This is a genomic window from Frondihabitans sp. VKM Ac-2883 (assembly GCF_015350875.1).
Lineage (GTDB): Bacteria > Actinomycetota > Actinomycetes > Actinomycetales > Microbacteriaceae > Frondihabitans.
Map to the genome: position 1 here is coordinate 447,167 of NZ_JADKSF010000002.1, position 55,613 is coordinate 502,779.

Genomic DNA, 55,613 nt, shown 5'->3' on the forward strand with positions numbered 1-55,613 from the left:
GCGTGATGTGCGCGATGTCTTGGCAGACCCCGGCCTTCGCCTCCCAGGCCTCGGCCGCGGTCGACTTCACGTTCGTGACGCCCCGCAGATACGACACTCGATCACCGATCTCCTCGCAGATGCGAAGGGCGGCGTCACAGGGGGCGTTCGTCGCCGCGACGGCGTCGGCGGCGAGCGCCGCCACCTCGACCGGCGGCTCGGTGAGCGGTGTCTGCTCGAGCTGCTCGACGAACTCGGCCGATCGCGCGGCCGCCGTCTCGAGGTCGGCCCACGACAGGTCGTGCGGCAGGTGCGGCGTGCCACGCACCTCGATGAGCGAGGTCGCCGACAGCGAGAGCTCGGTGTGCGGCTGCAGCACCTCGAACGACGAGACACGCGTGCCCCAGTAGTCGAGGTACTCGTGCGCGCCCGAGTTCGGCTCGATGCGCAGGTGCGACGAGAGCACGAACTGTGTCTCGGTCGACGCCGGCAGCATGCGGGCCTCGTTATAGCTGGCCTTCGCCTCACCGAGGTACTGGAACCCGGTGACGTGGCGGATCCGAAGCCGGCTCACGAGCGCTCTCCCACCCAGGTCGGGGCGGCGGAGGTCGGGAAGTAGCGCTGGCGGATCGCCTCCGACGCGGCGGAGGTGGCGGCCTGGACGGCATCCATGTGCTTCGGCAGATCATCGAGGATCTCGGCGATCGGCCTGTATTCGAGCTCGGACCGCATCTGTCCCAGGATCCTGACCCCGGTATCTGACGACGAGGTGCGCGCGGTGCCGGGCTCGACCTCGCGCAGGCAGTTCTCGGCGCGCGAGATGGCGAACAGCACCGACCGCGGGAAGAGGCGGTCGAGCAGCAGGAACTCGGCGGCGTTGCGCGCACTCGGCACCCCGCGGTAGGTGCGGAGGTACGCCTCGTAGGCGCCGACCGACCGGAGGATCGTCGTCCACGACGGGCCCGACGCCTCGGTCAGGGTGCGCGTGGCGAGCAGGCGGGCGGTCATGTCGGCACGCTCGATCGAGCGCCCCAGCGTGAAGAACTGCCAGACCTCGTCGCGGCTCGTCGCCGATTCGATGATGCCGACGGCGAGTGCCGACCGTTCGCGCACCCAGGCGAAGAAATCGCTGACCTTCTCGCTCGACACCTTGCGCGGCATCCGGGCCCGGGTCGTGTTGAGGCACTCCCACAGCTCGGTCGAGACGATCTCGCGGGCACGCCGGGCGTTCTCGCGAGCGGCGCCGAGCGAGAACGCGATCGAGGCCGGGTTGTGCCGGTCGACGGCGAGCATCGTCAGCACGTCGGCCCGGGTGAGCGCGGTGTCGTCGGGGGCGTCCGATCCCATCACCGAGAGGAGCGACCGGCACGCGGCGTCCTCTTCGATCCATGGGTCTTCGAGCAGCAACTGCAGGTGGACGTCGAGGATCCGGGCGGTCCCGTCTGCCCGCTCGATGTACCTTCCGATCCAGAACAGGCTCTCGGCGATGCGGCTCAGCATGATGTCTCTTCCGTGTCAGACAGCTGACGTTGCTGTTGTTGGTGTTCCTGCTGCTGCTGCGACTGCTGGTCGCGTTTCGGGTCGTCGGCAGGCGACTGATCGGGAACGTGTTCGGCGGCGACGATCGGGATCGACGAGGTCTGCGTGGCCTGCTCGCTGACGAGCTCGCCGACGTTGTGACCACCGGTCCAGGTGTCGGCGTCGAGGCCGACCACCCAGGTGTCTTTCGAGCCGCCGCCCTGGCTGGAGTTGACGACGAGCTGCCCCTCCGGCAGCGCGACACGGGTGAGACCGCCGGGGAGCACCCAGATGTCGTCGCCGTCGTTGACCGCGAACGGGCGAAGGTCCGCGTGCCGCGGGCGGAGCCCCTCGTCGACGAGCGTGGGAATCGTCGACAGCTGCACCACCGGCTGCGCGATCCACCCGCGAGGGTCTTTGAGCAGGCGACCGCGAAGGTCGTCGAGTTCGGCCCTCGACGCGGCGGGCCCGACGACGAGCCCCTTTCCGCCCGAGCCGTCGACCGGCTTGACCACGAGCTCGTCGAGCCGGTCGAGCACCTCTTCGAGGGCTCCCGGGTCTTCGAGTCGCCAGGTGTCGACATTCGGCAGGATCGCGTCTTCGCCGAGGTAGTAACGGATCAGGTCGGGCAGGTAAGTGTAAACGAGCTTGTCGTCGGCGACCCCGTTGCCCACCGCGTTGGCGATGGTCACAGTGCCGAGGCGCGCCGCCATGAGCAGGCCGGGCGAACCCAGCACCGAGTCGGCGCGGAACTGCAGCGGGTCGAGAAATTCGTCGTCGACGCGGCGATAGATCACGTCGACGCGTTGCGGCCCCGCGGTCGTCCGCATCCACACGCGCCCGCCGGAGCAGTAGAGGTCGCGGCCCTCGACGAGTTCGACCCCCATCAGGCGAGCGAGAAGGGTGTGCTCGTAGTACGCCGAATTGAAGACTCCGGGGGTGAGAACGACGACGGTAGGATCCTCGACTCCCGTCGGCGCGCTCTTCCGCAGCGCATGCAGCAGTCGGTTCGGGTAATCGCCCACCGGGCGGACCCGCATGGAGACGAAGAGCTCGGGAAGCGTCTGGGCCATCACCCGCCGGTTCGATATGACGTAGCTGACACCGCTCGGCACCCGCACGTTGTCTTCGAGCACGCGCCACGCACCCGCCTCGTCGCGGATGAGATCGATGCCGGAGACCTGGATCCTCACGCCGTTCGCCGGGTCGATACCCGCGGCCTGCCGGTGGAAGTGGCTCGACGAGGTGATGAGCGACGCCGGGATCACGCCGTCGGCAACGCAGCGCTGGTCTCCGTAGACGTCGGCGAGAAACGCCTCGAGCGCGCGCACCCGCTGCTTGATGCCGCGCTCGACGGTGAGCCACTCGGCCTGCTCGATTACTCGCGGAACCGCGTCGAGCGGGAACGGCCGCTCCTCGCCGGCGAAGTCGAAGGTCACGCCCTGGGCGAGGTACGAGTCGGCGAGGGCGGCTGTCCGGCCACGGAGTTCATCCTGCGTCATGCTCTCGAGAGCCGCATGGATCTCGCGGTACATGCTGCGCGGATGCCCGGCCCCCTGGAACATCTCGTCCCATGCCGGTGATGAGCGGCGGCGGGTGTCTCGGCGTGCGACACCGGCGTAACCGTCGAAGAGGTCTCCCATGTGTCGAACCTAGGGGCCCGCTGTTGCGGGAGTGTTTCGAACAGTGGGCGGGGGCGTGACGCCGCGCTCGACCCAGACCGACCTTGTACCCCGAAAAACTGACACCTGAGAACCTGCAAATGCGCTGTGGACTAGCGTTTCCTCAGTATTCGGGCGACCTCGAATGCACGAGGCCCTCCGGCTTCGTCAGTCCATCTGGGAGGACACATAATGCGACCGAAATTCGTAGTAATCATCATCATCGCTTTCTTTGCCTACCTGCTGGGCGCAAAAGCCGGTACGTCTCGTTACAGAGAGATCACCAGCGCCTTCACCGGCGTCTGGAACGACCCCAAGGTCAAGAAGGCCCGCAAGCAGGCGAAGAAAGACGTCGCCAGGGGCCGCAAGATCGCCGCGAAGAAAGCCAAAAAGCGCTTCGCGTAATTCCTCACCTACCGGTGACAGCAACCCCACTTAGAAAGAGAGCACCATCGTGAGCTTCCTCGCATTCATTCTTCTCGGCCTCATCTGCGGCGCCATCGCCAAGGCGATCCTTCCCGGCCGTCAGGGCGGCGGCTGGATCGCCACCCTCGTGCTCGGCGTGATCGGCGCCCTCCTCGGCGGATGGCTCGGCGGCCTGATCTTCAACGTCGACTACAACGGATTCTTCTCGATTCAGAGCTGGATCATCGCCATCGTCGGCTCGCTCATCGTGCTCGTCATCTGGGGCGCGATCACCGGCCGCAAGGGCAGCCGCGCGTAGTTCGCACCGCTTGCTGAAGGGCGCCGTCACCTCTCGAGGTGGCGGCGCCCTTCGCCGTTTCGGAGGGCGAAGTGACGCAGATCGGCCAATCCGACGCGGCGAGCCGGGTCGATAAGGCCGAAACGCGTCATAAAGCCGGCCTGCGCTCGGCCCCTCGCCGTCAGCCCACGAGGCCGAGCGACACCTCCCACAGGCGTTCGGCCGAGGCCGAATCGAGTGCATACGACTTCACTCCGACGCCGGGCTTCGCCTCGTCGAACGGCACCGCCTCGTTGGCGTCTTCGAAGTAGCGGCCGCTGACTCCCGCGACGAGCGGCGACGCGGCGACCAGCACCGACGTCGACGCGCCCTGCTCGGTCGACTTGAACGCCGGGTTCGGCTTGCCGTCGGCGTCGATCCAGCCACGACGAGTGAACTCCGCAGGATCCATGTGCCGCTGCAGGTTCGTCATGATGCCACCCGGGTGCACGGCGTTGGCCGTGATCCCGTCGTCGGCCCATCGGCTGCCGGCACCGACCGCGAACAACACATTCGCCGTCTTCGACTGCCCGTAGCCGAGCCACGGGTCGTACTCGCGCGCCTCGAAGGCGAGGTCGTCGAACACGACGTCGGAGTAGTGGTGCCCGGTCGACGACAGCGAGACGATGCGCGCTCCGTCGGAGGCCGCGGCGAGTGAGTCGTGCAGGGCGAGGGCCAGCGCGAAGTGCCCCAGGTGGTTGTTGGCGAACTGCAGCTCCCAGCCCTCGGGCGTGCGAGTCAGGGGCGTCGCCATGATGCCGGCGTTGTTCACGAGGATGTCGAGCGGAGCTTCGTAGGCGTCGGCGAAGGCGCGCAGGGTGTCGCGCTTCTGCAGGTCGAGGTAGGCGGCGTGAACCTTGTCGGAGCCGGTGGTGCCGCGGATGTCGGCGACCGCGTCGGATCCTGCGCTCTCGTTGCGGACGGCGAGCGTCACGTCGGCCCCGGCACCCGCGAGGGCCCGAGCCGTTTCGAGCCCGATGCCCGAGGCGCCGCCGGTGACGACGGCACGCTTGCCGGTGAGGTCGACCCGGTCGGTGATGCTGCCGTCGAGGATCTCGGCGGCCGTGGTCTTTGCCCCGAAGGGCGTGGTGAGACGTGTCATGCCCACAACGCTACGCCCGCCCATCAGGCACCTGCAGACGCCCTGAGACGCAGCGCCGCTCGCGGGCACAGCCCCACCGCCCGCTTTGCGGGGCCGACGAGCTCATTTGGCACAGTCACGTCCGATCCCGTTGCGGCGAGCGGGTAGCCCCACTCGTCGCGGGTCAGCAGCTCCGGCAGCAGTTCGGTGCAGAGCCCCCGCCCGTCGCAGAGGGTCCAGTCGATGTGGAGCGACGCGTCGCTCCTTGAGGAGGCATCCCGGCTCATCGCCGCACCTCGCAGCGCCCTTGCAGGTGCGCCTGCACGTCGTCCGCGAACACGGTGAGCGTGCTCAGCACGAGCCGCGCGGTGCCGTCGGGATGGTGGCAGGATCCGCGACCGGCCACCACCCGTGCCAGGCGTTCGATCTCGGCGGGCAGCCACTCGGCCCGGTCGCGCCGCGCCAGTCGTCGCAGCACGTCGGCGAGACGCGGCAAGCCGTTGGCGCAGGGCCCGCACTGTTTGGCCGACTGCCCGGCGAGGTACTCCACGATCTCGGCGGAGGCGTCGAGGCCGCAGCGGTGCGGGCCGAGGACCATCAGGATCCCGGCGCCCGGTGCCGCTCCGAACGGCCGCAGGCCGGAGGGTGAGAGCGGTGTCGCCACCGCGGTACCGGGCACCCAGGCGCCGTGGTAGCCGCCGACCAACACCGCGCCGATCCCCGGAGGCCGGGCGCCGGCAGACACCAGCGGATCGAGGAGCGGCATTCCGGCAGCCACCTCGTAGACACGGGGGCTTGGCACATCGCCGCTGACCGAAACAAGGCGGGTGCCCGGATCCTCGTCGGTGCCGCGGGAGCGGAACCATGTCGCGCCGAAACGGGCCAGCAGGGCCAGGTGGGCGAGGGTCTCGACGTTCTGCACCAGGGTCGGCGCACCGCCGAGGCCACTTTCGCTGAGGCGCGCGATGCGGTCACGGGGGATGGCCCGGCCCCCGCCGACCGCGCTCACGACGGCGGAAGCCTCGCCCGAGAGGAAGGTCTCGGGGGCCGTCACGAGTCGGATGCGCTCGGCGTCGGTGCGCTCGGCGATGGCACGGGAGACGTGCTCGAGGCTGCGCGTCGGGGCATACAGGACGACGTCCGATGCGCGGACCGACGTCGCGGCGAGCAGGAGGCCGTCGATCACGAGATGCGGGGCACCGGCGAGAAGGGTCTCGTCTTTGCGGCTGAGCGGCTCGCCCTCGGCGCCGTTCGCGATGACGACGGGGCCGCCTCGCGTCGCGGAGCCGCGGCGGCCGGTGCCGGCGCCACTGCCAGCCCTGCCGGCGCGGGTGCCTCCGGACGACGCATCGCGCACGGCGACCAGCTTGCGCCAGGTCGGAAAGGCGGCGCCGCCGCGGCCGGCCAGACCCGATGCTTCGAGCTCGGCCAGCAGATGGCCCTCGTCGACGGCGCCCGGCATCGGGCCGAACACGGCACGGTGCGAGCGGAAGTCGCTGGCCCCGGCGGCGAAGAGGCGACTGACGCCGGTTGGGCCGGCGATGCTGGTGGTGATGGGCTGGGTCAAGGTCATGAGATCCCTCCGGATCGGACGGGCGAGGCGACGCGGACGCCGCGGAACTCGATGAAGCGGGTGGTGAGACGCCAGGCGACGGCGGTGGCGACCAGGGCGACGGAGACTCCGGCGAGCGCCAGGAACCAACCATCGGTGCCGTTCGTGCCGTTGCCGATGGCGTGCGCGAGGGCGACGGGCCAGAGCGCGTAGGTCGACCAGTGCACGGCCCGGAACACCCGGTTGCCGATGCGGTGGCGGAGCAGGCCGGTGGCGACGATCACGAGCACCAAGTCGAACGCGAGCGTGCCGAGGCCCTGCCACACGGGGCGGTACTCGCCGAAGAACGGAACGATCGTGTCGAGCAGGGTGAGCTGCGCATACGGGTCGAACAGCAGGCTGACGATGTGCACAACGAGAAGGAGAGTCGCAGCCATCGACACGTTGCGGTGCACCAGGGTGACGGCGAAGCGCGGCAGACCGGGCAGAGGCCGGCCCGAGCGGGTCACGACACCGAGCAGCACCGAGACGGTGAACAGCACGAGCGAGGCGACTCCAGTACCTCGGCCGAGAGCCCAGAGAGCGTCTTCCATGTCAGCCCGCCCGACGGAACAGGGCGGGCGCGGGCTCGCGCTCGTCGTCGGGCCAGCCGTTGAGATGCACCACGTTGCCACGGGCGTCGACCAGTCGGGCCGGCGTCTGCTCGTCGCGGAGGAACTCCACGGCCCGGCGACCGCGGACGATCGCCGCGGTCGACAGGGTGTTCGCCCGCAGGCAGTCGTGCGCCGCGACGGTCACGCTTCGCCAGACGGCCGGGGCGGGAAGACCGAGCCGAGGGTCGAGGATGTGGTGCACCTGACGGCCGTCGTGCACCCACCGTCGCTTCTGTGTGCTCGACGTCGCGACCGCGAAGCCGTCGGCCAGGGTGACGCGAGTCTCGGGGTCGCGGTCGAGATCGCGGACCGTGATCTGCCAGCCGTCGTCGCGCGAGCGCCCAGCAGTCGCGAGGTCGCCGCCGAGGCTGACCAGCACGCCGCAATGCAGCTCGTCGGCGATGGCCGTGGCGCACAGGTCGGCCGCAATCGCCTTCGCTGTGGCCCCGAGGTCGAGCCTCAGGTCGTCGGGGACGGTCAGCACCCGGTCGACCAGTCGGATCCTGCGCCAGCCCGGTTCGCGCGGCGTCGCGACCGACATTGAGAACGAGGCCTCGTCACCGTGCTGCGCATGCGGCAGCAGACGCACGTCGCGGTCGTAGCCGAGTCCGTCGAGCACACCGCCGAGAGTTGGATCGACGTCGCCGAAGGTCGAGCGCGCGGCGAGCAAAGCCCGGTCGACGAGGGCGGCGAGCATGTCGCTGACCTCGACGCCCTCGGATGCCCGTCCGCCGATCAGCCGCAGCTCGGAGTCGTCACGGAACCGGCTGCACGCCATCTCGACATCGACGAGGATCCGATCGGCGATCCGTCGAGCCCGGTTCAGCGCCGTCGCGTCGGTCACGACGATGCGGGCCGTCGTGCTCCAGATGGGCCAGTCCACGGTCGCGTTGAGGGCGGTGGCGCGGGTGGGGGTGAGCTGCTCGTTCATGCGGGAGTCCTTCCATCGCGGACTTCCACTCTCACCGGCCGGCCTATGCGCTCTCAGTCCAGTTCCGATGCCGTGGCCATGAGGTTTCTGGACGCTTGCTGATGGGCGAGAAGTCAGGATCCGGTGGACGTCGCGTCGGACGACCCGGTCGACGTTCCTCCAGTGATCGGCGTCGTGGTCGTCGAGCTGCTGTCGGTGGAGTCGCTGCTGCTCGTGCCGCTGCTGCTGTCGCTGCTGCTCGTGCCGCTGCTGCTGCTGGACGTGTCAGTCGGCTCGGTCGTCGCGGTGCTGCCACTCGTATCGGTCGACTCGGTCGTGCTCGTCGCCGCCGCGTCCGCCTTCTCGTCGTTGCTCTGGTTCCAGACCGCGATGCCGGTGACGGCCGCGATCGCGATCCCGATGCCGCCGACGGCCGCGGTGACGGCCCGGGCTCCGCGGAGCCCCTTCTGCCTGATGTTCATGAGTGCACCCTTCGTTGAATTGTCAACGATCAGCGCCTGACCTCTGCCCCCGCTTGGCATCCCCTTGGGGTCGCCCATGAGGCGTGGTGTCGGCTCAGACCCGGGCGGGCTCTCGCTGCCACAGCGTCACCAGGCCGCGGGCGTTCCGCGCCATGGCCAGATAGTGCCCGACGACTCCAAGCACGAACGACGCGAACCCGACCTCGACGAGCACGTCGTGCGCCCCGCTCACGGCCTCGCCGAACAGCAGCAGAAACAGCCCGGTGAACAGGAGCGCCGTCCGCACCTTGCCGACTTTCGACACACGAACGTCGGGCGCTCCGCCGAACGCGACGACGGCCCACGCCCCCGACAGCAGGTCGGGAATGAGCAGGATCAGCACCAGCTGCCACGGCACGATGTTCGACGCCGCGAATGCGGCGACCACGAAGACGACGGTCAGACGGTCGGCCACCGGGTCGAGCCAGGCTCCGAGATTCGACATCTGGTTGAAGCGGCGCGCGATGAACCCGTCGACGAAGTCGGTGAGGAACACGACGAGCAGCGTGACGATCGCGGTCCAGAACTGGTGGGCGACGAGCAGCACCCCGAAGAGCGGCAACAAGAAGATCCGCACGGCCGAAATCACATTGGGCAGCGTGCGCCAGTTGTCCTCGTGGAACAGCCGCTGCAGCAGGCTTGATCCGCCCTCGGCGTTCGGGCTCGCCCCGGCGAACGACGAGTCGCCGAGCACGCGGCGGATGTCGCCGGCGGGAAGCCGCACGATCATCGTTCGCAGCACCAGATACACGATGCCGACAGCGACGAGCACGGCCATGACGAACCACGCGCCGACGCCGAGGTACGGCCGCACGATCGGGAACGACGCGCGCGCGAGCACTCCCACGCCGACGTAGAGGAGTGACCAGGCGACCGAGGCCACGACGCTCGCCCGGACGAACCGCGCCGGCGCGATGCCCGAGGCGCCGGCGACCGCAGGGGCGAGCGCCCGCGGCACGGGTACTAGCCGCGACAGCTGCACAGCGAGCGGGCCGTGGCGCTTCAGCGACGAGACGGCGACATCCCAGTGCCGCGCGCCGAGGCGGGCGACGACCGCGGAGTCGCGGGCGCCCGCGGCACCACGGGTGCGCCCGAACCGGAAGCCGACGATATCGCCGACGACCCGGGCGACGGCAACCGCGACGACGAGCCCGAGGATCCCAGGGACGGTCGCCGTGCCGCTCGCCGCAACGATCACTATCGGCCCGGCCGGAACGAACAGGAGGAGCCCCACCCCCGACTCCAGGAACGCCGCGACGACGGCGACAGCGAGGGCGATGCCGAAGGGCAGCACCGCGCGGGAGTCTCCCAGCCAGTCGACGACATTCACGTCGACCATTCTCTCTTCCCCGGGCGGTGGCCGCCGACAACCGAGGTGCGGCCTGTTTCAGGTCGCCAGGCGAAGTGGCATTTGCGGTTGAATCTGCGAGCCAAAGCTAAGAACCAACCCCACCAACGTCGAACCGTCGGGAACGCTGTCCTCGAGGAGGTCGAGCAGCCCAGCGTGCGTTCCCGCATGCTGCCCAATCCTTGAGTATCGATTGCTTCGGTCCATGCAGATGGCGTAGCCGTCCATGTCAACTTTCTATGCGGTTATCAACCAAGCGGTTGATTTACCATTCCTCGGTTCAAGTTCGGCGCCGAGTCTCGATGGCTGTCTCGTCCGGTGTGGTCTACTCCGCAGCCAACTCTGCCCGGCTGAGGACATGTGCTGGTGGGGCCTGATGATCGCTCGATGCTCTTCACACGAGTCCGATACGCTCGTTCCGCCTTCCTCACCTGTTGGATGGCGTAGTGGTAGCGGGGGTCGGTAGGCATGCATGAGCGGCAGGACACAGTGGTGCGTCAGAAAAGGACCATGTCAGTGTCGCCTTCAGCAGCGTTTCCTCATCAGCTTCGACGCCCCATCGCTGTCGGTGTGGCACTCGCGTTGTCGGTAACAGCTTTAGTTGGCACCGGTGCACTCACAGGGTCAGCGGACGCCCGAGCGCTGAGCACTTCTGGCACGAAGGCCGCCGTCGTCGAATCCAAAGCTTCGCCGATAACCGTCACCAAGGTCACCGCGACCGGCGCCGCCACCTCCGCCGGCACAGCCGTGCACACCACCCTCAAGGTCCGGAACGCCGCCTCGACACGCAAGCCAGCACTCCATGCCTGGCTCTATCTCGCGGCCGGACACAAGAGGTACGCGCTGGGCCAGGTGACCGTGAAGGCACTCGCCTCGGGTGCCAGCACAACGATCCGCACGACCCACACTGCGCCCCTCCGCTCGACAGCTGGAAAGTATTCGGTCCTCGCCTGTGCTGGGGCCTACTCCGAGGAGAACTGCCGCGCATCGAAGGCGACCGTCACCACGATCAAGCCCGCCGCCGGTGCACGCCCGGCAACGGGGGTGATGCTCGACGTCGCTCGCGCCTACTACCCGGTGGCGCTGATCGAGAAGTACATCGACCTCCTCGCCAAGAATGGCGGCCGCTTTCTGCATCTGCATCTCACCGATGATCGGAACGTCGGAATCGAGAGCAGAGTCCTCGGCCAAACCCCCGCAAATGCCGAACTCAAGAACGGTGTCTACACGAGCCGAGTAACGGGTCGTCCATTTCTGAGCGCCTCGCAGGCACGCGAGATCTCGGCCTATTCGGCGAAGCGAGGCATCGCCATCGTTCCCGAGATCGACACCCCCGGCCACATGGCTGCCGCATTCGCACTCCTCGAAGCGAGGCACGGCACGAAGTGGGTTGACCGTATTCGTTCGGGTGAAAACGAGCTCAAGACGTCGGCACCTGGCAGCCTTTCACTGGCAACGGAGCTGTATAGGGAGGTGGCGCGGACCTTCCCATCTAGCCACGCTGTACACATCGGCGGCGACGAATGGGGAGGTGGCGTCACCGCGGTTCGGCGCGTTACGTGGCTCAATGAGATCGCGGCCGCGCTCGGTAGCCGTGCTGTCTGGGCCTGGAACGACGGGATAGATCGAGCGGCAGCGAGACAACTGGATCCGCGCATCCATGTCACGTACTGGAGCTTCGACGGCGACACGGAAGACAGGGCGGAACGCCTCGAACGTCGACAGCGACGGGCGAGTGCTAACGACCTCTACAACGCGGGCATCGAGCTGCTCAACTACAACTCCTACTACCTCTATGAGGTGCCGACCGACCTGAACGAAGCTGATAGCAAATACACCGTTGCTGACCTTCGTCACAACTGGTCACTGCGGGCATGGGACGGCGACTCAGGCTCGCTGCTCTCCGGCCCGATGGCGGGTGCCGCCGTTGCTATCTGGGGAGAGGACCTCGAAAAGCCACCGTCCACCGATCTTCTTCGCTGGAGCACACCCCACGTGATTGCGATGCTCGAGACCGCGAAATCATGATCTTCGTATTCGACGACGAGATCGACCGGGGCCGCATCGAGCTCAAAAGTGCACCGCTGCCTGGTCTCGAGTGATGAAATGGCGCCATGGACACTGAGGAAGGCACAGAGGACGCTCCGAAAGCAGACCCATTTGATCTGGCTCGATTTGTCTCGGCCCAAGACGACCGTCAGACGTACACGACCGCCCTTCGTGAGATCGGGCGCGGTCGGAAGTCGTCTCACTGGATGTGGTTCGTCTTCCCTCAGGTGGCAGGCCTCGGACGAAGCGCGACCGCGCAGCAGTTCGCAATCAGCTCGCTCAACGAAGCACGAGCGTTCCTTGACCACCCCGTGCTCGGACCACGATTGAGAGAAAGCGCCCGGGCCATCGCAACAGCCCCAGGGCAGTCAGCAGACGCTGTTCTTGGAAGTATCGATGCGCAGAAACTGAAGTCGTCGATGACTTTGTTCCTGCGCGCCGCCCCTGACGACCCGGACTTCGTGGAAGTGCTGGACCGGTGGTTTTGCGGAGACGTCGACGATGCTACCGACTGGCAACTACACAACCGGTGAGCGGTGTCACGGATTCGAGGCGAACCGGCGCGCTGCGGCCATGATCGTTGTGGCTACGGTTTGCACGGGCTCGTTTCGGTACAACGCAGACGAGAGCTCCCGTTGAAGCTCTGCGTTCTGCTCGGCGCTCAGGCCGGTGGCCGAGATCGAGTCGGTTTCGGTGTCGTAACTGATTTTCATGTGCGTTCTCCATTCGCTCGACTGTCGTCGATATCGGTGAAATGCCCCCGACCGCTCCGGTGGTCCCGCCGGAAGTCCTGTCGAAGGGCGTCTAGTTCCACGACGGCTAATCGGGACTCTAGGCACTTGCCTCTCCATATGCCCGGGGTTGACAGGTGCCCGATCCCGACGCCAAGGTCTGAAACCTGACCTAGACGCGAAAAGGTTCTGAGTGGGAGGTTCGATGGACAGCATCGGTGTCCTCGGACTGGGCCGAATGGGCCTCCCCGTGGCTCTTCGATTCGTGGCTGCGGGATATCCCGTCTGCGTCTTCGACCCCGACACGAACCGAGTCCGGTTGGCGGAGTCGCACGGCGCAGTCGCCGTAGCAGGCGAGTCCGAGGTGGCATCCCGGTCCGACATCTTGGTGACCGTGCTGCCAGGTCCGCCCGAACTTCGCCGCGCCATGCTTGGTCCCGGCCAGGCGGTCACTGGCCTGCAGGCGGGCGCTTGCTGGGTCGATCTCACCAGCAACGACCCGAGAGTCGCGACCGAAGTCGCTGCTGCCGTCACGGCGGTAGGCGCGTTGAGCCTGGGCGCGCCCATGGCAGGGGGCCCGGCCGACGCGGCAGCTGGCACCCTTCGCTTCTACATCGGAGGATCCGAAGACGCTTTAGCGCGCGCAGCGCCCGTCCTCAAGGCGCTCGGCGGTCCGAGCAACCGCGTGGAGACAGGCGCGGATATTGCTTCCGGATACGTCACCAAACTCTTGGCAAACACGCTCTGGTTCGGGCAGGTCACCGCCGTCACGGAAGCCCTCCTTCTCGGACAAGCACTCGGCCTTGACCTTGAGACCCTTCGCGGCGCACTCGAGACAAGCGCCGGAGGCAGCCACTTCATGACCCATCACCTCGACGCGCTCCTTCGCGGCGACTACATGGAATCGTTCGGTATCGACCGGATCGTAGAAGAACTCGACACCGTCACAGACCTCGCCGCAGCGACCGAAACACCCGCTGGTGTCACCGGGATGGTGGCGACGCTTCACAGGGAGGCCTCTGACCGATTTGGTCCGGTCGACGGGGAGCTGCTCGTTGCGAAGCTCCTCGAACAGCGAGCAGGCCGGCTCCTCCGGGCGAAACTGCCCCGTCCGATCACCGGCAGCGGAACAAGCGCGCCTCAATCTGAATCAGGCGAACCAGAGAGTTAACCCGAAAACTGCGGGAGAAAGCAACCCCCCTTCGACATTGGTCTGTCCGAGCCGCACGCGACGAGTGTGAAGACTTCACCACTTGGCGTGTCCGCGCGGGTGGAATCGACGAAAGGGCCCTCGTGTCCACTTATCTTCCCGAGAACGAACCCGTTTCCTCGACGCCCCTCTACGACCAGGGTGGGTATTCGCAGCCGGTCACCACAGAGGCTCAGGCGTCTGACGACGACGAGTCCTCGTCGTCGACTGACGTCGCAAAGGCCAAGGCCGGTGCCGCGAAGGAGCAGGCGGGCCAGGTCGCTGGCGATGCCAAGGACGCCGCGTCGAACGTGGCCGGAACCGCGAAGGAGCAGGCCGGCGAGGTGGCATCCGAAGTCAAGAGCCAGGCCAAAGACCTTTACGGTCAGGCCACCTCGCAGTTGAAGGAGCAGGCCGGAACGCAGTCGCAGAAAGTCGCCGAAGGGCTCCGGTCCGTTTCAGACGAACTCTCGTCGATGGCCGACAAGTCCGACGGCAACGGCGTCGCGTCCGAGCTCGTCCGCAACCTCTCCGGCCGCGCCGGATCGGCTGCATCGTGGCTCGACGGCCGCGATCCCGGTTCGCTCCTCGACGAGGTGAAGCAGTACGCGGCCCGAAAGCCCGGCACATTCATCGCGATCGCGGCGGGGGCCGGGATCCTTGCCGGTCGTCTCGCGAAGTCGCTGGCCGCCGAGGCCAAGAGCGACGACTCCTCGAGCACGGGTCGCCAGTCCCCGGCGAACACCGCGTCCTCCGACGCCGCTCACGCTCCCGTCACCGGCGAACCGGCTCCCGGATACAGCCGCAGTGCCGAGTCGTTCGGCGTGACACCCGTCGAGGCCGGTACCGCCCACGTTGCACCGACCCCGTCGTTCGACGACATCGTCGACGGAGCCGACACCGCGCACCTGCGCCCGTACTCGGGTGACCAGCGATGACCGACCCGTCGATCACCCCGGAAGAAAAGGCTGCGACCACCTCGCTCGGCGACCTCCTCACCGGTGTGTCGAAAGATATCTCGACGCTGTTCCGTCAGGAAGTCGAGCTGGCCAAGGCCGAGCTGACCGAGTCCGCGAAGAAAGCGGGAAAGGGCGCGGGCATGTTCGGCGGCGCGGGGCTCACCGCCTTCTTCGCGCTGCTGTTCCTGTCTATCGCGGCCTGGTGGGGTCTCGGTTTCGTGCTGAATAACGCACTCTCGGCCGTCGTCATTGCCGTGATCTACGCCATCGTCGCGTTGATCCTGTTCCTTCGCGGCAAGAAGGAACTTAAAGAAATCAACGGAGCACCGAAGACGGTCGACTCCCTCAAGAAGATCCCCGAGACCGTGAAGCCGGGAGGCCACGCATGAGCATCGCAGACAGCACCAACGACAAGAAGACGCCCGACCAGATCCGCGCCGAGATCGACGCGACTCGTGCGGGGCTGGGCTACGACGTCGACGCGCTCGCCGACAAGGTCGACCCCAGCCAGATCGCCCACCGTCAGGCCGAGAAGGTCAAAAGCCGCTTCACGAACGCGAAGGAGTCGGTCATGGGCGCCGTGCACGACAAACAGGACACCGCAGGATCCGCGGCCACGAACGCGACCGACACGGCCAAGCAGGCCGGGCAGCAGGCCGCCGACAAGGTCAAGGGCAACCCTCTCGCCGTCGGGCTAGTCGCCTTCGGCGCCGGCTGGCTGCTCTCGTCTCTGATCCCCGCAAGCGACAAAGAGCAGCAGCTCGCCGGACAGGTCAAGGAGAAAGCTGCTCCCCTGGTCGACGAGGCGAAGAGCGCCGCGCAGGACGTCGCGCAGAACCTCAAGGGACCCGCCCAGGACGCCGCCGCGTCGCTGAAAGACACGGCCCAGAGCGCAGCCGGAACGGTCAAGGACGAGGCCCAGGGTGCGGCCTCCGATGTGAAGGACAGCGCGCAGGGTTCGGCTGACGAGGTCAAGAACTCCTAGAGCGCCTCTGCAACACAGAACCCCGTCACGCTGGCAATGCGTGACGGGGTTTTGTCATCTCAGGAACGGAGAACGATCAGTCGTCCGTTTCGGTAGCGCAGGTGATGGCCTTCTTAGCCGCCGATGATTCGGCGGTGAAGGTGGTGGCAGCGGCTTTCGCGGCAGTCGAGTTCGATTGTGCATCGCCATTCACGGCGTACAAGGTCGAGTCGAACGACTTGTCCGCCGGATCCTTGTCGGTCGCCCACAGCCCGACGACGTCTGACAGGGTTCCGTCTTCACCCAGAGGCGCCGAGACGTACCAGCCACCGTCCCCTTCGGCGACCCAGCCCACCCGTGCCGGGCCGGAATTGGAGAGGTCGGTCAGGGCCGCCAGCGTGCTGTCGGAGGCGAGGTCGCAGGCGTTCTTGTTCGCCTGGGCCGGGTTGGTACGGGAATCCTCGGCATCGTTCTGATCGCCCGCCGGGTCAAGGTTCTGGGCGCTGGGGGCACACGCGGAAAGCACCAGGCCCGCTGCGATGGCGATCCCTACCGCGCCGAAAGACCTCACAGCGCGGACGCTCCGTTGAGGTGGAGGGTGAAACCGGAGGGGTTGTCGATCGGTGCGCCGTCCGGGTCTGTCCCCGTCTCCGGGTCGACCTCGTCCGGCTCGGGAACAGAGGTGGGCCTCGGGTCGCTCATTCGGGCTCACCGCCCGACGTCGTGTCGCTGTCCTTACCGGGGTCTTTCGTGGCGTCGCCGGACGGTGACCCGTCGGCGAGATCTTCGGTGTGCTTCTTCTGCTCCTCCGTCGGGTGCGAAGAGCCGTCGGGCGTGTCGCTGTTTCCTGAAGTAGTCATAGAACGACCGTACGCTCGCATGGCGATTACGCGACCGGGCTTGACGCGGCCAAACTTCAACACCAGGGTGTGCTGTTTCGCGCAGCGCACTCCTTACCCCGGCCGGACTTCATCGCGCGGCACGAATTGCGGTCAGGAGAGGCTTCGCGGTACCGGCGGATCTGCTGACAAGTGCCCGGTGAGGTCTTCGCCCCACACTTTGTACGTGTTCCGGTACCGGTTCTCCTCCGACTCCGGGCGCCACACGGACGTCGTCAACTCGTCCGGGAACCCTGCAACCACAACAGCCGGGTAGTCCCGGGCGACGAGTCGTGTGCGCATGTTCAGGAGGCGACCCTGCAATCCCGCGGCGACCCGTGCCGGTCGAGAAAGGCTCCCAGCGTTATCCAGCGGCGGGATCTCGCCAACGATGACCTGCGCGCCACAGGGCAGGGCCCGCATGAGTGCGTTCAGGGTCTCTCGAAGGTTCCGATCCCAGACGATAGGGCTCGTCACTCGAAGGGCATCCGTAATTCCTACCAGGACGACGACGGCGTCAACCCCCTGCAGGCGCTCGGACATTCCTGCCACCACGGCGGGTGCGTCTTGGATCCTCGACGTCGGCAAAGTAGAAATCGACCAGCTCAATCCTCTGCGCGTTATGTGTGATCGGTGCCGAGCAAAGAACGCCGGCAACGACAGCTCGTGAGTCCGAACGCCCAACGACAACTCACCACGCTCCCCCAGAAATACGATGCGGTCCGGATCAGCACCAGCCACCACCCCCTCCGCCGGGTCCTCCGGGTAAATATCCCCATCTGCGTCGCGCCGCCGGAAGAGGAACTCCACGAAACGAGCACCACGAGATGGCGCACCCAGCAGGGAATGGACAACAGCCTTGGTTCGGGACATGACAGCTCCTCGCCCACGACAGCAGTGCGGGTCGGGTCCCCACCGCCCTGGCGGGCACGCAACGGAAACGCGACGCTACCCTCGCCAGCAGACGACTCACTGAGACGCCCTGTCCCCCGGTCCGCGCCGCCCGCCCGAGCCGGCAGATTTGTCCTGTCGGCTGTACCTGCATCAGCGCTACAGCCGACGCCCGTGTACCGTGCACTGCATGACTGGCTCGCCTCCGGCACAACCCGACCCGAACTCGGACCTCACTCAGGCGGGTCTTGTGGTCATCGCGGAGGCCACGGCACTCCATGACGATGACCCGATAGTTATCGACGCCGCCCGAGAGAACCTCCTCGACACCGTCGACGAACTCGTCGACGAGCCCCTCACACCACGCCAGGAGGAAGTGGTCGAAGCCATTTCGATCGCGGCCGGCACGCTTACCGCCGGACTGTCCGGGGCCCTCGCCAGCGTCCGAGAAAAGCCCGTCGCAGACGTCCTCACCGGTGCCGCCGCCACATTGTTCACCCCAAATAACCCGCTTCCCGGAGATGCTTCCACCGGGGAGTAGAGGGCAGGGGGAGTCGGCCGTTCATACACCTAACTTTCTGTGATCCGAACTCCAGCGTCCTTTAGCGCTCGGAATCCGCCTCCAAGGTTCACTCCTGACGCTTCTCCCCTGCCAACGGCCTGGCTGCACGCGGTTTCTCAGCGGGAACGCGGTCGTGGGCCCAATCAACCGGGTTGCCGCGGGTCCCGGGAAGTTCCGTGGTGCTATCGCGCGGGGGTTCGTCGACGGCGTAGAGACCCCGGCCAGAGTCGGCTGCCTCGTAGAGGGCAGCAAGCCAGGTGGGATTGATCTCGGGCATTCGGCCGCCCGCGAATTTGAACCGCAACCCGATGTTCGGGGACAGCCAGACGGTCGCGCGGCCGTCACCCGTCTCAGCAGGTTCCCGCCACGAGAACATCAAGGACTCGTTTTTGCGGAATTTGTTCACGATGACTATTTGCAGGTGGGCGAGGAGACGGTCTTCGACTTTGAATTCGAGGATTTCCCCGTCGTAAACGATGTAACCCATGGGTGGGGAGCTGCTTTCGTGCACGGCCTCGTCGTCGTCCGACGGGGTCTGGGCCGGGAGAGATGTGCGGGTGACACCCTCGCACTGCGCCGTTGCTCCGTATCGCCGCACCCAAAAGATGGTTGGGAACCACGCTCAGAGTCGTGGCCAGCAGGAACTCTCCTCTACCTCCGGAGCGTAGACCGTTCTGCGGTGGCGTGGGGCCGCAGCGTACGACCGCACACCCGGTGCCGTCGACCTTGATCCTCGCTCCGGAACCACACCTAGGGGTTCTTGTCAGTAAGACCAGGTCTGCCACCACCTGCGGGTGCCAACACCATGGGAGATGGGAGCGTACGCCCCTGCGAGTGACTCCCTTTTGTGGGCGGGGGTACGGTTCAACGATGAGCGACGACAAAGAGACCACGACCTCCACCCACACCTCGGACGATGGCGAAACCACCAAGAAAACCACAACAACTGAGACGCACGAAGAGACGACCTCCACCAGCAGCAGCAGCAGCGACGACTAATCGTCGAGGTGCTTGCCTGGTGAAACCCGTTCTTGTGGCCGGGGGTGGGTGTGCCTGAGGGCGACAGCGTCTACCAGCTGGCAGCCCGCCTCCGCCCGGCACTCGACGGGCACACGCTTACCGACGGAGAGATTCGATCCGGAAACGCTGCCGGCGCTGAAGTCACGGGGTGGCGGATCCTCGAGCACGACACCCATGGCAAACACCTCCTGACCCGGTTCGACAACGGCCACACCCTGCACACCCACCTGCGCATGCAAGGCTCCTGGACCATCAGCGTGAAGGGCAGAACCCTCCCCCGCCGCATCCTGCCCGACGTGCGAATACGACTCGTCGTCGAGACCGGCACCACCGTCTGGGGCATACAGCTGCCCGTCGTCGACCTCATCCCCACCGGGGCTGAAGACACTCTCGTCGGACACCTCGGGCCCGACCCCCTCCGTTCCGACTGGGATCCCGACGACGCCGAAGCACGGTTGAACGCCCGACCCCAGCAGCCAGTGATCCATGCGCTTCTCGACCAGCGAGTCATCGCGGGGTTGGGAAACATGTGGGCAAACGAGATCTGCTATCTGCAGGGCCTCTATCCGTGGACCCCCACAGGCGACGTCGACACTCGTCGGTTGGTCGACCGGGCCGCGAGAGGCCTGACCGCATCCGTCACCATCCCGGGCATGTTTCAAACGACCACCGGAAACCGGCGACGAGGCGAACGACACTTCGTTGTTGGCAGGGCCGGCCGCCCCTGCCTGCGCTGTGGCACACCCGTCCGCGCCACGACCGAAGTCCTGAACGATCCGCAACAACGCCGAACCTGGTGGTGCCCACGCTGCCAACCCGCCCCGGCCTGAGGGTGCGGCGCGGCGTCTCGAAAACGGCGCCTGATCCCGACGGTCAACCATCACGTCACAACTGCCTGGGGTTCGCGGCCGGAGCCGGCGTAGGTTCGCGGTATGAGCGATAACGAACAGGCCGCACCGATGATGGACGGCAGCAACGAGGCCACGAACAAAGACAAGCTTTCGGGCCTCATCGAGCAGGTCGAGCACGATCACGGCTCCGAGGGGGCCGCAGCAATGTCCGATCAGCTCCGCGACCGGATGGACGAGACCAAGGTCGAGCCGGAGGGGCCGGGCGACCTCGAGGAGTAGCTCCGCCCCCTAGCTGCCGCTGCCGCCGTCGCCGCCTGCTCCTCCGCCTCCGATCATGCCCGCATCCGACGACGACCGCTTCTCGGCAATCGACGCTCGGACTGCGCGGGCGACGTCGACGTCTCGAAACGGCTTGAGGCGATGGCGGTCGAGCGGTCCGACGACCTGCTTCAGCAGTCCAGCGGCGTCGCAGAGGCCGACCAGGGCCAAACCGCGATCGGGAACCGGCCCCTTTGCGACGAGGGCCTCGTGGATCGACTGCACCGCTTCTCCTCGGGCCCGCGCATTCACGACCGGGTAGCGCGTCGTCGGAAACAGGCCCAGGATCCGATGGGTGCGAGCCTCGACGTCACCGTGCGTTACCAGCGTGCCCAGGACGTCCTCGCGGACGCCCGACCTCTCCAGACGTGCCACCCAACGGCGAACAGATCGCGGCTTGGGGTCGCTCGACATGGAGGCGAGCGCTCGATCGAGGACGAACTCCCCGAGCGGTGAACGGTCAACGACGACGAGCTTGCCCCGCTCGTCGCGGACGATCCTCCGCTCGATCAGCAGGTCGGCCAGGAGGGCTCCTGCAAGTGCCGCGCGGGCTGCCACGGCGTCGACGCGCGACTTCCCGGTCTCCGGCTCACGGATGAGCAGTTCCAGTTCTTGTGCGATCCCCACGTTCCTATCCTGCCCTGCGGCACGCTCCGCACCTACGGTAGAAGGACCTCGAAGAAGGAGCGGACCATCGAACACGTCGACACCCTCGTCATCGGCGGCGGAGCCATGGGCTCCGCAACGGCCTGGGCTCTCGCTCGAGCAGGCCGCGAGGTCGTGCTGGCCGAGCGCTTTACGCCGGGCCACGCGAACGGCGCCTCGCACGGCGAGTTCCGCAACTTCAACGTCGCCTACGCCGAGCCCGATTACGTCGCGATGCTCGTCGAAGCACGACGTCTCTGGGGCGAGCTCGAGGATGAGTCGGGCGAGAAGCTGCTCGACCTCGTCGGGCTCGTCAACCACGGCGAGGGCCCCGATGCGCGCTTCGACGCCGTGCACGCGCAGCTCGAGGGCGCCGGCATCGCCTCGGAGTTTCTCGCACCCGAAACCGCGCACGAGCGCTGGCCGGGCATGCGGTTCGACACCCGCGTGCTGTTCTCCCCCGAGTCGGGCCGGGTGCGGGCCGACGACTCCGTCGTCGCCCTGCAGCGCGCTGCCCGGGCGCGCGGCACCGACATCCGCCACGAGACCCGCGCCGTCGCCATCCGCATCCTCGCCGACGATCTCGCCGAGGTGGAGCTGGAGAGGGACGGTGTCGTCGAGACGATCCGAGCACGGTCGGTCGTGGTGACCGCGGGAGCGTGGACGGAGAAGCTGCTCGGCGAGCTCATCCCGTTACCCCGGCTGATCGTGACGCAGGAGCAGCCCGCTCACTTCGCGGTCTCGGATCCTTCGCTCGCGGGCACCTGGCCGTCGTTCAACCACCTGCGAGCCGGCACCGCCGACGAGTACTGGTACAGCGACGTCTACGGCATGCTGACCCCGGCCGAGGGCGTCAAGGTCGGCTGGCACGGAACAGGCCTCGAGATCGACCCCGACGCGCGCACCTTCGAGTCGGAGCCGGTGCAGCTCGCGGCCCTCCGTCGCTACGCCGCCGAGTGGCTGCCCGGCGTCGACCCCGACGCGTTCGTCGAGATCAGCTGCACGTACACGTCGACCGACACCACCGACTTCGTGCTCGACCGGGTTGGGCCGGTCACGATCGGCGCGGGCTTCTCGGGCCACGGGTTCAAGTTCACGCCGACGGTGGGCCGGATCCTTGCCGATCTTGCGATGGGCCGGGCACGCCCTGCCGCCCGATTCGCGGTGGCCCGCTGAAGCCGCCGCCTGCACCCGCCCAGACGGCACAAACCCTCGCGGGCGGCCATCGAGGTGGGCCTAGGACCACCTCGACCACCGCTCACGAGGGTCTAGCGACTCGCGCCGCCCGCTACTGCTTGCCGAGCACCCCGAACCGGAAGCGGTTCGACGAGTCGAGCGTCGAGTCGACGCCCGTGACATCGGTTCCGGCCACGGCGACGAGCTTGCCCTGCAGCAGCGGCAGCGTCGGCAGGATCTCGGCGGCCCGCGTCTGCGCGTCCTCGATCAGCTTCGCGCGCGCGGCGGCGTCCGGCTCGACCTTCTCGTCGGCGATCAGCGTGTTCAACTTCGAGTCGTGCACGTCGTTGTTGATGAACGCGGGTGCATCGACCGGGTCGTTGATCACGTTCAGGTAGTTGTCGGAGTCGGGGTAGTCGGCCGACCAGCCGAGCTGGAACAGCGGGTAGTCGCCGGCCGAGATGTCTTTCAGGTACTGCTCCCAGAGCGTCGACTGGGTCGACGCCGCGAACAGCCCCGAGTTCGTCAGCTGATCGGCCAGTTCGGCGTACTCGTCTGACGAGGTCGCGCCGTAGTGGTCGGTGTTGAACTGCAGGTTGATCTCGACCTTGTCGGTGATCCCCGCGGCCTCGAGGGTCGCCTTGGCCTTCGCGATGTCCGGACCACCCTCACCGTCGCCGTAAGCCGTCTTGTAAGCGTCGATCGAGCTCGCGAGGCCGGCGGGCACGACCGAGTACGAGGGGCTGAAGGTGTCTTTGTAGACGTCCTTCGCGATCGCGGCGCGGTCCACCACGTCGGCGACCGCCTGGCGGACGGCGAGCGCCTTGGCCGCGTCCGGGTCGTCCGTCTTCTTGCCGAAAGGCATGGTGTCGAAGTTGAACACCACGAAGCGGAGGTCAGATCCCGGCCCGGTGTGCACGGTGACGTCTTTGTTCTTCGCCAGCGAGACCACGTCGCTCGCGGCGAGCGCCCGCCAGGCCACGTCGACCTTGCCATCGGCGACGTCGAGGCGGAGGTCGGTGGCGTTCGTGTAGTACGAGACGAGGATGTTCTTCGTCCTCGCCTTGCCAAGCAGGCCGTCGTAGTTCGTATTCGCCACGTAGCTCGCGATCTGCCCGTCGGTGTACGCCTTCAACCGGTACTGGCCCGAGAACGCGCTGCCCTTGACGATGTCGGCGTTCGACGTGAGCTTGGTGGCCGAGAAGACGTCCTCGTCGAGCACGAATCCGGCCGGCGACGACAGCACCTGCGGCCAGAGCTGATCATCGGCCTGCTTGAGCGTGAACACCACGGTCTGGTCGTCGGGTGTGGCGATGCTCTTCATGTTCGACAGCAGAGAGGACGGGCCGTTGACGTCGGCGATGCCCACCATGCGCTCGAACGAGAACTTGACGTCCGACGAGGTGAGAGCGTCGCCGTTCGAGAACTTCTCGCCGCTCTTGAGCTTCACCGTGTAGGTCGTGGGTGTCGTGAACTCGGCCGACTCGGCGAGGTCGGGCTCGGGCTTCGTCGAGCCGGGCCTGAAGTTCATCAGCATGCCGAAGGCGTTACTCTGGACCGCCCACGATCCGGTGTCCCACGACCCCGCGGGGTCGACCGCGGTCACCTTGTCGGTGGTGCCGACGGTGATGGTCGACGACGAGTCGTCGCTGACCGACTCGGACGAGACGCTGACGCAGCCCGACAGGACGGCGAGGAGGGTGAGGCCAATCGCGGGGACGGCGATCCGAGGGGCGAGGTGCATGGCGGGGACCTAACGGTGAGGGGTTCGGGAGGGGTGCTGTGGGGGCATTACTTGGCGAAAGCGTGGGCGACCCGGTCCCCATCGGCCGCGATGTACGCTTCGATCGCCTCCTCGGTGGTGAACGAACCGGGGGCGAAGCGGTCGAGGCGAAAGGCTTCAGGATCCGCGAGAGGCGCCTCGGCGCTCGGCCGATCAGCCGCTGTGACGATGTCGGAGATCAGGCGCCCGAGGCCCGGGCCGTTCATGACCCCGCCCTCGTTGTCGCCGCCCACGACCCAGAGGCCCTCGACGCCGGGCGCGGATCCTGCGTACGGTCGTCCATCGGCGGTCCAGGTCGGCTGGCCCTGCATGATTGTCACGGACTCGGCCCCGCGAAGGGCCGGGAACACCCGCTCGAGTGTCGCCTGATGGGCGAGCTGGGCATCGATGAGACTCGGCACGACCGGCCTACCGCGGGTGACGCTGGTGTCTATTCCTTCGGCGCGCAGCTGCCGCGAGCTGCGGTAGCCGGGGGCGGCTCCCCACGAGAATGCGCCGTGCAGGTTGCGGAGCCAGAGCGGCCCGAGATCACGGCTCTGGATCGTCGGCATGTCGGCGGGCAGTCCGACGTCGGCCGTGACGAAGCGCGTCGCGACCATGGGCAGAAGCGGAAGGGTCGACGTGACGCCGTCGAGCAGGCGGTTCATCCAGGCGCCACCCGCGAGCACCACGGTCGTGGCGGCAAGATCGCCGGCTGACGTGATGAGACGGGCGACTCGCCCCTCCCACGTCTCGATGGTGTCGACGCGGGTCTCGTAGCGGAAGACGACGCCCTCGGCCTCGAGCATCGCCGTGAGCACTCGGACCACCTCGGAGGTGGTGACCTGCCCGGCGAGGGGCATGAGCACCCCGCCGACGACCTCGCGGGAGTCGACGGCGCCGCCGGTGAGGCTGCCCACGTCGGCGGCGGAGAGCGCTCGCGTCCCGGGTGCGGCGAGAGGATGACGGACGATTCCGGCCACCGACTCGACAAGGAACTCCTCGGTCGTCGCGAGCACGATATTGCCGTGCTCGCCGAACTCGATGTCGTGCCCGTCGAGGTCGAGCTGCCGGTAGAAGTCGAGCGAGTACTGGGCCAGCGGGAGGGCCGCCGTGCCGCCTCGACGATTGTGATCGGCCGCGGCGGGCAGCACGAAGCCGGCACCCGCGGGGGTCGTGCCGTGCAGCGGCGGACCGGCATCGACCACGGTGATCTCGCGGAATCCGGCGAGGTGGAGATGCCAGGCGGTCGACAGGCCCAGGATCCCGGACCCCACGACCTGCACGGCGCCGCGCCCGACATCACGCCCGCTCGGGGTCACCCCGGGGTCGACGCTCGTCGAATCGATGGCCATGCTCCAGGCTAGGCGGCGATCCGCGCCGCATTCGCCGTCACCTGTCGCGAATGCCGGGGCACTCGTTCGACACGTGTTGCATCGGTCGGTCGCGCTACGCGGTCGCCCGCACCCGCGAATACTGCGTCAAGAGCATCCCCGACGCGTGCAGCACATGGTCGAGCTGCATCGTCCGCAGGTCGATCGGCGCCGCGTCGGGCGACCGCCGGGCGATCCGCGGCCCCGACCCGCCCTCGAGCGACGGGCTGACGGTCAGGCACAGCGCGTCGAGCACGTCGGCCTCGATAAGCGCACCCAGCAGCGATGGCCCGCCCTCGCAGTGCATCTGGGGCAGACCGCGGGCGACCAGCGCGTCGACCAGCAACCGGGGCTCGACCGTCTCGGAGCCGCAGTCGACCACGTCGGCGACCTCGGCCAGGGCCCGGCGCCGCCCGGCGTCGGCCGACTTTGCCGTCAGCACGAGCGGACGCACGGGGCTCTCGGTGAAGAAATCGGACTCAGGATCCACCGACAGTCGCCCGGTCACCACGGCCACCGCCGGGTGCGGTGAGAGCCCGTTCGCCACCCGCCAGGCACGGGTCGCCTCCGATACCAGCGGCCCCGCATACCCTTCGGCCTTCACCGTGCCGGACGCCACGACGATGACGTCGCAGAGCTGTCGCACCAGGTCGAAGACCTTCTTGTCGGCGGGCCCGCCGAGGCTGCCACTGAGACCTGCCGCTGTGACGGAGCCATCGATGCTGGCCACGAAGTTCGCTCGCAGACGAGGCACGGCGCGATCGCGGGGTGCCAGCAGTGCGAGCAGGGCGTCGTCGTCGAGGTCGGCGATCAAGACGGGGAAGATCTGCCCGAGCGGCCCTTCGCCTGCCGCGCTCATACGTTGTGCCTCGGTTCGACGGGGGCACGCCAGCCGAGGATGGCCTCGACCATCCGCATGGCGTCGATCGACTCCCGCACCGCGTGCATGCGGACGATCCGCGCGCCGAGCAGGGCACACGTCGTGGCTGCCGCGATCGACCCTGCGAGCCGATCGGGCTTGTCGCGCTGGAGGCTCTCGCCGATGAAGTCCTTGTTGGAGACAGCAGCGAGGACGGGGAGCCCGAGGGCCGTGAGCTCGTCGAATCGACGGGTGAGCTCGAGCGTCTGCACGGTGTTCTTGTTGAGGTCGTGACCCGGGTCGACGATGAGCCGGCTGTCGGGAATGCCTCTCGCGATCGCGAGGTCGACTCGTTCGCTCAGACGGCCGAGCACCTCGCCCGCGACATCGCCATACTGTGGCCGGGGGTGGGGTTGTCGAGGTGTCGCCAGCGAGTGGGTGATCACGAGGGTCGCCTCGCTGTCGGCGACGACATCGGCGAGCCGGGGGTCGGCGAGGCCCGTCGTGTCGTTGATCACGGCCGCCCCCACCGCGATCGCGGCCTCGGCGACGTCGGCCCGGAAGGTGTCGACCGAGATGACGACATCCGACTCGGCGGCGAGCGCCTGGACGACCGGTACGACGCGCTCGGCTTCATCAGCCGTGGGCAGCTCGGGTCCGGGCGCGAACGGGACTCCCCCGATATCGACCCAGTCGGCCCCGTCCGCGGCGGCCTGCACGGCGGCCTCCACGGCGCGGTCGAGGGCGAAGGTTGCCCCCTGGTCGAAGAACGAGTCGGGGGTGCGGTTGACGATGGCCATGACGGCGATCTGTCGGTCGAAGTCGAAGGTGCGCCGCCCGATTCGCCTTACGGGGGCCGTCAGCGTCGGCAGCACGAAGCCGCCGACGCGGCCCGAGTCGAACACCGCCCGGTCTCTCGGAACGGTGTCGCTCACGCCGAGACCCTGCCGATCAGGGCCATCGCCTCGGCCCGCCCGGCCGGGTCGGCCAGCACGCCCCGGCTCGCCACCGTGACCGTGGAGCTCTGCGTCTGACGCGCACCCCGAGTGGTCACGCATCCGTGCGCCGCATCGAGCACCACGAGCACGCCTGCCGGATCGGCCGCACTCTCGAGTGCTCCGGCGATGTCTTCTCCCAGGCGCTCCTGCAGCTGCGGCCTTGACGCGAGCGCGTCGACGAGACCGGGGATGCGCCCCAGGCCGACGATCTGCGACCCCGGCACGTACGCGACGTGGGCGACGCCGAGGAACGGCAGAAGGTGGTGCTCGCAGACCGATCGGAACTGGATGTCGCGGACGACGACCAGCTCGCCGAGTTCACCCGAATCAGCGGGGACGACGCTCGTCCCCATCAGCGCCGACACGTCGATGCCGAGGCCGGAGAAGAACTCCTCGTAGGCGTCGGCCACCCGCCGGGGTGTGTCGGCCAGACCCGGCCGCGACGGATCATCGCCAATGGCGGCCAGGATCTCGGCCACTGCAGCCTCGATTCTCGGACGGTCGAAACGTGTCGTCATAGTCGTGGTGTACCCCTCGCCGAACCCCGCCGAACCGGAATCCTCGCGACGAAGATTACTCCCGGCCCCCGGCAGACCCCTCCGCCCCGATCCGATAGTGACGAGCCGTCAGCCAGAGATGGACCGCGAGGCGGTCCGCACCGCGGTCGAGGCTCAGGCCGGTGGCCTGCTCGAATCGGCCGAGCCGCAGGTACAGCGTCGATCGGTGCAGATTCAGGGCGGTCGCCGTCACCGCGGCACTCCCGCCGTTCTCCAGGTAGGCCGCGATCAGATCGAGAGCCTCAGCACTCTGCTCGCCGAGAAGGGTGGCGAAGGGCTCGGGCAGCGCCACCGGGTCGAGGGTGTCGGGCAGAAGCGCCGCCACGTACCCGGACGCGCCGAGCGTCGACCAGCTCCGCACCGGCTCTCCCTCGGCCGAGGCCACCCGCAGGGCGAGCCGCGACTGGCGCCAGGAGTCGCGCGCGTCGAGCAACGCGGGCACCGGGCCGCCGACCCCGATCACGGCGCGGTGGGACAGCAGCGGTTCGGTGCGCACGAGGGCGTCCCGGATCCTCGTCCCCACCGTCTCGACGTCGGCCGCGGTCGGAACGGCCGACCAGCCGATCAGGACGATCGCCTCGGTATCGTCGATCGCGAGCGCGTACGAGCCCGGCGGCCTCGTCGCGAGCCCGGCTCGCACCCCACGCGACAGGAACGCGCGCGGAGACAGGTCGAGCCCAGGATCCGACGGCTCAGGCCGCAGCGCGACCGTCGCGACAGACACGGCGATCGCCTGCATGAGCCCGGTGACGCTCGCCCCCTCGCCCCGCAGCCGTTCTGCTCCGGCCCGGCGTTCGTCGGCGATCCCGTGCACGAGCTGCCGCACGGCCGCGTCCTGACGCCGATCCGCCGCGTGGCGCCGCTCGGCCTCCCTCCCGAGGTAGTCCTCGAAGCGGGTGGCACCGTCCCGGATCTCGGCGAGCTGCGGCGGCGTCAGCGTGCCGTCGTCGATCACCCAGAGAAAGCCCAGCAGCTCGTAGCGGGTGCGGAGCGGCACGCACCACCGGGTCGCGAAGGCGACCTCCTCGGTTCCGGCGCCGTGGCCGGGCTCCCGCCACGTGGCCACGCCGAGACGGTGCAGATGCGCGGCTACCGGTTCGGGAACCCGGCGGTCAACGAGCGACTTCAGCCGGAGGTCGTCTTCGTCGCCGAAATGGGCGCTCGATCGGAGGAGGCGCAACTGAGCGTCGTCGACGGCGACCGATCGCTGCAGGGTCAGCGCGAGCGAGTCGACCATCCGTTGCAGGTCGTCTTCCACCGTCTCAGCGTATCCGCGCCCGTCGGCGAGCCCGCCCGAATGACTCCCGGTGTCAGCCGGTGCCCCGCGACGCCCTCCTTCTGGTCGCTGCGGCGCACTTCCGTGGGTCGACTCGCTGCCGCCGCCCCGAGCTACCGCCCGAGGACGAGGCTGTCGAGGTAGCCGCCGCCGAACTTGCCCGAAGGATCCTGCGTGGCCGCCAACGCACGGAACTCGCCGATCCGCGGGTACCGCTCCTCGATGGCGACTGCGTCGAGAGTCGACACCTTGCCCCAGTGCGGCCGCGCGGTGAACGGTTCGAGCACGCTCTCGATCTGAGGCAGCAGTGCTGCGACCTCGTCGACGTGACGAGCCCAGGTGAAGTGGATGCAGAGCGAGTCGCGCCCCTGGGTCTCGCTTAGCCACAAGTCGTCAGCCGCCACGGCTCGGAGCTCGGTCACGAGGAGGTGCGGCTGAATTCGGTCGGCAAGAGTGCGGACCGCGGCGACAGCCGCCGCCCCGTCGGCCAGCGCGACGAAGTACTCCGACTGAATTTCTTCGCCGTTCGAGGGAGTGCGGTCGATACGGAAGTGCGGCAGACGTTCATGCCAGGGACCGACCGAGCCGTCCATCGGCGTGGTGTTGTCGTCGTCGCTGACCAGCCCCACCTGGCGTGGATCGCGCCGGGCACCGTCGATCTCGTCAGGAACCTCGACGTCGTCCTGCCCCTCCGGAATGCGGGTCTTGACCCACATGGCCGAGATGTCGTCGCCGTACTCGGTGAACAGGCTGACGCTGTAGCCGAGGCCCATCAGTTTCGCGAGCCCGTCGCCCTCGATGGCCGACCAGGGGAGGTTACGGTAGATGTCCTGGCGAGCACGGAACGACGGCTCGACATCGAGCGTCACCCGCGACACGACGCCGAGTGCGCCGAGGTGGATCACGCTGCCGTCGAAGTCGGCGTCGCCGCGACGGATCGTCCGGAGGGATCCGTCGGCGGTGACGAACTCGAGGGCGCGGACGGAGGTCGCCAGCGACCCGTTGCGCGAGCCGGAGCCGTGCGTGCCCGTGGCGGTGGCACCGCCCACCGAGATGTGCGGGAGCGACCCCATGTTGTGCAGGGCCAGGCCTGCGGCCTCGAGTTCGGTGGCGACGGCCGCGTACCGCGCACCCGCACTGACCGTCGCTGACAGGCGGTCGTCAGCGATCACGAGCTCGGTCGGGATGTCGACGGGCGACACGAGCACACCGGGCCCGTCGGCGATCGCGTTGAAGGAGTGCCGGGTGCCGAGCGCCCGGATGCGCGGCGTCTCTCTCACCATCGCCTGGAGCTCGTCGACGGACTGGGGCTGGAGAATGCGCGAGGCGCCGTACACGTGAGTGCCGGCCCAGTTCTGCTCGCGTTCGGCGGTGAACGTCATGCGTCGAGACTAATCCCCGTGAGCGCTCACTTCGAGTGTGGCCTGTCGCGATTCGCTCCACGGCGGCCCGCTGGCCTGCGCGGCTGGCCCACCCAATGCGCCAATTGCGCGCTCTCCCGACTCATTCCGGGCATTCGGCGGCACTCGGCAACCACCCCGGCGGTCGCGCGACGGTGGGTGCCGCCAATTGTGCGCCAGACGAGCACCGTTCTGGCATTCGGCAGCACTCGGCAACTCCGTGCCCCGGCGCTTGGTGCCCCGGCGCTCGGCAACTACCCGAACGTGCACGCGACGCCGAGTGCCGCCGAATGCACTTCCGGCGAGTGCGGGTCCGGCATCTGGCGGCACTCGCGGGCTCGGCCAGCCAGCCAGCCAGCCGCCCGCCAGCCGCCAGCCCACCAGCCCCCAGCAGCAGCCCGTCAGCGAGACGCCGCGAAGCCCTCGTAGACGGCCGCGATGTCGTCGCCACCGTGCCCCGACTCGGAGGCCTTCGCGTAGACGGCACTCAGCGCGGTCAGCAATCCGACGTCGACCCCCGCTCCCGAAGCGGCCTCGGTGATGAGCCCCACGTCTTTGCGGAGGCCGTCGAGCGCGAACTGCGCCGGATAGTCGTGCGCCAGCATGGTCGCGCCCTTGGTGTGCGCGTACGGGGTATCGCTCGCACCACCGTCGATCGCCTGCAAGAAGAGGTCGCCGTCGAGCCCGAGCGCCTCCGCCAGTGCGATCGACTGAGCGGTCGCGGCGGTGATGCTGGCGATCCACGCGTTCGCCGCGAGCTTGAGTGCCGAACCGTCGCCGACTGCCTGGCCAGCCACAACCGTCTTCGAACCCATCGCCTCGAGCACAGGCGACGCCTTCTCGATGAGCCCGGCATCGCCCGCCGCGAGCATGACGAGGGCCCCCTTCTCGGCGGGGACTTTCGTACCCAGCATCATCGCCTCGATGAGCGACACGCCCTTCGCCTCCGCGGCCCGGGTGACGCGGCGTGTTCCGTCGATGCCGATCGTGCTGGCCTGCACCCACACTGAGCCGTCGCGAACCGCTGACGACGCCTCGTCGAAGACCGTGAGCACGGAATCGGCGTCGAAGAGGATCGAAAGGATCACATCGGCGTCATTGACCGCCTCGCGGGGCGTGCCCGCAACCGAGGCTCCGGTCGCCTGAAGATCGGAGGCCTTGCCGGGCGATCGGTTCCAGACCGTCACGTCGAAGCCTTCGCGGAGGAGCGTCGCCGCTACCCCCTGGCCCATGATTCCCAGACCGAGAACGGTCACCTTCATCGCTTGCCTCTCTGCGGGGCCACCTGCCCCAACACGGCGCCGTCGGCACCGCGATCGACGCTACGCCTGAGAGCTGTCCGCCGACTTCGACCGACTCGACCGAACGAACATCCAGCCGAGTGCGACACCGACACCCGTGCACGCGATCAGAATGGCGATCGCTGCCGGACCGAAACCGTAGGCGAGGCCGTTCTCGGCCGACCAGGCGGCAAAGCCCATGCCCGGCACGTCGAGGCTGTCGGCGTCGACGCCTCGCAGCAGCGTCTCGAGGAGCACGAGGAGAAGCACGTCGATGCCCGCGAGGAGCCCGGCCAGACCGGCGCCCAGCAGAGCAACGAGGGTACGGCCCCGGCCCCGAGGTCGCGGCGCGAAAGCCACCGGGGAACGATCGGTCGGGTGCGACCCACCGGAAGGCCCGTCAGACGAGCCCCGAAGCCCGATGACATCGTCGAGGAGAGAAGCGGAGAGCGTTGCCGGAGCAAGCGAATTCACAGGGCCACCTTCGGATCGGAGAGAAAGACATGCGAAATGTTACCTTTCTTCGGATCGGCTGGCTAGGGAAATACGCCCCCTGTGGAGAACTCAGTCGACGAGCGACTTCGTGAACCGGAGGTAGCTGATCGCCTCGTAGTCACCATCGACGTCGAAAAGAGGGACGTAGCCGAGGTGCAGGTAGAGCCCGACGGCCTCGGGCTGACGAGCTCCGGTGGTGAGATTCACACGGCGGTAGCCTCGGATCCTCGCCTCGCCCTCGAGCTCTGCCATGACCCGCCCGGCGAGACCGCGTCGCCGATGGTCGGGGTGCGTCCACACCCGCTTCATCTCGGCCGTGTCGTCGTCGAGGCGCATGAAGGCCCCACCCGCGACCGCCGTCCCCGCCTGCTCGAGGATCAGGAACGCCCCGCCCCGAGCCGGAGCGAATAGCTCGGCGGGGTAGCGGCTCAGCTCGACCGACGACGGGATGCCGTCGTTCAGCCCATAGCGCTCGTCGTAGTCGCGGGCGAGGTCGTCGACGAGAGGCTGGGCGAGAGCTGCGTCGGGCGAAGTCCAGGTGGAGAGGGGGTGGTTGACGCTGTCGAGGGCCATGTCGTGACGGTATTCGGAGCCCTTACAGGGGTCAATTCTCATGACGCTGCGGGTCGTGCGCTGCGAGCCAGCGGCCAACGACCTGACGCGAATCGGCCAAAGCGACCCGGCGCGCCGCGTCAGAATGGCCGAACCGCGTCACTTCGACGGCCCTCGGCCAGCGACCAGCCCCAGGATTAGCCCGAGAATCAGCGCCAGTCGTCGGGCGGCACCGACTCGTCGTACGGGTCGTCGGGCGGCGCATCGGGCCACCCGCCATCGTCGGCGCCAGGCTCGTAGGCGCCCGGCTCATCGACACCCACGCCCGGCCCCGGGTCGAAGCTCGAGACGGCGCGCGAGGGCGCGGCTGGGAACCGATTGGCCGAGGATCCGGCACGCCCACCCCTCGACCCACCCGAGGCAGGCGCGACGGCGCTCCCCACGGGCCCACCGCCGCTCGACTCGGCGACGACGGCGAGCAGCTGTTCCCCGTAGCTCTCGAGCTTCTTCTGGCCGACGCCCGAGATGGTCGCCAGCTGATCGAGGCTCGACGGCCTCATCGAGGCGACACCGCGGAGCGTCACGTCGCCGAACACGACGTAGGCGGGAACGCCGGCCTCCTTCGCGGTTGCCGAGCGCCAGGCCCGGAGCTTCTCGAACAGGGGCTGCGCTTCGGCGGGGAGATCGGCCACCGACGCGCCCGGGCCGGACCGCCGAGAGCGAGCCGCCCTGGAGGGCCGCTCCGGCTCCTTCCGCAGGAATACGGGCCGCTCACCGGCGAGCACGGCTGCCGACTCGTCGGTGATGAGGAGTGTGCCGTAGCCGTCGGTCGACGAGGCGAGCAGCCCCTTCGCGAGGAGCTGCCGCACGACTCCTCGCCACTCGGCGTCGGAGAGCTCGGTGCCGATTCCGAAGGTGGCGAGCTTGTCGTGGCCCTGCTGCGCCATGCGCGGGGTGCTCTTGCCCAGCAGGATGTCGATGAGATGCCCGGCGCCGAACTGCTGGTTGCGCTCGCGCTTGAGCCGGACGATGGTCGAGAGCAGCTTCTGCGCGGGAACGGTGCCGTCGAGCGATGTCGGCGGCGTGAGACAGGTGTCGCAGTTGCCGCATGCGGTCGACGACTGACCGAAATAGGCAAGCAGCTGCACACGGCGGCACTCGACGGTCTCACAGAGCGCGAGCATCGCGTCGAGGTGCACTGTCAGCTGTCGGCGGTGCGCGGCGTCGCCCTCCGACTGGTCGATCATGCGACGCTGCTGCATGACGTCTTGTAGCCCGTAGGCGAGCCAGGCGGTCGCCGGCAGCCCGTCGCGACCGGCGCGACCGGTCTCCTGGTAGTACCCCTCGACCGACTTGGGCAGGTCGAGGTGCGCGACGAATCGGACGTCGGGCTTGTCGATGCCCATGCCGAAGGCGACGGTCGCCACCATGACGATGCCGTCTTCGCGGAGGAACCGGGACTGGTTGCGCTGACGGGTCGCCGCGTCGAGGCCGGCATGGTACGGGAGTGCTGGGATACCGTTCGCGACCAGCGATTCGGCGGTCTTTTTGACCGAGTTGCGCGAGAGGCAGTAGACGATCCCGGCATCGCCGGGGTGCTCGGTCTGGATGAGGCGGAGCACCTGCTTGAGCGGCTGGTCTTTCGCCTCGATGCGGTACTGGATGTTCGGGCGATCGAAGTCGGCGACGAAGTGCGCGGCCGAATCAAGGTCGAGTCGGGTCGAGATCTCGCGGTGCGTCGTCTCGGTCGCGGTCGCCGTGAGTGCGATCCGCGGCACGGCGGGCCAGCGCTCGTGGAGAACCGAGAGCTCCAGGTAGTCGGGCCTGAAGTCGTGGCCCCACTGGGCCACGCAGTGCGCTTCGTCGATGGCGAAGAGCGCGATTCGCCCCTGATCCAGCAGCTGCTTGGTCGACTCGAGACGGAGTCGCTCGGGCGCGAGGTAGAGCATGTCGAGATCGCCGGAGCGGAACGCCGACTCGACTCTCTGGCGCTCCGCGCCGTCTTGCGTGCTGTTCAGGAACGCGGCGCGGACGCCAACGGCCTCGAGCGCATCGACCTGGTCTTGCATGAGAGCGATGAGCGGCGAGACGACGATGCCGACCCCGTCGCGAACAAGGGCGGGCACCTGGTAGCAGAGCGACTTGCCGCCGCCCGTGGGCATCAGAACGAGAGCATCGCCGCCGCCGACGACCTGATCGATGATCGCCGCCTGGCTGCCCCGGAAAGCCTCGTAGCCAAAGACGTCTTGGAGCACGTCGAGGGGTGCGGAAGCGCCGGGTCGAGGAGTCGCGTCGATGGTCGAGGTCACCCGCCGAGTCTACGAGCCGCGACCGACGTCGTTGGCTTTCTCCATAGGCTTAGCCTGAGCGAAACTCAATATGTTACATTGTGAATCCCGATCTTATTGAGGAGAACTGTATGAAGCGCATCATGGCCGCCACCGTCATCACCGCCGCCGCCGCCGCCACTCTCGCCGGCTGCTCCGTCAGCACTGCCACCCCTCTGGTGCTCAACGCCGACAGCTGCTCGAAGCTCGAGTCCTCCCTGGGAAAGAGCATCGACGGCTTTGCCCTCCAGTCCGACTCGAAGCTCGGCGACAAGGGCGGCAAGTGCACCTGGACCCACCCCAAGACCGGCGCCGCCATCTTCCTCAACGTCGAGAACGACTCGAAGTCCGGGGTCGAGGTGAATGTCGAAGAACCCCGCGACAAGATCGCGAAAGACAAGAGCCTCACCGTCATCGAGAACGACTCGGTGAAGAACTTCGACGACAGTGTGCTCTACACAACCAAGGGCACCGAGAAGAGCACGAGCCGCACCTTCACCGCCGAAGACGGCGCCGATACCAAGGTCACGCTCATCACCGCTGAAGTCGCCATGACGAACGCTCAGGCATCCGACGTCTTCACCAACCTGTTCAAGGGCTAGGTCGACCGACTCGCACCACCGGCCAGGCCTTTCGGCTAGCCCGCGACATCCGCCACCGAAACGGACTCGGGCGCCACGCGCTCGGGTCCGTTTCGGCGTGCGACGAGAGTGACCAGGCCCACATAGGCGGCCGAGGCGACGAGCGTCACGACAAAGGCACCCGGCGACCCGTCAGCCTGCTGCGTGCTCACGACCGGAGCCGCCAGGAGAAAGACCACCACGTTGTTGACCACATGGGCGACGATGCCGGCCTCGAGCCCGCCCGTCCGCCAGGTGAGGTAGGCGAAGGCCACCCCGAGGGTCGCGACATCGAGTTTGCCCCAGACGTTGTAGCTGTGCGCGAAGGCGAAGGCCACCGTCGGCACGACGATGGCGACGACGGGCCAGCGCACCCACGATCCGAGCGCCTGCATCCCGAAGCCGCGAAAGGCGAACTCCTCGCCGGCCGCTTGGAACGGGACCAGGAGCAGGATCAGCACGATAGACACGAACAGGGCCAGCGGCGGGGTGCTCGTCTGGGTCGCGGCTGCGTCGGATCCTTGGCCCTGCCATGACGCGGGCACCACGAAACCGAGACCGACCTGCAGGGCCATGTAGACGACCGCCGGAACGATGCAGCGCGCCATCCAGCGCCAGCGAAGGCGCGCGACCACGCTCGACAGCTGGCCGATGGGGCCGAGGCCGAGGATCCGTACGCCCACGATCATCGAGGGCAGAAGCAGCGCGAGCGAGCCGAGCGTGAACAGCATCACGAGCGGATTCGAGGCGTCTTGCTGGTTGCGCCGAATGTCGGCGACGAGATCGAGCCGGGCCTGAGCGCCGCCGATCGCGTCGACCGTCAGTAAGAGGAGCTCCTGCCAGACGATGCTCAGCGCGTAGTAGATGCCGACGCCGACGACGAGCGCCACGATCGGCTTCCACCAGCGGTAGCGGGGACGGGCGCGGAAGAGCAGGTGATACGCGTAGGGCACCTGGCGAGGGTAGCGCGACGGCCCCGGGCGACCGTGTCAGTCGGCGACGTCGGAGATCAGGCGCTTGCCGAAGCCGAGCGCGCCGTCGGGCGAGTAGCCGTGGTGCTCGTAGAAGCCGATCACGGCATTGTTGCCCTGGCGCACCTGCACGTTGATCTTGGGGCAGCCCAGGTCGGTCAGCAGGCGCTCGGCGTCGGCCATGATCTGTGCCCCGAGCCCGGTTCCGCGCGCCGAGTCGGCCACGGCGACGTAGTAGACCCAGCCGCGATGTCCGTCGTATCCGGCCATGGCCGTCGCGACGATCGCGTCGCCCTCAACGCCCACACGGAACAGCTCGGGCTGCACGCGCAGCTTGCGCTCGATGTCGTTGCGGGGGTCGTTCCACGGGCGGGTCAGCCCGGCCTCCTCCCAGAGGGCGACGACGGGCTCGGTGTCAGCGGGGCGGAACGCGCGAATCTGCATCGCTCCATTCTGGCGGCGAACCGAAGGATCCGGCACGCGTCGCTCTGGCCCCCGCCCCTCCGCCACAACTCCCCGCTCGCTCACCCCACCGTCGAGGTCAGCGTCGACGAGCCGTCGGGCCGGCGCCGCACCTCGATCCGGTCGGCGATGCGCTGCTTGAGCTCGTCGACGTGGCTGACGATGCCGACGACGCGACCGCCGGCCGACAGCGCCCCGAGTTCGGCCATGACCGCGTCGAGGGTCTCGGGGTCGAGTGTGCCGAAGCCCTCGTCGACGAAGAGCGTGCCTAGTTCGATACCGCCCGCCTCGGCCTGCACCACGTCGGCGAGCCCGAGCGCCAGGCTGAGCGAGGCGTAGAAGGTCTCGCCGCCGCTGAAGCTCTTCGGGTCGCGCGTCGTGCCGGTGGCGTTGTCGCGGATCGTCAGCGCGAGCCCGGCCCGGCGTGCCCTCGACGAGGCCTCGCGTTCGGCGGCCTCGAGCTGGTACCGGCCGCTCGACATGAGCCCCAGCCGGCTGTTCGCTGCGGCGACCACGTCGTCGAAGCGCCGGAGGAGCACGTAGGTTCCGAGGGTGACGCCGTGGAGGTTCTCTGCACCGCTGGCGCTGGCGACGTCGGCCATGCGCACGATGGCGCGCGACTCCTCGGCGACCGCGTCGGCCGCGCGGAGGGCCTGCTGGAGGCGGCCGAGGGCCCTCTCGGAGCTTGCGGCACGGTCTTCGAGGCGGGAAGCACGATCGGCGGCGGCAGCGTGGGCGGCCGATGCCACCGCCAGCGCCCCCTCTGCCGCCTCGATGTCGGCGACCTCGTCTCCGTCGAGGGCCGCGACGCGGGGTGACGCGAGCCCGTCTGCGACGACGGCCGACTCGTTGTCGAAGTCTCGGATCTTGGCCAGAAGGACAGCACGGTCGCCCGGCGCGAGGAGCGCCGCCGACGCCTCTTCGACGCTCTCGAAGGTCGATGACGCGAGGGCGAGCTCGACGTCTGCTCGGCGACTTTCGACCTCGACGGCAGCGGTAACCTCGGCCTCTCGCGCACGAACGATCGTCACCAGCACCCGCTCGTCGGCGTGCAGCTCGTCGCTGAGGGCGACGCACGATGCCGCACGGCCCTCCAGAATCTCGGCGATGCGCGAGCGGTCGGCGACGAGCCGCTCCGCCTCGGTCTCGAGTCGGGCCTCCTCTGCCGCCAGGTCGAGCCGCTCGGCTGCTATCGCGGCCTCCTGGGCGGCCGTCTCGGCGTCGAATCGGAGCAGGCGATCGTCGGCCTTGGAGCGCTCCGAGACTGCAGCCCGGGCCGCGCCGATCTTCGCCTCGACCTCGGTCAGTTGCACTCGCAGTTCGTCGCCGTCGTGCTCCCCCACGGCCCGGGCGGCGTCACCGAGTCGCGCGTCGAGAGCGGACGCTGCATCTCGAGCCGTCTGCAGGGCGGCTTCCGCCGCCTCGCGAGCCCGGGTCGCCTCGTCGAGCTCTCGATCGGTGGGATGTCCGTCAAGAAGTACGGCGGGGGCCGGGTGCTCGGTTGCCCCACAGACACTGCAGGGTTCGCCGTCGATCAGTTCGAGAGCCAACTCGCCGGCCACACCGCTGATGCGCCGTCGGCGGAGGTCGGCCTCGGTATCGACCGCCTCGCGGGCCCGCGCGGCAGCGGCTGACACGCTCTCCCGCGCGATCTGCGACGCATCGGCCAGTTCGGCATGTCGCCGCACCGCCTCGAGGGCTGCATGCAGATCGTCGAGTCGCCGGGTCTCGAGGTCGAGGGTGCCCGCGAGCTCGGCCGCAGCGGCGATCTCGGCCGTCAGCCCCACCCGTTCTGCCGCCCGGCCGGTGACCCGGGCCTCAGCCGCTGCGATGGCCGATCGACGATCGGCCAGCCTGCCGCGGGTGCGCAGTTGCGCGTCGTCGCGCGCCGGCAGGCCCACCTCGAGGTCGACGATCGCGGCCAGTGTCGCTCGCTCGTGGGCAAGTCGCTCGCGGCGATCTCGCAGATCGTCGAGCTCTGCCTCGAACAGGCTGTCGTCGATACTGCCCCGCAGTACGGCGAGCTCGTCGCGCGCGCGTTCCCGTTTCGCCTCGGCGAGTGTGAGCGCTCGCGCGGGCCCCTCGACCAGAGCAGCACGGTCGGCCAGCTCGGTTCGGTTGCGAGCCTCGGCCACGGCAGCAACCCGCCCGGACAGGGCGTCGCGGCGAGCCATCAGACCATGCCTCGCCTCGATCGCCTCGGCCAGCCTGAGGACCTCCGCCGACTTCGCGCTGGCATCGTCGAGCGCCGCGCGGGCGATGGCGCGGCGCTCACCCGCTGAGCCCGACTCGGCGCTCAACCTGGCCACTACCTCGGCCGCGTTCCCCACCTCGATCGACACCGTCTCGACGGGGCTTCCCGTGCCGCGGTCACCACCGAGAACTGCTTCCTCCTCGACATGAGGGCTATCGCCCGGACCCTGATCGGCGCCGACGTCGACCGTGCTGCGGAGGCCCGCCAACGCTTCGTCGACGGCGCGCTGCGACGTCTCGACGGCGGCGTTGGCCGCGCGCCGGGCGTCTACGAGGGTCGCGGTCGTGCGGTCATAGATCTCGGTGCCGAACAGCGACTGCAGCACGAGCCGGCGCTCTTCGCCGCTGGCGGCGAGAAAGCGCGCGAACTCGCCCTGCGGAAGCACGATCGTCTGCAGGAACTGCTCTTTCGTGACCCCCAGGATCCGAGGAATCTCCCCTCCGACCTCCTGTGCCCGCGTCGACAGCGTCTCACCGTCGACAGCACCCGGCGTTGCGAGCCGCTGCAGGACCACCGCCATGTTGACGGGTGTCGTGCCGACGCCGCGACTCTTCGGGCGGTTCCATTTGGGGCTGCGCCGGATGAGGTGGATGCCGGCGCCGGTCTCGAAGACGAGCTCGACGAACGGTTCGACCGAGGGGCCGGCGTGGTGACTGCGGAGTCGGTCGTCGCTCGACGACGCACCCGCCAGGCCGCCGTACAGCGCGAACACGATCGCGTCAATGATCGTCGATTTGCCGGAGCCGGTCGGGCCCTCGAGCAGGAAGACCCCGGACGACCGGAGTGCGGCGAAGTCGATCGTGAATTCGTCGGCGTAGGGGCCGATGGCGCGGAGCGTCAGGCGATGCAGCTCCATCAGGCGCTCAGCTCGGCTCGACCGGCCGCCTCGTAGGCCGCGCGCAGCACAGCGATCTCGGCGTCGCTCGCCTCCGCCCCGGTGGCGAACGCGACGAACTCGCGAGCGACCTCGACCGGATCGGCGTCGACCGGCACCGCCCGCCGTTCGGCCGAGCGGACGGCGCCCCGCGGCACGTGCTGGATCGACAGCGCGTGCGGGAACCGCTCACGGACGAGCGCGTGCAGGCCCGCCGGATGCACGGGATCGGTGACGAAGACGCGCAGCCAGTCGTCGGCCAGGGAGTCGTGCCGCCCGTCGAGCAGCTCGGCGAGATCGCCGGTGATCTCGGAGAGGCGTCTCGGCACCGGCGTCGGAACGAGCTCGACGTCGACCTGGCCGTCGGCCGCCAGCCGCACCAGGGCCGACGACTTCACCTGGTGCTTCTCGCCGAACGAGAACGCGAGCGGCGAACCGCTGTAGCGGATGACCGGGCCCACGGCAGGCGCGGTGATGCCCTGGGCGCCGTGCAGGTGGCCGAGGGCCACATAGTCGACGCCGTGGAACAGCTCGGCCGGAACCGAGTCGACACCGCCGACTCGGATGTCGCGCTCGCTGTCGCTCGGGGCGCCGCCCACGACGAATGCGTGGGCGAGCACGACGGCGCGGGTGCCCGGCCTCGTGGCGAGGTCGGCCCGCACCCGATCCAGGGCCGCGCCCATCACGGCCGCGTGGGATCTCGTGAGTCTCGCCGTGGGATCCTCGGCCCGTTGCTCGTCTGGCACGAGAACCGCGCGCACGCTGTCGGGATCGAGGTAGGGCAGGCCGTAGAACGCGACCTGGCCGCTCGCGTCGTCGAGCACGACTGGCTTGGCGAGGTCGTCGACCGACGCGCGGATCTGGACGTGGTCGCGAAGCAGGCCGGACGCGAACCCCAGGCGAACAGCCGAGTCGTGGTTGCCCGGCGTCACGATCACGGTGGCGAGCTCGCCGAGACGCGCCAGCGCGGACGACAGCAGCTGAACCGCCGGCACCGACGGCACGGCCCGGTCGTAGACGTCGCCCGCCACCAGCACGACATCGATCGAGCGCTCGCGCACCAGCTCGACAAGATGGTCGACATAGACTTGTTGGTGGTCGAGGAGGTCGACGCCGTGGAGCGTGCGCCCCAGATGCCAGTCGCTGGTGTGCAAGATCAGCAAGCGCTCGCCTTTCGTCGGTGGGCCTCGCCAGCGTAGCGAGGGCCGCCGACATCGACGACCGCGCGCCGGCATCGACGCAGGCCTCTCCTAACACGGCGGTGAGGCCCCGATCCCGCCCTCGGCGAACCCCCGGCCAGCACGCGGTGATGAGGTGTGACTGCTGCGAGGTCACCTGTGATGGGTGCTGGGCTGAGGTGTGAGCGCCTTGCGGCCGCCCGCGGCCCCTCGCGGATGCAGTGGGACGAATTGACCGTCGTCCCGTCGGCTGCGTGCTCGCTCCGGCGGATGCCTACCGACTCACCGCTCGTGCTGTCGCTGTTCTCAGCGCTGTCTCTCAGTCGGCCAGATCGGCCTCCCAGTTCGCCTGCTGGATGATCACGTCGAGCTGCCGCAGACGGCGAGCGACGTCGTCGGCCTGCTGGCGGACGGCCGCGGTCGGAAGAGCCGAGAGCTGGCGGAGTTCGCTCCGAAGCTGCCGATAGCCCGCGAACTCGCCCATGCCGGCCGAGGCGTCGGCCGCCTGCACGAGGATCGAATGCCGACTGCGGAGGGCGTCTCGGTGGGCCAGCGCCTCGGTCATGGTGCGTCCGTCGTCGAGCATCGTCGTCGAGTTGGTCAGGTTAACCGCGACGACCAACTGCTCGAGGGCCTCCTGAAGGGAGATGACCTCGGCGAGAAGCGCCTCGGCGTTCTCCCCCGGCTCTTCGCCCTCCTGGTAGCGGGCATTGGCGATCACGCGGGAGCGCAACTGCTCGATGCGCTTCTGCAGATCACCTCGGTTGATCAGGGCTTCAGCCAGCTTCATGTCTGAATCCTGGCACGCCGCACGCCGGCTGGCGCCTGGTCGTAGCGTGGAGTCATGACTCCGTCCGACCTTCTCATCGAATCGTTCTCCAGGATCCCCGCCCTCGTCGATCGCGCCACCGACGGTCTCGATCCCCAGCAGCTCGCTGCCCGGCCCGCGCCCGGCACGAACACGATCGCCTGGCTCGCGTGGCACACGGCCCGCGGGCAGGATGCCCAGATCGCCGCCCTCTCCGGGTCGGAGGAGGTCTGGACGGCCGACGGCTGGTATGGCCGATTCGAGCTGCCGTTCGGCCCCGACGAGATGGGCTACGGCATGAGTGCGGGCGATGTGACGCGAGTCGTCGCCACCGCGGATCTCCTCAGCGGGTACCTCGAGGCGGTCACGGCGGCGACCGTCGACTACCTCGGCACCGTCTCGGGCGACGATCTCGACGACGTGGTCGACGAGTCGTGGGATCCGCCGGTCACGCGCGGCGCCCGCCTTGTGAGCATCGTGAACGACTGCCTGCAGCATGCCGGGCAGGCGAACTATGCCCGTGGGATCCTCGACCGTCTCTAGCGACGCGCGTGGCTGAACCCGCACAGACGGCGTAAACACCTGCCCTAGGGCTGGTGTTTACGCCGTCTGTGCGGGCTTATGCGGGGAGGAGCCGACCCAGAGGGTCACGGCCAGCGACGCAGGCGAGGCCGGAGGAGCCGACCCGGAGGATTCAGACCCCGGATAGCTGGTCGATCAGGCGATCGCCGGGGCGAGCCTCGACCATTTCGGCCGTGATCTCAGCGCGGTCGAGCAGCTCCTCCATGCGGCGGCGGCGAGCACGCGTGATCAGCGTCACGACGGTGCCCTCCTTGCCCGCGCGACCGGTGCGGCCGGAGCGGTGCATGTAGGTCTTGTACTCGTCGGGGGCGTCGGCCTGGATGACCAGCTCGATGTCGTCGACGTGAATGCCTCGGGCTGCGACGTCGGTGGCGACGAGCACGTTGACACGGCCCGAGGTGAGCAGCTGCAGGTTGCGCGTTCGGCGCGACTGGTTCAGGTCGCCGTGGAGGCTGGTCGACGCGATTCCGGCGTCTTCGAGCTGGTCGGCGAGCTGCTCGGCGAAAGCGCGCGTGCGGGCGAAGACGAGGGTCTTGCCCTTACCCTGCGCGAGCTGCTCGATGATCGCACCCTTGTCGCGCTGGTCGATCAGCAGCACGCGGTGATCGATGGTGGCGGACGCCTGGTCTTCGCCGGCGACCTCGTGGACGGCCGGGTCGGTCAGGAACTCGTCGACCAGCTTGGCGACACCCTTGTCGAGGGTGGCGCTGAAGAGGAGCTTCTGCGCACGGGCACCGTGACGAGTGACCGCCGCGGTCTCGCGAAGGATGCGCTGAACCGGCTCGAGGAACCCGAGGTCGCACATGTGGTCGGCCTCGTCGAGCACCGTGACGGTGACCTCGCTGAGGTCGAGGCGACCCTGCTCGATGAGGTCTTCGATCCGCCCAGGGGTGCCGATGACGATGTCGACGCCGCGCTGCAGGGAGTGCACCTGACGCTGCTGCGGCACGCCGCCGTAGATCTGGGTGGTGAAGAGTCCGACGGAGCGCGCGATGGGCTGCACGGTGTCGTCGATCTGCATGGCGAGCTCGCGGGTCGGGGCGAGGATCAGCGCGCGGGGCTTGCGGCCCATCTTGCGATCCTTGGCTCCGCCGTGCTCGAGCAGCTTCTCGGCGAGAGGTGCCCCGAAGGCGATGGTCTTGCCGGATCCGGTGCGGCCACGCCCGAGGACGTCCTTGCCCGCGATCACGTCGGGGATCGTCGCCGCCTGGATCGGGAACGGCGAGGGAGCACCCATCGCGATCAGCTGACGGGTGAGGTTGTCGCCGAGGCCCAGGTCGCCCCAGGTCTTGCCCGCGACGTCACCGGCGGTGACGACCTCGGCCTGAAGCTTCTCGAGCTTGACGTCGTCTTCGGGAGTGAAGTGCGAGTCGCGCTTCGGGTAGTAGTCGCTCGAGCGGCTCGGGCGGTCGTCGCCGTCGAAGGAGCGAGCGGGGCGCTCGGTGCGGTCGAAGGAGCGAGCCGGACGCTCGGTGCGGTCGCTGCGGTCGAACGAGCGCGGAGCGCGGTCGTCACGAGCCGGACGGCTGTCGCGATCGAACGAACGAGCAGGACGGCCGTTGCGGTCGTTGCGGTCGAACGAACGCGGAGCGCGGTCGTCACGGGCCGGACGGTCGTCACGGGCCGGACGGCTGTCACGATCGAACGAACGAGCAGGACGGCTGTCCCGATCGAACGAGCGGGCAGGACGGTCGTTGCGGTCGAACGAACGCGGGGCACGGTCGTCACGAGCGGGGCGGTCGCCACGGTCGTTCGAGCGGGGCGCACGGTCGTCGCGAGCAGGGCGGCCCTGGCCGTAGTCGTCGCGCTTCTTGAAGGGGGCGCGGTCTTCGCGGCCCGGGCGTCCACCCTCGGGGCGGTCGTAGCTGCGGGCGGGGCGGTCGCCGCGGTCGAACGAACGCGGGGCGCGGTCGTCACGGGCGGGGCGGTCGCTGCGGTCGTACGAGCGACCACCGCGGTCATCGCGAGCCGGGCGGCCGCCACCGAAGCGGTCGTCACGCGACGGACGGTCGTCGCGAGCCGGTCGGTCGTCACGCGAGGGGCGGCCGCCGCCAAAGCGGTCGTTCCGGTCGAAGCGGTCGCCGCCACGCGCACCGTTGCGGGCGTCGCGGTCGTCACGGGCTCCGCCGCCGAAGCGGGGGTTGGAGCCGCCGGTCTTGCGGGGCTCCCAGTTGGGGCGTCCGGCCGAAGCGTCGCGACCGGCACCGCGGGAGTCTCGAGCCGAGCCGCCGCGGGTACCGGCGTCACGAGCGGAACCGCCGCGAGCACCGCCGTCACGGGCACCAGCGTCGCGACCGCCGGAGCGGCCCTCGGCGCGAGCAGCGCGCTCGGGGGCATCCCAGCGCTTCTTGGCGGGCCCACCCTCGGCCTCGGCACGGAAGCCGCGGTGCTTGGGGCTCTTCGAGCCGGGACGCTCGCCCTTGGGGCGTGACGATGCAGATTTGTCGTAAGGAGACATGGTTCTTCCTGGGTTCTACGTAATGACGCGAAGAATTCACCCGGGCAGTCATTGGCCAGGGACCGTTCACATACATGTGATTGTTCGCAACGCGATTCGCTGCGATTCCGGCCCCTGAGACATACAAACCCAACCGCCAGTGCTGTTAGAGCAGCACAGTGCGGTGTCTCGAGCCGACCCACACACACTACGCGAGTGGTGACGAAGATGCGAGGGCAGGATCCGCGACCGCCGCTCGTATCGGATCCTCGTCTCTGTCGCTACGCCGCCACGCGCTCCCGGCGGTCCGCTCGTCGCTCCAGCCACGAATAGATCAGCGAGTAGAGCACCGGCAGCACGATAAGGGTCAGAACGGTCGACGAGACGAGCCCACCGATGACGATCAGCGCGAGCGGCTGCGAGATGAACGATCCGTGCCCGGTGAGCCCGATCGCGAGCGGGGTGAGGGCGAAGATCGTGGCGAGGGCGGTCATCAGGATTGGGCGAAGACGCCGCGACGTGCCCTCCACGAGAGCCTCGTGCACCCGGAGCCCCCGACGGCGGTACTGGTTGACGAGGTCGATGAGCACGATGGCGTTCGTCACCACGATTCCGACGAGCATCAGGAATCCGATCACCGACGGAACGCCGAGGGGCACCTTCGCGATCAGCTGCAGCAGGATCGCCCCGGTGGCGGCAAAGGGGATCGACACCAGAAGGAGCACTGGCTGCAGCAAGCTCTTGAACGCGGCCACCATGACGATGTAGACGATCAGAATCGCGATGAGGATCGCGATGCCGAGGTCGGTAAAGGCGGTGCCCTGTTGGGCGGTCACACCGCCGATCGCGGCGGTAGCTCCCTTCGGCAGGTCGACTCCGGCGAGCGCACCGGTCACCTGCGAGTTGGCGGCCGACAGGTTGTCGGACGACGGCGTGATCGTGATCGTCGCGCTGCGAACGGCGTTCTCGGTCGTGATCGACGTCGGCCCCTCGGTCTGCGAGACCGTGGCGATCGTCGAGAGGGGAACGGTGCCGGTCGACGTCGGGATCTCGACGTCTTTGAGCGAGGCAAGCGTCTTCGGCGGGTCGGTCGGAATCGTGTAGATGTCGACAGTGGAGTCGTTGATCTCGAGAGAGCCGACCTGGAACGGCTGCACGGCCTGTGAGACGATGCCTCCGACATCGAGCTCAGAGAGCCCGTACGAGGCTGCCTTGGCGCGGTTCACCTCGACGCCGATGAGCGGCTGGGCGGCCGAGAGGTTGGTCGACGCTCCCGCTGTGGCGGGCAGTCCCTTCATCGCCTTCAGCACGCGGTCGGACGCCTTCGCGAGCGTCGAAGCGTCGTTCGAGGTGACGTTCACCTCGATGTCGCTCGAGGAGCCGAGGCCGCTCGAGGCCTCCACCGAGATGTCTCCGGCGTCGCTCAGCGCGTCGAGCCGGTCGCGGACGGTCGCCGTCAGGGCATCCTGGTCGGCGTTCTCGTCGGTGGTGATCTGGTACGTGACCGTGCTGCCGCCGGTTCCGCCGAAGAAGGCGGCGAGCGAGTTTCCGCTGGAGCCGATCGTGAGCTGCACCGTCTCGACCCCGTCGGTCGAGTCGAGGGCCTTCTCGACCTTCTCGGCCTGGTCGGACTGCACGGCGAGGCTCGACGCGGCCGGAAGCACCTGCGTGACAGTGAGGGTGTTCTGACCCGAGGATCCGAGGAAGTTCGTGGTCAAGAGAGTCGCGGCCCCACCCGACCCGGCCAAGATGACGAGAGCGGCCACGACGGTGATCCACGGGTGACGGAGGGTCGCCAGCAGGATCGGCCGATACACGCGGTGAAGGCGGTCGGCCGGCTCCGGGTCGATGCGGGTCGCGCCGGGCGCTCTGGGTGCGGTCGACGGAGTCGTTGCGGGCACCGCGGCTGCCTCGGCCCCGACCTCGTGCTTGTGCACCTTCGGCGCGCGCATGAACCAGTAGCCGAGCACGGGGACGATCGTCAGCGACACGAAGAGCGAGGCGGCGAGCGCAATCACGACGGTCAGCGCGAAGGGCCGGAAGAGCTCGCCCGTGACGTCCTGGACGAAGGCGAGCGGAAGGAACACGACGACGGTCGTGATCGTCGAGGCCGTGACGGCACCGGCGACCTCGCGAACAGCCTCGGTGATGGCCGTGATCCGGTCGACTCCTGGAACCAGGTGCCGCTTGATGTTCTCGGTGACGACGATGGAGTCGTCCACCACGCGCCCGATGGCGATCGTCAGGGCACCGAGCGTGAGGATGTTGAGCGTGTAGTTCGATGCGAGCAGCCCGATGAACGTGATCAAGACGCTGGTGGGGATGCTGATGGCGGTGACGAGCGTCGACCGGAGGGACAGCAGGAAGACGAGGATCACGACGACCGCGAAGAGGAGGCCGAGAAGCCCCTCGGTCGAGAGGCTTTCGATCGACTGCGTGATGAACGGGGCCTGGTCGAAAACCACCTCGATCTTGACGCCGTCCGACAGGTTCGACTCGAGAGACGAAATCTGATCGCGGATCGTGCTCGAGACGCTGACCGTGTTCGCCTCGAGGGTCTTCGTCACCGCGATCGTCAGGGCGTCCTTGCCGTTGACGCGAGAGATCGACGTCACCGGGGCGCTGGTCAGCTTCACGGTGGCCACGTCGGCGATGTCGGTCGCTTCGACCTGACCGGTGAGAGCGTTCTTCGCCCCGACCAGCGGCAGCTTCTTCACCTGAGCGACCGAGGTGAGGCGCGCGCCCGACTGGATCGAGAGGGTCTTGCCGTTCTGGGTGATCTGGCCACCGGGCAGGAGAGTGCCGTTGTCGTCCAGGGCGTCCTTGATGGCCGCCGTCGAGAGCCCGACCGCCTGGAGCTTCTCCTGATCCGGCTCGATGGTGACGCGCTGCCCGGCATCGCCGTAGACCGAGGCCTGCCGCACACCGTCGAGTTTCTGCAGGGCCGGGACCGTGATGTTGGTCAGGTCGTCGACGAGCTTCTGCTTGTCGGCGGGCCCGCCGGTCACGGCGAGCTGCACGACCGGGAGGTCGTCGAGGCTGCCCGAGACCACCTGGGTGTCGACGCTGTCGGGAAGCGAGACGGTGTCGATCGCCTGCTGAATCTTCTCCTCGGTGGCGGGCAGGTCGGTGCCGTAGTCGAACTCGGCCGAGATGTTGCTCTCGGAGGTCTGCGACGTCGCAGTGGTCGACTTCAGGCCGGGGATCACCTGGATCGCCTTCTCGATCGGAGCCGAGACGCTGTCGTTCACGACCTGCGGAGAGGCTCCAGGGTACGAGGAGACGATCGCGACCTGGGGGAACTGGATGTCGGGAATCAACTCCTGCTTGAGCGAAGTCAGCGCGTAGCCGCCGAAGATCGCCACCACGATGGTGATGAGAGCGATCAGCGCGCGGTTGCGCAGGCTGAAGACAGAAAGAAGATGCACGAAGGCTCCACCCGATGACCCGAAGAAACAGACAGTTTTCTTATGCAACACCAGCCGCACTGGGGGGCGGCTGTGCCTCGCTCGGACTCAAGACAGTGAGCTGACTGGGAGGGACCCGAGAACTGGGAGAATAGAGCGTGTCGCGCTGGTGTTGACAGTCGATTGCACGCGATTAGGCTTGCGGCTCGTGAGTAACGACGTTCGGTCTCCCAAGCGCTGGCTGATCGGCGAGCCCCTCTCCTCCGAGAAGCTCGAGGGGCAGCTCCTTCCCAAGCACCTCGCGCTCCCCATCTTCGCGAGCGACCCGCTGAGTTCCGTGGCCTACGCGCCGCAGGAACTTCTGATGATTCTGCTGATCGGCGGGCTGGGGTTCCTCACTCTCGCGCCGGGCGTCGCGGCGGCCGTCGTGATCCTTCTGATCGTCGTCGTCCTCTCGTACCGGCAGCTCATCAAGGCGTATCCGTCTGGCGGCGGCGACTACGAGGTCGCTCGCAAGAACCTGGGTGAGAAGCCCGGCCTCATCGTCGCGTCGGCCCTGCTCGTCGACTACGTCATGACCGTGGCCGTCTCGGTCGCTTCGGGCGTCGACAACATCATCTCGGCGCTGCCCGAGCTGAACGGCATCCGCGTCGAGATGGCGATCTTCTTCGTGATCCTGCTCGCCGCCGTGAACCTTCGCGGTGTCCGCGAATCCGGCAAAGCGTTCGCGGTGCCGACCTACCTCTTCATCACCAGCGTGTTCGTGATGATCATCGTGGCCCTCGTGCGCACGGCGATGGGCGATGCACCAGTCGCCGAGAGCGCCGGCTACACCGTGCAGGGCGATAACGTGGCCCACGCGGCGTTCGTCCTTCTCCTCCTCCGCGCTTTCGCCTCCGGCTGCTCGGCTCTCACCGGCGTCGAGGCGATCGCCAACGGCGTGCCCGCCTTCCGGCTCCCCAAGGTCAAGAACGCGCAGAAGACCCTGGTGCTCATGGGTGGCATCGCGATCGTGCTGTTCGCCGGGCTCGTCTCGGTGGCACTCATCTCGAAGGTGCACTACGCCGAGCGCGCCTGCGACCTGATCGGCATGGCGAACTGCGCGACGACTCCGCAGCCGAGCCTGATCTCGCAGGTGGCGAGCGCGGTCTTCGGCCCGGGCAGCATCGCCTTCTACGTGATCCAAGCCGTCACGGCGGCCGTGCTGCTTCTCGCCGCGAACACGGCCTTCAACGGCTTCCCGCTCCTCGGCTCCATCCTCGCGCGCGACACGTACGCCCCCAAGGCGCTCAACAGCCGCGGCGACCGACTCATCTACTCGAACGGCGTCATCGTGCTCGCGGTCATCGCGAGCGTAATTCTGCTCATCTTCCGGGCGAACGTCACTCAGCTGATCCAGCTGTACATCATCGGCGTCTTCGTGTCGTTCACACTCGGCCAGACCGGCATGGTGCGCCACTGGCTGCGGCTCCTGCGCGATCCCGCGACCGTCGACCGGGGTCAGATCAAGCGCTCGCTGACGATCAACCTGATCGGCGCGATCATGACGTTCACGGTGCTCGTGGTCGTCACCATCACGAAATTCACACACGGCGCCTGGATCGTGTTCGTCGTGATGCCGATCCTGTTCACCCTCATGCTCGGCGTCAACCGCTACTACCGCGACGTCGACGTCGAGGTGGAGGTCGACGAGACCACGACCTTCGGCGCATCGGGCGACCACGCGATCGTGCTGGTCGGCAAGATGCAGAAGCCCGTGCTCAAGGCGATCGACTACGCGATTGCGGCCCGGCACGACACCCTGGAGGCCATCCACGTCGCCGTCGACCACGAGTCGACCGACCGCCTGCAGAAGCAGTGGGACGACATGAACATCGACGTCCCGCTCATCATCATCCCGTCGCCCTACCGCGACGTAGCCGTGCCCGTGATCAAGTACATCAAGGCGCACCGCGAAGAATTCGGCGCCGAGGTCGTCACCGTCTACACCCCGATCTACATCGTCGGGCACTGGTGGGAGTCGCTGCTTCACAACCACAGAAGCCGAAGGATCCGCCAGAAGCTCATGCTCGCCCACGGCGTCACGGTGGCGCTCGTGCCGTGGCTCCTCGACTCGTCCGAGTTGCTCTACGGCCGTCGCTCGCGGGTCTTCCCGGGCCAGGACCGCTCCGGAGAGCCGCGCCGCCCGGTGAAACCCGTGCCGCGGAGCATGCACGCCGATGCGGCCTCGGCGAAGATCGCCCAGGCGGAGGCCGAGAAGGCCATGGCCGCCGCGAACGCCGCTGCGCCGAAGCACGACCAGCACGGCGGTACCACCACGAAGTCGCGCCGCAAGGCTGCTGCCGCCCGGTCGACGGCCCGCAACAGCGCGTCGGCGCCCTCGAAGAAGTCGCAGGACGACCCGCCGCGTCGCTAGCGCGAGCGAGACAGAGCCAGCAGCACCTGTCGCGCGATGACCCGCCCGGCCCGGTTGGCCCCGATCGTCGACGCCTGCGGCCCGTAGCCCGCGAAGAACACCCGCCGATCCACCGTCGAGACACCCCGCTCGACGGCCACGCCGCCCTGGGCGCTCCGCAGGCCGAGGGGTGCGAGATGCCGCAGCTCGGGCCGGAACCCGGTCGCCCAGATGATCGCGTCGGCCGGGGCGAAGGATTCGTCGCCCCACCGCACTCCGTCTTTCTCGATCGAGGCGAACATCGGCCGATCGACCAGCACCCCACGGTCGATGCCCGCCCGATTGCGACGAGTCATGGGCACCCCGGTGCCGCTCACGATGCTTGGGAGTGCGAGCCCCCGCTTCGCCGCCTCGTCCTGCTCGCCGACCGCGGCGAGCCCCATCTCGACTCCGAGCTCCTGCTGGTCGAACCACTCGACCGGCCGCCTCGTCGCCCAGGTCGTCGTCGCGCCCGCCCTCTCGAGCTCCAGGAGGAATCCGATGGCGCTCGTTCCCCCGCCCACGACCACGACGTCTTGCCCGGTGAACTCGTCGGCGGAGACGTACTCGGCGGTGGTCAGCTGTCGCCCGGCGAAGTCGTCGCGACCGGGGTAGTACGGGCGGAAGGGCGACCCCCACGTCCCCGTGGCGTTGACCACGATCTCGGTGGTGAGGGTCTCGGTCTCGTCGGAAGACCTGGATCCTGAAGCGTGCGCGAGCTCGACGACGAGGTCGCCGTCGCCCGACTCGTCGACCCGGCGGACTTCGAACGGGCGGCGCACACGGAGGTCGTAGTACCGCTCGTAGCGGTCGTAGTAGTCGGAGACGATGTCGCGCGCCGGCACGCTCCGGTCGGCGGTGTCGAAACTGAGGCCGAGGTCGGCGAGGCCGGGGAGGTCGTTGACCTTGTGGGCGGTGCCGAGACGGAGTGCTCTCCAGCGGAACTGCCAGGCTCCCCCAGTGCTGGGGCCGCGGTCGACGACGACGAAGTCGGAGCCCGGTACGAGACCGAACCGGCGGAGGTAGTAGGCGACCGAAAGTCCGGCCTGACCGGCACCGATGATGACGACCCTGGTTCGCGGAGCGGCAGACGGGGCTCCTGATGCGACAACCATGCGTCCATTCTGGCCGTAGCTCGACTCGGGGTCGTGCCGTGCAGGCACATGCTAAGGTTGCGGTTAGTTTTGCACCATTTACCTGTCGGTAGTTCCCGGGCTCGGTGGTGATTCCAGTCGAGGCGCGCTTCGATTTGAGTCGCATCTGCAGTCAACCGGAACCAGAATCACGAGGGGGTCTCGCATGGGGCGTGGCCGTCAAAAAGCCAAGCACACCAAGGTTGCCCGCGAGCTGAAGTACTTCAGCCCGGACACCAACTACGGTGCGCTCGAAAAAGAGCTCTCCAGCCCGCACGGCGACGACAATAACGTCGACAAGTGGGCCGACGAGGTAGAAGAAGACGACACCGACGATCAGTACGTCGATAAGTACGCCGACGATTTCGTCGAGCACGACGAGCCGCAGCACAAGTCGGCCTGAGCGCTCGCTCGGCGAACCTCACAGCGAAATGCCGCTTCCTCCGGGAGGCGGCATTCGTCATTCGAGATGCGGGCGACGGCTCAATGGAATGCGGCCGTCACCGCGGGCATGAGGGCCAGGGCGATAACAAAGAGTCCGCCAGCCGCCGTGAACGCAGCGGTCCGACGCCCACCGGTGATCGCGGTGAATGTCTGCGCCGGGGCCTCGTCGGGCACCTCGACGGTGCGGACGACGACCTCGTGATCGATGACGGTGACTGTGCGGGTGAAAGACATCGGGTGGTCCTCTGGGGTGATGTGGCGTCATTGCCGTGCCGCTCATCGTTGAGCAACCATCACAGAGTACGACCAAATCGCCCGTTTGTCCCGCGAAATGCGGACTCCGCTGTTCCCGACCTGTGCCCCGCCGGTCCTCCGTTTAGGCGGCTGCGCTCGTCGGGCCAGCGAGATGGCCTGAACTTCAGTATCCGGCGGAGCCGACCGACGATTCGGCCATCTGGCGCGCCCCGACCCGCGAGGCTCGGCGACCGCCGCTCGGCTCAGCCCGCGTAGGCCCCGACGAGCCGCACGGCCCCGCCGTCGACGCCCTTGGCGCCCTGCTCGAAGCCGCTGAGGTCGCGGATGCCGACCGACACGGCACCGACCTGCCAGGTGCGGATTCCGCTCGCTTCGAGGTGGGCAGCGACCGCGGCTGCGGAGTCGCGCGCGACGACGGCGATCATGCCGATGCCGAGGTTCCAGGTGCCTTCGCTCGACTCGAGGGTCGACCCGGCGATGTCGCTCAGCACGCGGAACACCGGGGCCGGCGACCAGGAGCCGCGGTCGACCTCGGTCCAGGAACCGACCGGCAGCACTCGAGCGAGGTTGGCGGCGATCCCGCCTCCGGTCACGTGGCTTAGCGCATGGACGCTCCCCCTGAGCGACGGCTCGTCGAGCACGGCCAGCAGGGGCGACGTGTAGAGGCGCGTGGGCTCGAGGAGCACCTCGCCGATCACGCCGCCGAGGTCGTCGTTCGAGTCGCTGTAGCCGAGGTCGGCCGAGCGCAGGATGTGGCGCACGAGCGAGAAGCCGTTGGAGTGGAGGCCGGACGACTCCAGCGCGAGCACCACGTCGCCCTCCTCGACGAGGTGCGGCCCGAGCTGGGAGCCCGACTCGACCGCTCCCACCGCAGCCCCCGCGACGTCGTAGTCGTCGGGCCCGAGCAGGCCGGGATGCTCAGCGGTCTCGCCGCCGACGAGGGCCGTGCCGGTCGCCGAGCACCCGCGGGCGATACCGGCGACGATGTCGGCGATGCGCGACGGGACGACCTTGCCGCAGGCGATGTAGTCGGTCATGAAAAGGGGCTTGGCGCCGACCACCACGATGTCGTCGACGACCATGCCGACGAGGTCTTGGCCGATGGTGTCGTGCTTGTCGAGCGCCTGCGCGATGGCGACCTTCGTGCCGACTCCGTCGGTGCTGGTGGCGAGCAGCGGGCGGTCGAAGCTCTTGAGGAACGAGACGTCGAAGAGGCCCGCGAAACCGCCGACCCCGCCCATCACGTTGGTGGTGTGCGTGGCCGAGACGGCCGACTTCATCAACTCGACGGCGAGGTCACCGGCGGCGGTGTCGACTCCGGCCGCGGCATACGAACTCGAGGCGGACGCAGCGGAGCTCGAGACGTTCGAGGCGGCGGAGTTGGTCAATTCTCGTTCCAATCGCAGGCATGACAGACTGTCTGGGTAAGCCCAACTCTACGGTCTGGAGCCAGCTGCGCATGTGCGGCATCGTCGGTCTCGTCGCGCACGAGCCAGCAAATCAACTCGTCTACGACGCCCTCCTCCTGCTTCAGCACCGGGGGCAAGACTCGACCGGAATCGCTACCGCAGAAGGCAGCATTTTCCACGTCTCGAAAACCCGCGGCCAGGTTCGCGAGGGCTTCCGCACCCGCGACATGCGGGGTCTCCTCGGCAACATGGGCATCGGCCACGTGCGCTACGCGACCAAGGGCGCCGCGTCGAACGAGCAGGAGGCGCAGCCGTTCTACGTGAACGCGCCCTACGGCATCACGCTCATTCACAACGGCAACCTCACCAACACGCGTGAGCTGACGAGCGAGCTGTTCCACATCGACCGTCGCCACCTCAACACGAACAGCGACACCGAGCTCCTGGTGAACGTGCTCGCGCACGAGCTTCAGGAGCAGGTCAACGGCCACGAGCTCGATCCCGAGCAGGTCTTCGCCGCCGTGACGCGCGTGCATGACCGCGTGGAGGGCTCGTACGCCGCCATCGCGATGATCGCCGGCCACGGCCTCCTCGCCTTCCGCGACCCGTTCGGTATCCGCCCGCTGATCCTCGGCAAGCGCCAGGCTCTGAACGGCAGCGGTCGCATGGAGTGGATCGTCGCCTCCGAGAGTCTCGTGCTCGAGTCGGCCGGCTACGAGATCGTCCGCGACGTCGCTCCCGGCGAGGCCATCTTCGTGACGCTCGACGGAGAGATGGTCTCGAAGCAGTGCCACTCGCACCCCCGGCTCGTGCCCTGCTCGTTCGAGTACGTCTACCTGGCCCGCCCCGACTCGGTGATGAACGGCATCTCGGTCTACGACGCCCGCCTTCGCCTCGGCGACAAGCTGGCCGACACGGTCGCGAAGTACGCCCCGACGGGCAACATCGACGTAGTCATGCCGATCCCCGACTCGTCGCGCCCGGCCGCCTCCCAGGTCGCGCAGAAGCTCGGCATCGAATACCGCGAGGGCTTCTACAAGAACCGCTACATCGGCCGCACCTTCATCATGCCGGGGCAGGCGGAGCGCAAGCGCTCGGTCCGTCAGAAGCTCAATGCGATGGGCTCCGAGTTCAAGGGCAAGAACATCCTGATCGTCGACGACTCGATCGTGCGCGGCACCACCTCGCGCGAGATCGTCGAGATGGCACGGGCCGCCGGCGCCAATGAGGTCACATTCACCTCGGCCGCGCCTCCCGTGCGATTCCCT

General features: G+C 68.2%; 55 protein-coding genes and 1 pseudogene (2 of these 56 running past the window's edge). 20 read left to right on the forward strand and 36 right to left on the reverse strand.

The window, feature by feature from the left end; genetic code table 11:
- The 3 genes in view from ITJ49_RS05695 to ITJ49_RS05705 are tightly spaced (each overlapping or abutting the next) and all read right to left on the reverse strand, a layout consistent with a single transcriptional unit that may run on beyond the window.
- On the reverse strand, window positions 1-553 hold the 5' portion of the coding sequence (locus tag ITJ49_RS05695; RefSeq protein ID WP_194602523.1) for a transglutaminase family protein. Its footprint begins 293 nt before the window's first position; the window shows 553 of its 846 coding nt (coding positions 1-553); it begins with the start codon at window positions 551-553; its stop codon lies beyond the left edge, outside the window.
- Entirely contained in the window at window positions 550-1,479 is a 930-nt protein-coding gene (locus ITJ49_RS05700; RefSeq protein WP_194602526.1) for an alpha-E domain-containing protein, read from the reverse strand. Before ITJ49_RS05700 ends, ITJ49_RS05695 begins: the two co-directional genes overlap by 4 nt.
- Entirely contained in the window at window positions 1,473-3,140 is a 1,668-nt protein-coding gene (locus ITJ49_RS05705; protein WP_194602528.1) for a circularly permuted type 2 ATP-grasp protein, read from the reverse strand. Before ITJ49_RS05705 ends, ITJ49_RS05700 begins: the two co-directional genes overlap by 7 nt.
- Window positions 3,141-3,350: 210 nt before the next feature.
- On the opposite strand from ITJ49_RS05705, the gene ITJ49_RS05710 reads away from it, so the two are divergent.
- Window positions 3,351-3,563, forward strand: a complete 213-nt coding sequence (locus tag ITJ49_RS05710; RefSeq protein WP_194602530.1) for a hypothetical protein — start codon at window positions 3,351-3,353, stop codon at window positions 3,561-3,563.
- 49 nt (window positions 3,564-3,612) lie between these two features.
- On the forward strand, window positions 3,613-3,882 hold the full coding sequence (locus ITJ49_RS05715; RefSeq protein WP_194602532.1) for a GlsB/YeaQ/YmgE family stress response membrane protein: 270 nt from the start codon (window positions 3,613-3,615) through the stop codon (window positions 3,880-3,882).
- A gap of 160 nt (window positions 3,883-4,042) precedes the next feature.
- On the opposite strand, the gene ITJ49_RS05720 is transcribed toward ITJ49_RS05715, so the two are convergent.
- From ITJ49_RS05720 to ITJ49_RS05740, 5 genes are read right to left on the reverse strand one after another with little or no spacing between them, the layout of a single operon-like run.
- Entirely contained in the window at window positions 4,043-5,002 is a 960-nt protein-coding gene (locus ITJ49_RS05720; RefSeq protein WP_194602534.1) for an SDR family NAD(P)-dependent oxidoreductase, read from the reverse strand.
- Window positions 5,003-5,025: 23 nt separating this feature from the next.
- Window positions 5,026-5,268 carry a ferredoxin gene (locus ITJ49_RS05725; RefSeq protein ID WP_194602537.1) on the reverse strand — a complete coding sequence of 81 codons (243 nt, stop codon included), beginning with the start codon at window positions 5,266-5,268 and terminating at the stop codon, window positions 5,026-5,028.
- Window positions 5,265-6,554 carry an NADH-ubiquinone oxidoreductase-F iron-sulfur binding region domain-containing protein gene (locus ITJ49_RS05730; RefSeq protein ID WP_194602539.1) on the reverse strand — a complete coding sequence of 430 codons (1,290 nt, stop codon included), beginning with the start codon at window positions 6,552-6,554 and terminating at the stop codon, window positions 5,265-5,267. Before ITJ49_RS05730 ends, ITJ49_RS05725 begins: the two co-directional genes overlap by 4 nt.
- On the reverse strand, window positions 6,551-7,126 hold the full coding sequence (locus ITJ49_RS05735; RefSeq protein WP_194602542.1) for a ferric reductase-like transmembrane domain-containing protein: 576 nt from the start codon (window positions 7,124-7,126) through the stop codon (window positions 6,551-6,553). Before ITJ49_RS05735 ends, ITJ49_RS05730 begins: the two co-directional genes overlap by 4 nt.
- A gap of 1 nt (window position 7,127) precedes the next feature.
- Entirely contained in the window at window positions 7,128-8,117 is a 990-nt protein-coding gene (locus tag ITJ49_RS05740; protein WP_194602545.1) for an FAD:protein FMN transferase, read from the reverse strand.
- Window positions 8,118-8,240: 123 nt separating this feature from the next.
- Here ITJ49_RS05740 and ITJ49_RS05745 point away from each other — a divergent pair, with 123 nt between their 5' ends.
- On the forward strand, window positions 8,241-8,618 hold the full coding sequence (locus ITJ49_RS05745) for a hypothetical protein (RefSeq protein ID WP_194602549.1): 378 nt from the start codon (window positions 8,241-8,243) through the stop codon (window positions 8,616-8,618).
- A 54-nt stretch (window positions 8,619-8,672) separates the two neighbouring features.
- Here ITJ49_RS05745 and ITJ49_RS05750 read toward each other — a convergent pair whose 3' ends face one another.
- Together ITJ49_RS05750 and ITJ49_RS05755 are read right to left on the reverse strand one after the other, a co-directional pair.
- The gene (locus ITJ49_RS05750) at window positions 8,673-9,956 is read right to left on the reverse strand and encodes a CDP-alcohol phosphatidyltransferase family protein (RefSeq protein WP_194602552.1); all 1,284 of its coding nucleotides are present in this window, start codon (window positions 9,954-9,956) and stop codon (window positions 8,673-8,675) included.
- 48 nt (window positions 9,957-10,004) lie between these two features.
- Window positions 10,005-10,193: a hypothetical protein gene (locus ITJ49_RS05755; protein ID WP_194602554.1), complete on the reverse strand. Its 189-nt coding sequence runs from the start codon at window positions 10,191-10,193 to the stop codon at window positions 10,005-10,007.
- 240 nt (window positions 10,194-10,433) lie between these two features.
- Between ITJ49_RS05755 and ITJ49_RS05760 the strand changes: the two genes are divergently transcribed.
- From ITJ49_RS05760 to ITJ49_RS05785, 7 genes and pseudogenes are all read left to right on the forward strand, one after another.
- Complete coding sequence (locus ITJ49_RS05760; RefSeq protein WP_194602558.1) at window positions 10,434-11,993, forward strand: family 20 glycosylhydrolase; 1,560 nt, start codon at window positions 10,434-10,436, stop codon at window positions 11,991-11,993.
- Window positions 11,994-12,079: 86 nt separating this feature from the next.
- Window positions 12,080-12,547 (forward strand): DUF1810 domain-containing protein, encoded by a 468-nt coding sequence (locus tag ITJ49_RS05765; RefSeq protein WP_194602561.1) that lies wholly within the window; start codon window positions 12,080-12,082, stop codon window positions 12,545-12,547.
- Between the two features lie 403 nt (window positions 12,548-12,950).
- Window positions 12,951-13,406: pseudogene (locus ITJ49_RS18140) on the forward strand (NAD(P)-binding domain-containing protein); the annotation flags it as partial.
- A 24-nt stretch (window positions 13,407-13,430) separates the two neighbouring features.
- Window positions 13,431-13,916: an NAD-binding protein gene (locus ITJ49_RS17530; protein ID WP_370544394.1), complete on the forward strand. Its 486-nt coding sequence runs from the start codon at window positions 13,431-13,433 to the stop codon at window positions 13,914-13,916.
- Window positions 13,917-14,038: 122 nt separating this feature from the next.
- On the forward strand, window positions 14,039-14,872 hold the full coding sequence (locus ITJ49_RS05775; RefSeq protein WP_194602567.1) for a hypothetical protein: 834 nt from the start codon (window positions 14,039-14,041) through the stop codon (window positions 14,870-14,872).
- A complete protein-coding gene (locus tag ITJ49_RS05780) occupies window positions 14,869-15,282 on the forward strand; it encodes a phage holin family protein (protein ID WP_123940883.1) in 414 nt (137 codons plus the stop codon). Before ITJ49_RS05775 ends, ITJ49_RS05780 begins: the two co-directional genes overlap by 4 nt.
- On the forward strand, window positions 15,279-15,878 hold the full coding sequence (locus ITJ49_RS05785; RefSeq protein ID WP_123940881.1) for a DUF3618 domain-containing protein: 600 nt from the start codon (window positions 15,279-15,281) through the stop codon (window positions 15,876-15,878). Before ITJ49_RS05780 ends, ITJ49_RS05785 begins: the two co-directional genes overlap by 4 nt.
- A gap of 76 nt (window positions 15,879-15,954) precedes the next feature.
- Here ITJ49_RS05785 and ITJ49_RS05790 read toward each other — a convergent pair whose 3' ends face one another.
- From ITJ49_RS05790 to ITJ49_RS05800, 3 genes are all read right to left on the reverse strand, one after another.
- Window positions 15,955-16,428 carry a hypothetical protein gene (locus ITJ49_RS05790; protein ID WP_194602570.1) on the reverse strand — a complete coding sequence of 158 codons (474 nt, stop codon included), beginning with the start codon at window positions 16,426-16,428 and terminating at the stop codon, window positions 15,955-15,957.
- 127 nt (window positions 16,429-16,555) lie between these two features.
- Window positions 16,556-16,717, reverse strand: a complete 162-nt coding sequence (locus tag ITJ49_RS05795; protein ID WP_194602574.1) for a hypothetical protein — start codon at window positions 16,715-16,717, stop codon at window positions 16,556-16,558.
- 132 nt (window positions 16,718-16,849) lie between these two features.
- A complete protein-coding gene (locus ITJ49_RS05800) occupies window positions 16,850-17,608 on the reverse strand; it encodes a hypothetical protein (RefSeq protein ID WP_194602577.1) in 759 nt (252 codons plus the stop codon).
- Between the two features lie 208 nt (window positions 17,609-17,816).
- Here ITJ49_RS05800 and ITJ49_RS05805 point away from each other — a divergent pair, with 208 nt between their 5' ends.
- Window positions 17,817-18,167, forward strand: coding sequence for a hypothetical protein (locus ITJ49_RS05805; RefSeq protein WP_194602580.1), 351 nt, complete (start codon window positions 17,817-17,819; stop codon window positions 18,165-18,167).
- Window positions 18,168-18,255: 88 nt separating this feature from the next.
- Here ITJ49_RS05805 and ITJ49_RS05810 read toward each other — a convergent pair whose 3' ends face one another.
- Complete coding sequence (locus ITJ49_RS05810) at window positions 18,256-18,675, reverse strand: ATP-dependent DNA ligase (RefSeq protein ID WP_194602582.1); 420 nt, start codon at window positions 18,673-18,675, stop codon at window positions 18,256-18,258.
- Between the two features lie 383 nt (window positions 18,676-19,058).
- Between ITJ49_RS05810 and ITJ49_RS17835 the strand changes: the two genes are divergently transcribed.
- The 3 genes from ITJ49_RS17835 to ITJ49_RS05820 all read left to right on the forward strand — a co-directional run bounded on the left by ITJ49_RS17835 (window position 19,059) and on the right by ITJ49_RS05820 (window position 20,338).
- Window positions 19,059-19,187 (forward strand): hypothetical protein, encoded by a 129-nt coding sequence (locus ITJ49_RS17835; protein WP_255521672.1) that lies wholly within the window; start codon window positions 19,059-19,061, stop codon window positions 19,185-19,187.
- A 50-nt stretch (window positions 19,188-19,237) separates the two neighbouring features.
- Window positions 19,238-20,038, forward strand: coding sequence for an Fpg/Nei family DNA glycosylase (locus ITJ49_RS05815; RefSeq protein WP_194602585.1), 801 nt, complete (start codon window positions 19,238-19,240; stop codon window positions 20,036-20,038).
- Between the two features lie 102 nt (window positions 20,039-20,140).
- Entirely contained in the window at window positions 20,141-20,338 is a 198-nt protein-coding gene (locus ITJ49_RS05820) for a hypothetical protein (RefSeq protein ID WP_194602588.1), read from the forward strand.
- A gap of 9 nt (window positions 20,339-20,347) precedes the next feature.
- Here the strand turns inward: ITJ49_RS05820 and ITJ49_RS05825 are convergent, their stop codons facing one another.
- A complete protein-coding gene (locus ITJ49_RS05825; RefSeq protein ID WP_194602592.1) occupies window positions 20,348-21,004 on the reverse strand; it encodes a GPP34 family phosphoprotein in 657 nt (218 codons plus the stop codon).
- A 66-nt stretch (window positions 21,005-21,070) separates the two neighbouring features.
- Between ITJ49_RS05825 and ITJ49_RS05830 the strand changes: the two genes are divergently transcribed.
- Window positions 21,071-22,198: an FAD-dependent oxidoreductase gene (locus ITJ49_RS05830; RefSeq protein ID WP_194602915.1), complete on the forward strand. Its 1,128-nt coding sequence runs from the start codon at window positions 21,071-21,073 to the stop codon at window positions 22,196-22,198.
- Window positions 22,199-22,310: 112 nt separating this feature from the next.
- On the opposite strand, the gene ITJ49_RS05835 is transcribed toward ITJ49_RS05830, so the two are convergent.
- The 11 genes from ITJ49_RS05835 to recQ all read right to left on the reverse strand — a co-directional run bounded on the left by ITJ49_RS05835 (window position 22,311) and on the right by recQ (window position 35,059).
- Complete coding sequence (locus tag ITJ49_RS05835; RefSeq protein WP_194602595.1) at window positions 22,311-23,942, reverse strand: ABC transporter substrate-binding protein; 1,632 nt, start codon at window positions 23,940-23,942, stop codon at window positions 22,311-22,313.
- Between the two features lie 47 nt (window positions 23,943-23,989).
- A complete protein-coding gene (locus tag ITJ49_RS05840) occupies window positions 23,990-25,315 on the reverse strand; it encodes an FAD-binding oxidoreductase (protein WP_194602597.1) in 1,326 nt (441 codons plus the stop codon).
- Between the two features lie 94 nt (window positions 25,316-25,409).
- The gene (locus ITJ49_RS05845) at window positions 25,410-26,192 is read right to left on the reverse strand and encodes a pyrimidine reductase family protein (RefSeq protein WP_194602599.1); all 783 of its coding nucleotides are present in this window, start codon (window positions 26,190-26,192) and stop codon (window positions 25,410-25,412) included.
- Window positions 26,189-27,127: a dihydropteroate synthase gene (gene folP, locus ITJ49_RS05850; protein WP_370544385.1), complete on the reverse strand. Its 939-nt coding sequence runs from the start codon at window positions 27,125-27,127 to the stop codon at window positions 26,189-26,191. The genes ITJ49_RS05845 and folP overlap by 4 nt, the downstream gene beginning before the upstream one ends.
- A complete protein-coding gene (gene folE, locus ITJ49_RS05855; protein WP_194602601.1) occupies window positions 27,124-27,708 on the reverse strand; it encodes a GTP cyclohydrolase I in 585 nt (194 codons plus the stop codon). Before folE ends, folP begins: the two co-directional genes overlap by 4 nt.
- Before the next feature lie 55 nt (window positions 27,709-27,763).
- Complete coding sequence (locus ITJ49_RS18145) at window positions 27,764-29,005, reverse strand: helix-turn-helix domain-containing protein (RefSeq protein ID WP_194602604.1); 1,242 nt, start codon at window positions 29,003-29,005, stop codon at window positions 27,764-27,766.
- 131 nt (window positions 29,006-29,136) lie between these two features.
- Entirely contained in the window at window positions 29,137-30,405 is a 1,269-nt protein-coding gene (locus ITJ49_RS05865) for an FAD-binding protein (RefSeq protein WP_194602608.1), read from the reverse strand.
- Between the two features lie 419 nt (window positions 30,406-30,824).
- Window positions 30,825-31,685, reverse strand: coding sequence for an NAD(P)-dependent oxidoreductase (locus ITJ49_RS05870; protein WP_194602611.1), 861 nt, complete (start codon window positions 31,683-31,685; stop codon window positions 30,825-30,827).
- A gap of 60 nt (window positions 31,686-31,745) precedes the next feature.
- A complete protein-coding gene (locus tag ITJ49_RS05875; protein WP_228514073.1) occupies window positions 31,746-32,063 on the reverse strand; it encodes a hypothetical protein in 318 nt (105 codons plus the stop codon).
- A 204-nt stretch (window positions 32,064-32,267) separates the two neighbouring features.
- On the reverse strand, window positions 32,268-32,771 hold the full coding sequence (locus ITJ49_RS05880) for a GNAT family N-acetyltransferase (protein ID WP_194602616.1): 504 nt from the start codon (window positions 32,769-32,771) through the stop codon (window positions 32,268-32,270).
- A 188-nt stretch (window positions 32,772-32,959) separates the two neighbouring features.
- Window positions 32,960-35,059, reverse strand: a complete 2,100-nt coding sequence (gene recQ, locus ITJ49_RS05885) for a DNA helicase RecQ (protein WP_370544386.1) — start codon at window positions 35,057-35,059, stop codon at window positions 32,960-32,962.
- Window positions 35,060-35,169: 110 nt separating this feature from the next.
- On the opposite strand from recQ, the gene ITJ49_RS05890 reads away from it, so the two are divergent.
- On the forward strand, window positions 35,170-35,679 hold the full coding sequence (locus ITJ49_RS05890; RefSeq protein WP_194602620.1) for a hypothetical protein: 510 nt from the start codon (window positions 35,170-35,172) through the stop codon (window positions 35,677-35,679).
- A gap of 35 nt (window positions 35,680-35,714) precedes the next feature.
- On the opposite strand, the gene ITJ49_RS18150 is transcribed toward ITJ49_RS05890, so the two are convergent.
- The 5 genes from ITJ49_RS18150 to ITJ49_RS05915 all read right to left on the reverse strand — a co-directional run bounded on the left by ITJ49_RS18150 (window position 35,715) and on the right by ITJ49_RS05915 (window position 42,226).
- On the reverse strand, window positions 35,715-36,650 hold the full coding sequence (locus ITJ49_RS18150; protein WP_194602623.1) for a type II CAAX endopeptidase family protein: 936 nt from the start codon (window positions 36,648-36,650) through the stop codon (window positions 35,715-35,717).
- Window positions 36,651-36,686: 36 nt separating this feature from the next.
- Window positions 36,687-37,112, reverse strand: coding sequence for a GNAT family acetyltransferase (locus ITJ49_RS05900; protein ID WP_194602627.1), 426 nt, complete (start codon window positions 37,110-37,112; stop codon window positions 36,687-36,689).
- Window positions 37,113-37,192: 80 nt separating this feature from the next.
- Window positions 37,193-40,240, reverse strand: coding sequence for an AAA family ATPase (locus tag ITJ49_RS05905; protein WP_194602631.1), 3,048 nt, complete (start codon window positions 40,238-40,240; stop codon window positions 37,193-37,195).
- Complete coding sequence (locus ITJ49_RS05910; RefSeq protein WP_194602635.1) at window positions 40,240-41,421, reverse strand: exonuclease SbcCD subunit D; 1,182 nt, start codon at window positions 41,419-41,421, stop codon at window positions 40,240-40,242. The genes ITJ49_RS05905 and ITJ49_RS05910 overlap by 1 nt, the downstream gene beginning before the upstream one ends.
- Before the next feature lie 334 nt (window positions 41,422-41,755).
- On the reverse strand, window positions 41,756-42,226 hold the full coding sequence (locus tag ITJ49_RS05915; protein ID WP_055961000.1) for a DIP1984 family protein: 471 nt from the start codon (window positions 42,224-42,226) through the stop codon (window positions 41,756-41,758).
- Between the two features lie 54 nt (window positions 42,227-42,280).
- Between ITJ49_RS05915 and ITJ49_RS05920 the strand changes: the two genes are divergently transcribed.
- Window positions 42,281-42,787 (forward strand): DUF664 domain-containing protein, encoded by a 507-nt coding sequence (locus ITJ49_RS05920; protein WP_194602638.1) that lies wholly within the window; start codon window positions 42,281-42,283, stop codon window positions 42,785-42,787.
- A 151-nt stretch (window positions 42,788-42,938) separates the two neighbouring features.
- Here the strand turns inward: ITJ49_RS05920 and ITJ49_RS05925 are convergent, their stop codons facing one another.
- Window positions 42,939-45,284 carry a DEAD/DEAH box helicase gene (locus ITJ49_RS05925; protein ID WP_194602642.1) on the reverse strand — a complete coding sequence of 782 codons (2,346 nt, stop codon included), beginning with the start codon at window positions 45,282-45,284 and terminating at the stop codon, window positions 42,939-42,941.
- A gap of 260 nt (window positions 45,285-45,544) precedes the next feature.
- The gene (locus ITJ49_RS05930) at window positions 45,545-48,691 is read right to left on the reverse strand and encodes an efflux RND transporter permease subunit (RefSeq protein WP_194602645.1); all 3,147 of its coding nucleotides are present in this window, start codon (window positions 48,689-48,691) and stop codon (window positions 45,545-45,547) included.
- Between the two features lie 178 nt (window positions 48,692-48,869).
- Here ITJ49_RS05930 and ITJ49_RS05935 point away from each other — a divergent pair, with 178 nt between their 5' ends.
- Window positions 48,870-51,086, forward strand: a complete 2,217-nt coding sequence (locus ITJ49_RS05935; protein ID WP_228514074.1) for an APC family permease — start codon at window positions 48,870-48,872, stop codon at window positions 51,084-51,086.
- On the opposite strand, the gene ITJ49_RS05940 is transcribed toward ITJ49_RS05935, so the two are convergent.
- Window positions 51,083-52,219 carry an NAD(P)-binding domain-containing protein gene (locus ITJ49_RS05940; RefSeq protein ID WP_194602651.1) on the reverse strand — a complete coding sequence of 379 codons (1,137 nt, stop codon included), beginning with the start codon at window positions 52,217-52,219 and terminating at the stop codon, window positions 51,083-51,085. The genes ITJ49_RS05935 and ITJ49_RS05940 overlap by 4 nt on opposite strands.
- 184 nt (window positions 52,220-52,403) lie before the next feature.
- Between ITJ49_RS05940 and ITJ49_RS05945 the strand changes: the two genes are divergently transcribed.
- Window positions 52,404-52,640, forward strand: a complete 237-nt coding sequence (locus ITJ49_RS05945; RefSeq protein WP_194602654.1) for a DUF3073 domain-containing protein — start codon at window positions 52,404-52,406, stop codon at window positions 52,638-52,640.
- An 80-nt stretch (window positions 52,641-52,720) separates the two neighbouring features.
- Here ITJ49_RS05945 and ITJ49_RS05950 read toward each other — a convergent pair whose 3' ends face one another.
- Window positions 52,721-52,915 carry a hypothetical protein gene (locus tag ITJ49_RS05950; RefSeq protein ID WP_055961013.1) on the reverse strand — a complete coding sequence of 65 codons (195 nt, stop codon included), beginning with the start codon at window positions 52,913-52,915 and terminating at the stop codon, window positions 52,721-52,723.
- A 263-nt stretch (window positions 52,916-53,178) separates the two neighbouring features.
- The gene (gene purM, locus ITJ49_RS05955; protein WP_194602657.1) at window positions 53,179-54,324 is read right to left on the reverse strand and encodes a phosphoribosylformylglycinamidine cyclo-ligase; all 1,146 of its coding nucleotides are present in this window, start codon (window positions 54,322-54,324) and stop codon (window positions 53,179-53,181) included.
- A 71-nt stretch (window positions 54,325-54,395) separates the two neighbouring features.
- Here purM and purF point away from each other — a divergent pair, with 71 nt between their 5' ends.
- A protein-coding gene (purF, locus tag ITJ49_RS05960; protein WP_194602924.1) for an amidophosphoribosyltransferase crosses the window boundary here: on the forward strand, window positions 54,396-55,613 show its 5' portion. It continues 246 nt past the right edge of the window; the window shows 1,218 of its 1,464 coding nt (coding positions 1-1,218); its start codon is at window positions 54,396-54,398; its stop codon lies beyond the right edge, outside the window.

Excerpts from the sequence above, each read along its gene's own strand:
- ITJ49_RS05845 (WP_194602599.1), bottom strand. The coding sequence starts at position 26,192 with ATGAGCGCGGCAGGCGAAGGGCCGCTCGGGCAGATCTTCCCCGTCTTG.
- ITJ49_RS05925 (WP_194602642.1), bottom strand. The coding sequence starts at position 45,284 with ATGTCTCCTTACGACAAATCTGCATCGTCACGCCCCAAGGGCGAGCGT.
- ITJ49_RS05800 (WP_194602577.1), bottom strand. The coding sequence starts at position 17,608 with ATGTCCCGAACCAAGGCTGTTGTCCATTCCCTGCTGGGTGCGCCATCT.
- ITJ49_RS05820 (WP_194602588.1), top strand. The coding sequence starts at position 20,141 with ATGAGCGATAACGAACAGGCCGCACCGATGATGGACGGCAGCAACGAG.
- ITJ49_RS05710 (WP_194602530.1), top strand. The coding sequence starts at position 3,351 with ATGCGACCGAAATTCGTAGTAATCATCATCATCGCTTTCTTTGCCTAC.
- ITJ49_RS05880 (WP_194602616.1), bottom strand. The coding sequence starts at position 32,771 with ATGGCCCTCGACAGCGTCAACCACCCCCTCTCCACCTGGACTTCGCCC.
- ITJ49_RS05725 (WP_194602537.1), bottom strand. The coding sequence starts at position 5,268 with ATGAGCCGGGATGCCTCCTCAAGGAGCGACGCGTCGCTCCACATCGAC.
- ITJ49_RS05705 (WP_194602528.1), bottom strand. The coding sequence starts at position 3,140 with ATGGGAGACCTCTTCGACGGTTACGCCGGTGTCGCACGCCGAGACACC.
- folE (WP_194602601.1), bottom strand. The coding sequence starts at position 27,708 with ATGACGACACGTTTCGACCGTCCGAGAATCGAGGCTGCAGTGGCCGAG.
- ITJ49_RS05720 (WP_194602534.1), bottom strand. The coding sequence starts at position 5,002 with ATGACACGTCTCACCACGCCCTTCGGGGCAAAGACCACGGCCGCCGAG.
- ITJ49_RS05765 (WP_194602561.1), top strand. The coding sequence starts at position 12,080 with ATGGACACTGAGGAAGGCACAGAGGACGCTCCGAAAGCAGACCCATTT.
- ITJ49_RS05740 (WP_194602545.1), bottom strand. The coding sequence starts at position 8,117 with ATGAACGAGCAGCTCACCCCCACCCGCGCCACCGCCCTCAACGCGACC.
- ITJ49_RS17835 (WP_255521672.1), top strand. The coding sequence starts at position 19,059 with ATGAGCGACGACAAAGAGACCACGACCTCCACCCACACCTCGGACGAT.
- ITJ49_RS05870 (WP_194602611.1), bottom strand. The coding sequence starts at position 31,685 with ATGAAGGTGACCGTTCTCGGTCTGGGAATCATGGGCCAGGGGGTAGCG.
- ITJ49_RS05865 (WP_194602608.1), bottom strand. The coding sequence starts at position 30,405 with ATGACGTTCACCGCCGAACGCGAGCAGAACTGGGCCGGCACTCACGTG.
- ITJ49_RS05945 (WP_194602654.1), top strand. The coding sequence starts at position 52,404 with ATGGGGCGTGGCCGTCAAAAAGCCAAGCACACCAAGGTTGCCCGCGAG.
- ITJ49_RS05735 (WP_194602542.1), bottom strand. The coding sequence starts at position 7,126 with ATGGAAGACGCTCTCTGGGCTCTCGGCCGAGGTACTGGAGTCGCCTCG.
- ITJ49_RS05840 (WP_194602597.1), bottom strand. The coding sequence starts at position 25,315 with ATGGCCATCGATTCGACGAGCGTCGACCCCGGGGTGACCCCGAGCGGG.
- ITJ49_RS05760 (WP_194602558.1), top strand. The coding sequence starts at position 10,434 with ATGCATGAGCGGCAGGACACAGTGGTGCGTCAGAAAAGGACCATGTCA.
- ITJ49_RS05940 (WP_194602651.1), bottom strand. The coding sequence starts at position 52,219 with ATGGTTGTCGCATCAGGAGCCCCGTCTGCCGCTCCGCGAACCAGGGTC.
- ITJ49_RS05795 (WP_194602574.1), bottom strand. The coding sequence starts at position 16,717 with ATGACTACTTCAGGAAACAGCGACACGCCCGACGGCTCTTCGCACCCG.
- ITJ49_RS05835 (WP_194602595.1), bottom strand. The coding sequence starts at position 23,942 with ATGCACCTCGCCCCTCGGATCGCCGTCCCCGCGATTGGCCTCACCCTC.
- ITJ49_RS05950 (WP_055961013.1), bottom strand. The coding sequence starts at position 52,915 with ATGTCTTTCACCCGCACAGTCACCGTCATCGATCACGAGGTCGTCGTC.
- ITJ49_RS05900 (WP_194602627.1), bottom strand. The coding sequence starts at position 37,112 with ATGCAGATTCGCGCGTTCCGCCCCGCTGACACCGAGCCCGTCGTCGCC.
- ITJ49_RS05920 (WP_194602638.1), top strand. The coding sequence starts at position 42,281 with ATGACTCCGTCCGACCTTCTCATCGAATCGTTCTCCAGGATCCCCGCC.
- ITJ49_RS05915 (WP_055961000.1), bottom strand. The coding sequence starts at position 42,226 with ATGAAGCTGGCTGAAGCCCTGATCAACCGAGGTGATCTGCAGAAGCGC.
- ITJ49_RS05730 (WP_194602539.1), bottom strand. The coding sequence starts at position 6,554 with ATGACCTTGACCCAGCCCATCACCACCAGCATCGCCGGCCCAACCGGC.
- ITJ49_RS05890 (WP_194602620.1), top strand. The coding sequence starts at position 35,170 with ATGAAGCGCATCATGGCCGCCACCGTCATCACCGCCGCCGCCGCCGCC.
- ITJ49_RS05785 (WP_123940881.1), top strand. The coding sequence starts at position 15,279 with ATGAGCATCGCAGACAGCACCAACGACAAGAAGACGCCCGACCAGATC.
- ITJ49_RS05750 (WP_194602552.1), bottom strand. The coding sequence starts at position 9,956 with ATGGTCGACGTGAATGTCGTCGACTGGCTGGGAGACTCCCGCGCGGTG.
- ITJ49_RS05905 (WP_194602631.1), bottom strand. The coding sequence starts at position 40,240 with ATGGAGCTGCATCGCCTGACGCTCCGCGCCATCGGCCCCTACGCCGAC.
- ITJ49_RS05805 (WP_194602580.1), top strand. The coding sequence starts at position 17,817 with ATGACTGGCTCGCCTCCGGCACAACCCGACCCGAACTCGGACCTCACT.
- ITJ49_RS05755 (WP_194602554.1), bottom strand. The coding sequence starts at position 10,193 with ATGGACGGCTACGCCATCTGCATGGACCGAAGCAATCGATACTCAAGG.
- ITJ49_RS05810 (WP_194602582.1), bottom strand. The coding sequence starts at position 18,675 with ATGGGTTACATCGTTTACGACGGGGAAATCCTCGAATTCAAAGTCGAA.
- ITJ49_RS05700 (WP_194602526.1), bottom strand. The coding sequence starts at position 1,479 with ATGCTGAGCCGCATCGCCGAGAGCCTGTTCTGGATCGGAAGGTACATC.
- ITJ49_RS05780 (WP_123940883.1), top strand. The coding sequence starts at position 14,869 with ATGACCGACCCGTCGATCACCCCGGAAGAAAAGGCTGCGACCACCTCG.